At 71.4% G+C, this 55664-nt stretch carries 55 protein-coding genes (1 of these 55 running past the window's edge); 29 read left to right on the top strand and 26 right to left on the bottom strand.

The window, feature by feature from the left end; genetic code table 11:
• A protein-coding gene (gene proC / locus NCG93_RS17440; protein WP_194413013.1) for a pyrroline-5-carboxylate reductase crosses the window boundary here: on the bottom strand, window positions 1–546 show its 5' portion. Its footprint begins 300 nt before the window's first position; the window shows 546 of its 846 coding nt (coding positions 1–546); the start codon lies at window positions 544–546; its stop codon lies off the left edge, out of view.
• 83 nt (window positions 547–629) lie between these two features.
• Between proC and NCG93_RS17435 the strand changes: the two genes are divergently transcribed.
• From NCG93_RS17435 to NCG93_RS17415, 5 genes are all read left to right on the top strand, one after another.
• A complete protein-coding gene (locus NCG93_RS17435; RefSeq protein ID WP_194413012.1) occupies window positions 630–1082 on the top strand; it encodes an ArsR/SmtB family transcription factor in 453 nt (150 codons plus the stop codon).
• A gap of 1 nt (window position 1083) precedes the next feature.
• On the top strand, window positions 1084–1755 hold the full coding sequence (locus tag NCG93_RS17430; RefSeq protein ID WP_194413011.1) for an SRPBCC domain-containing protein: 672 nt from the start codon (window positions 1084–1086) through the stop codon (window positions 1753–1755).
• Window positions 1756–1899: 144 nt separating this feature from the next.
• Entirely contained in the window at window positions 1900–3012 is a 1113-nt protein-coding gene (locus NCG93_RS17425) for an alpha/beta fold hydrolase (protein WP_194413010.1), read from the top strand.
• Between the two features lie 89 nt (window positions 3013–3101).
• Window positions 3102–4067, top strand: coding sequence for a cation diffusion facilitator family transporter (locus NCG93_RS17420; protein WP_194413009.1), 966 nt, complete (start codon window positions 3102–3104; stop codon window positions 4065–4067).
• 106 nt (window positions 4068–4173) lie between these two features.
• Window positions 4174–5097, top strand: coding sequence for an LLM class F420-dependent oxidoreductase (locus tag NCG93_RS17415; protein ID WP_194413762.1), 924 nt, complete (start codon window positions 4174–4176; stop codon window positions 5095–5097).
• Between the two features lie 173 nt (window positions 5098–5270).
• Here NCG93_RS17415 and NCG93_RS17410 read toward each other — a convergent pair whose 3' ends face one another.
• Window positions 5271–5702, bottom strand: coding sequence for a nucleoside deaminase (locus NCG93_RS17410; protein ID WP_194413761.1), 432 nt, complete (start codon window positions 5700–5702; stop codon window positions 5271–5273).
• Window positions 5703–5801: 99 nt separating this feature from the next.
• Here NCG93_RS17410 and upp point away from each other — a divergent pair, with 99 nt between their 5' ends.
• Window positions 5802–6434, top strand: coding sequence for a uracil phosphoribosyltransferase (gene upp, locus NCG93_RS17405; protein ID WP_194413008.1), 633 nt, complete (start codon window positions 5802–5804; stop codon window positions 6432–6434).
• A 17-nt stretch (window positions 6435–6451) separates the two neighbouring features.
• Here the strand turns inward: upp and NCG93_RS17400 are convergent, their stop codons facing one another.
• From NCG93_RS17400 to NCG93_RS17385, 4 genes are all read right to left on the bottom strand, one after another.
• A complete protein-coding gene (locus NCG93_RS17400) occupies window positions 6452–7747 on the bottom strand; it encodes a type III PLP-dependent enzyme (protein WP_194413007.1) in 1296 nt (431 codons plus the stop codon).
• Window positions 7744–8304, bottom strand: a complete 561-nt coding sequence (locus tag NCG93_RS17395; RefSeq protein ID WP_194413006.1) for a hypothetical protein — start codon at window positions 8302–8304, stop codon at window positions 7744–7746. The genes NCG93_RS17400 and NCG93_RS17395 overlap by 4 nt, the downstream gene beginning before the upstream one ends.
• Before the next feature lie 245 nt (window positions 8305–8549).
• Window positions 8550–8870 (bottom strand): DUF3467 domain-containing protein, encoded by a 321-nt coding sequence (locus NCG93_RS17390; protein WP_194413005.1) that lies wholly within the window; start codon window positions 8868–8870, stop codon window positions 8550–8552.
• An 87-nt stretch (window positions 8871–8957) separates the two neighbouring features.
• Window positions 8958–12620 (bottom strand): TM0106 family RecB-like putative nuclease, encoded by a 3663-nt coding sequence (locus tag NCG93_RS17385; RefSeq protein ID WP_194413004.1) that lies wholly within the window; start codon window positions 12618–12620, stop codon window positions 8958–8960.
• Window positions 12621–12852: 232 nt separating this feature from the next.
• Between NCG93_RS17385 and NCG93_RS17380 the strand changes: the two genes are divergently transcribed.
• Window positions 12853–14931 carry an NAD(+) synthase gene (locus NCG93_RS17380; RefSeq protein WP_194413003.1) on the top strand — a complete coding sequence of 693 codons (2079 nt, stop codon included), beginning with the start codon at window positions 12853–12855 and terminating at the stop codon, window positions 14929–14931.
• Window positions 14932–15028: 97 nt separating this feature from the next.
• Here the strand turns inward: NCG93_RS17380 and NCG93_RS17375 are convergent, their stop codons facing one another.
• On the bottom strand, window positions 15029–15607 hold the full coding sequence (locus tag NCG93_RS17375; protein WP_194413002.1) for a hypothetical protein: 579 nt from the start codon (window positions 15605–15607) through the stop codon (window positions 15029–15031).
• Window positions 15608–15875: 268 nt separating this feature from the next.
• Here NCG93_RS17375 and NCG93_RS17370 point away from each other — a divergent pair, with 268 nt between their 5' ends.
• Window positions 15876–17360 carry a lipase maturation factor family protein gene (locus NCG93_RS17370; RefSeq protein ID WP_194413001.1) on the top strand — a complete coding sequence of 495 codons (1485 nt, stop codon included), beginning with the start codon at window positions 15876–15878 and terminating at the stop codon, window positions 17358–17360.
• Window positions 17361–17387: 27 nt separating this feature from the next.
• Here NCG93_RS17370 and NCG93_RS17365 read toward each other — a convergent pair whose 3' ends face one another.
• Entirely contained in the window at window positions 17388–18920 is a 1533-nt protein-coding gene (locus tag NCG93_RS17365; RefSeq protein WP_194413000.1) for an MFS transporter, read from the bottom strand.
• 216 nt (window positions 18921–19136) lie between these two features.
• Here NCG93_RS17365 and NCG93_RS20415 point away from each other — a divergent pair, with 216 nt between their 5' ends.
• On the top strand, window positions 19137–19694 hold the full coding sequence (locus NCG93_RS20415) for a phosphorylase family protein (protein ID WP_194412999.1): 558 nt from the start codon (window positions 19137–19139) through the stop codon (window positions 19692–19694).
• A 111-nt stretch (window positions 19695–19805) separates the two neighbouring features.
• Here the strand turns inward: NCG93_RS20415 and NCG93_RS17355 are convergent, their stop codons facing one another.
• From NCG93_RS17355 to NCG93_RS17345, 3 genes are all read right to left on the bottom strand, one after another.
• Window positions 19806–20654 (bottom strand): SGNH/GDSL hydrolase family protein, encoded by an 849-nt coding sequence (locus NCG93_RS17355; RefSeq protein ID WP_194412998.1) that lies wholly within the window; start codon window positions 20652–20654, stop codon window positions 19806–19808.
• 143 nt (window positions 20655–20797) lie between these two features.
• Entirely contained in the window at window positions 20798–23806 is a 3009-nt protein-coding gene (locus NCG93_RS17350) for an AAA family ATPase (protein ID WP_194412997.1), read from the bottom strand.
• The gene (locus NCG93_RS17345; RefSeq protein ID WP_194412996.1) at window positions 23803–25023 is read right to left on the bottom strand and encodes an exonuclease SbcCD subunit D; all 1221 of its coding nucleotides are present in this window, start codon (window positions 25021–25023) and stop codon (window positions 23803–23805) included. Before NCG93_RS17345 ends, NCG93_RS17350 begins: the two co-directional genes overlap by 4 nt.
• A gap of 189 nt (window positions 25024–25212) precedes the next feature.
• Between NCG93_RS17345 and NCG93_RS17340 the strand changes: the two genes are divergently transcribed.
• The 3 genes from NCG93_RS17340 to NCG93_RS17330 all read left to right on the top strand — a co-directional run bounded on the left by NCG93_RS17340 (window position 25213) and on the right by NCG93_RS17330 (window position 26870).
• Complete coding sequence (locus tag NCG93_RS17340; protein ID WP_194412995.1) at window positions 25213–25773, top strand: hypothetical protein; 561 nt, start codon at window positions 25213–25215, stop codon at window positions 25771–25773.
• Between the two features lie 3 nt (window positions 25774–25776).
• The gene (locus NCG93_RS17335) at window positions 25777–26520 is read left to right on the top strand and encodes an alpha/beta fold hydrolase (RefSeq protein WP_194412994.1); all 744 of its coding nucleotides are present in this window, start codon (window positions 25777–25779) and stop codon (window positions 26518–26520) included.
• A 131-nt stretch (window positions 26521–26651) separates the two neighbouring features.
• Complete coding sequence (locus tag NCG93_RS17330) at window positions 26652–26870, top strand: hypothetical protein (protein WP_194412993.1); 219 nt, start codon at window positions 26652–26654, stop codon at window positions 26868–26870.
• A 4-nt stretch (window positions 26871–26874) separates the two neighbouring features.
• Here NCG93_RS17330 and NCG93_RS17325 read toward each other — a convergent pair whose 3' ends face one another.
• From NCG93_RS17325 to NCG93_RS17305, 5 genes are all read right to left on the bottom strand, one after another.
• Entirely contained in the window at window positions 26875–27321 is a 447-nt protein-coding gene (locus NCG93_RS17325; RefSeq protein ID WP_206687490.1) for a DUF1622 domain-containing protein, read from the bottom strand.
• A gap of 55 nt (window positions 27322–27376) precedes the next feature.
• The gene (locus NCG93_RS17320) at window positions 27377–28072 is read right to left on the bottom strand and encodes a hypothetical protein (protein WP_194412991.1); all 696 of its coding nucleotides are present in this window, start codon (window positions 28070–28072) and stop codon (window positions 27377–27379) included.
• Between the two features lies 1 nt (window position 28073).
• Window positions 28074–28313 carry a hypothetical protein gene (locus tag NCG93_RS17315; protein WP_194412990.1) on the bottom strand — a complete coding sequence of 80 codons (240 nt, stop codon included), beginning with the start codon at window positions 28311–28313 and terminating at the stop codon, window positions 28074–28076.
• 96 nt (window positions 28314–28409) lie between these two features.
• Complete coding sequence (locus NCG93_RS17310) at window positions 28410–28703, bottom strand: GNAT family N-acetyltransferase (RefSeq protein WP_194412989.1); 294 nt, start codon at window positions 28701–28703, stop codon at window positions 28410–28412.
• A gap of 85 nt (window positions 28704–28788) precedes the next feature.
• Window positions 28789–29205 (bottom strand): PNPOx family protein, encoded by a 417-nt coding sequence (locus NCG93_RS17305; protein ID WP_194412988.1) that lies wholly within the window; start codon window positions 29203–29205, stop codon window positions 28789–28791.
• Window positions 29206–29677: 472 nt separating this feature from the next.
• On the opposite strand from NCG93_RS17305, the gene NCG93_RS17300 reads away from it, so the two are divergent.
• From NCG93_RS17300 to NCG93_RS17290, 3 genes are all read left to right on the top strand, one after another.
• Window positions 29678–30412 (top strand): winged helix-turn-helix domain-containing protein, encoded by a 735-nt coding sequence (locus tag NCG93_RS17300; protein WP_194412987.1) that lies wholly within the window; start codon window positions 29678–29680, stop codon window positions 30410–30412.
• Between the two features lie 51 nt (window positions 30413–30463).
• Window positions 30464–31474, top strand: coding sequence for a DNA-3-methyladenine glycosylase family protein (locus tag NCG93_RS17295; RefSeq protein ID WP_194412986.1), 1011 nt, complete (start codon window positions 30464–30466; stop codon window positions 31472–31474).
• Window positions 31475–31626: 152 nt separating this feature from the next.
• Window positions 31627–32043 (top strand): VOC family protein, encoded by a 417-nt coding sequence (locus tag NCG93_RS17290; RefSeq protein WP_194412985.1) that lies wholly within the window; start codon window positions 31627–31629, stop codon window positions 32041–32043.
• Between the two features lie 79 nt (window positions 32044–32122).
• Here NCG93_RS17290 and NCG93_RS17285 read toward each other — a convergent pair whose 3' ends face one another.
• The gene (locus NCG93_RS17285) at window positions 32123–33040 is read right to left on the bottom strand and encodes an aldo/keto reductase (RefSeq protein ID WP_194412984.1); all 918 of its coding nucleotides are present in this window, start codon (window positions 33038–33040) and stop codon (window positions 32123–32125) included.
• Window positions 33041–33138: 98 nt separating this feature from the next.
• Between NCG93_RS17285 and NCG93_RS17280 the strand changes: the two genes are divergently transcribed.
• Window positions 33139–33363: a hypothetical protein gene (locus tag NCG93_RS17280; protein ID WP_194412983.1), complete on the top strand. Its 225-nt coding sequence runs from the start codon at window positions 33139–33141 to the stop codon at window positions 33361–33363.
• Between the two features lie 105 nt (window positions 33364–33468).
• Complete coding sequence (locus tag NCG93_RS17275; RefSeq protein WP_194412982.1) at window positions 33469–33654, top strand: DUF1918 domain-containing protein; 186 nt, start codon at window positions 33469–33471, stop codon at window positions 33652–33654.
• A 34-nt stretch (window positions 33655–33688) separates the two neighbouring features.
• On the opposite strand, the gene NCG93_RS17270 is transcribed toward NCG93_RS17275, so the two are convergent.
• Window positions 33689–35830, bottom strand: coding sequence for a S9 family peptidase (locus tag NCG93_RS17270; RefSeq protein ID WP_194412981.1), 2142 nt, complete (start codon window positions 35828–35830; stop codon window positions 33689–33691).
• Window positions 35831–35935: 105 nt separating this feature from the next.
• On the opposite strand from NCG93_RS17270, the gene NCG93_RS17265 reads away from it, so the two are divergent.
• Complete coding sequence (locus NCG93_RS17265) at window positions 35936–36679, top strand: SDR family oxidoreductase (protein ID WP_194412980.1); 744 nt, start codon at window positions 35936–35938, stop codon at window positions 36677–36679.
• A gap of 209 nt (window positions 36680–36888) precedes the next feature.
• On the top strand, window positions 36889–37635 hold the full coding sequence (locus NCG93_RS17260; protein WP_194412979.1) for an SDR family oxidoreductase: 747 nt from the start codon (window positions 36889–36891) through the stop codon (window positions 37633–37635).
• Between the two features lie 87 nt (window positions 37636–37722).
• Here NCG93_RS17260 and NCG93_RS17255 read toward each other — a convergent pair whose 3' ends face one another.
• From NCG93_RS17255 to NCG93_RS17235, 5 genes are all read right to left on the bottom strand, one after another.
• A complete protein-coding gene (locus tag NCG93_RS17255; protein ID WP_194412978.1) occupies window positions 37723–38556 on the bottom strand; it encodes an aldo/keto reductase in 834 nt (277 codons plus the stop codon).
• Between the two features lie 52 nt (window positions 38557–38608).
• On the bottom strand, window positions 38609–38827 hold the full coding sequence (locus NCG93_RS17250) for a hypothetical protein (RefSeq protein ID WP_194412977.1): 219 nt from the start codon (window positions 38825–38827) through the stop codon (window positions 38609–38611).
• Window positions 38828–38913: 86 nt separating this feature from the next.
• A complete protein-coding gene (locus NCG93_RS17245) occupies window positions 38914–39615 on the bottom strand; it encodes a M23 family metallopeptidase (protein WP_194412976.1) in 702 nt (233 codons plus the stop codon).
• Window positions 39616–39620: 5 nt separating this feature from the next.
• Window positions 39621–40559: a phosphotransferase gene (locus tag NCG93_RS17240; protein WP_194412975.1), complete on the bottom strand. Its 939-nt coding sequence runs from the start codon at window positions 40557–40559 to the stop codon at window positions 39621–39623.
• A 40-nt stretch (window positions 40560–40599) separates the two neighbouring features.
• A complete protein-coding gene (locus tag NCG93_RS17235) occupies window positions 40600–41232 on the bottom strand; it encodes a TetR/AcrR family transcriptional regulator (RefSeq protein ID WP_194412974.1) in 633 nt (210 codons plus the stop codon).
• Between the two features lie 97 nt (window positions 41233–41329).
• On the opposite strand from NCG93_RS17235, the gene NCG93_RS17230 reads away from it, so the two are divergent.
• The 5 genes from NCG93_RS17230 (at window position 41330) to NCG93_RS17210 (ending at window position 47552) form a co-directional block, all read left to right on the top strand.
• Window positions 41330–42364: an agmatine deiminase family protein gene (locus NCG93_RS17230; protein WP_194412973.1), complete on the top strand. Its 1035-nt coding sequence runs from the start codon at window positions 41330–41332 to the stop codon at window positions 42362–42364.
• 250 nt (window positions 42365–42614) lie between these two features.
• Window positions 42615–44342 carry an amidase gene (locus tag NCG93_RS17225; protein ID WP_194412972.1) on the top strand — a complete coding sequence of 576 codons (1728 nt, stop codon included), beginning with the start codon at window positions 42615–42617 and terminating at the stop codon, window positions 44340–44342.
• Between the two features lie 88 nt (window positions 44343–44430).
• Entirely contained in the window at window positions 44431–45504 is a 1074-nt protein-coding gene (locus tag NCG93_RS17220; RefSeq protein ID WP_194412971.1) for a C45 family autoproteolytic acyltransferase/hydrolase, read from the top strand.
• 238 nt (window positions 45505–45742) lie between these two features.
• Window positions 45743–46645 (top strand): hypothetical protein, encoded by a 903-nt coding sequence (locus NCG93_RS17215; RefSeq protein ID WP_194412970.1) that lies wholly within the window; start codon window positions 45743–45745, stop codon window positions 46643–46645.
• Between the two features lie 301 nt (window positions 46646–46946).
• Window positions 46947–47552, top strand: coding sequence for a hypothetical protein (locus tag NCG93_RS17210; protein WP_194412969.1), 606 nt, complete (start codon window positions 46947–46949; stop codon window positions 47550–47552).
• Between the two features lie 116 nt (window positions 47553–47668).
• On the opposite strand, the gene NCG93_RS17205 is transcribed toward NCG93_RS17210, so the two are convergent.
• The gene (locus NCG93_RS17205) at window positions 47669–49144 is read right to left on the bottom strand and encodes an MFS transporter (RefSeq protein ID WP_284444965.1); all 1476 of its coding nucleotides are present in this window, start codon (window positions 49142–49144) and stop codon (window positions 47669–47671) included.
• Window positions 49145–49259: 115 nt separating this feature from the next.
• On the opposite strand from NCG93_RS17205, the gene NCG93_RS17200 reads away from it, so the two are divergent.
• Window positions 49260–49910, top strand: coding sequence for a TetR/AcrR family transcriptional regulator (locus NCG93_RS17200; RefSeq protein ID WP_194412968.1), 651 nt, complete (start codon window positions 49260–49262; stop codon window positions 49908–49910).
• 10 nt (window positions 49911–49920) lie between these two features.
• Entirely contained in the window at window positions 49921–50763 is an 843-nt protein-coding gene (locus NCG93_RS17195) for an esterase/lipase family protein (protein WP_194412967.1), read from the top strand.
• A 15-nt stretch (window positions 50764–50778) separates the two neighbouring features.
• On the opposite strand, the gene NCG93_RS17190 is transcribed toward NCG93_RS17195, so the two are convergent.
• On the bottom strand, window positions 50779–51360 hold the full coding sequence (locus tag NCG93_RS17190) for a TetR/AcrR family transcriptional regulator (protein ID WP_194412966.1): 582 nt from the start codon (window positions 51358–51360) through the stop codon (window positions 50779–50781).
• 109 nt (window positions 51361–51469) lie between these two features.
• Between NCG93_RS17190 and NCG93_RS17185 the strand changes: the two genes are divergently transcribed.
• Entirely contained in the window at window positions 51470–52225 is a 756-nt protein-coding gene (locus NCG93_RS17185; RefSeq protein ID WP_194412965.1) for an SDR family NAD(P)-dependent oxidoreductase, read from the top strand.
• A 59-nt stretch (window positions 52226–52284) separates the two neighbouring features.
• Here NCG93_RS17185 and NCG93_RS17180 read toward each other — a convergent pair whose 3' ends face one another.
• On the bottom strand, window positions 52285–52689 hold the full coding sequence (locus NCG93_RS17180; protein ID WP_194412964.1) for an HNH endonuclease: 405 nt from the start codon (window positions 52687–52689) through the stop codon (window positions 52285–52287).
• A 104-nt stretch (window positions 52690–52793) separates the two neighbouring features.
• Here NCG93_RS17180 and pgi point away from each other — a divergent pair, with 104 nt between their 5' ends.
• The gene (pgi, locus tag NCG93_RS17175) at window positions 52794–54476 is read left to right on the top strand and encodes a glucose-6-phosphate isomerase (protein WP_194412963.1); all 1683 of its coding nucleotides are present in this window, start codon (window positions 52794–52796) and stop codon (window positions 54474–54476) included.
• 247 nt (window positions 54477–54723) lie between these two features.
• Window positions 54724–55617: an aggregation-promoting factor C-terminal-like domain-containing protein gene (locus NCG93_RS17170; RefSeq protein ID WP_194412962.1), complete on the top strand. Its 894-nt coding sequence runs from the start codon at window positions 54724–54726 to the stop codon at window positions 55615–55617.
• Window positions 55618–55664: the final 47 nt, after the last annotated feature.

Genomic DNA, 55664 nt, shown 5'->3' with positions numbered 1-55664 from the left:
GATGGTGGAGAGCGCATCGATCTGGGATTCGGGCACCTCGATGACGGTTCCGACGGTCTCGAACAGCCGACGGGCCGTGGCGACGGCCGCGGCGTCCGCCCGTGAGCCGGCAGCGAGTCCGGTGACGCCGCGCCCGACGAGGGCCGGCGTATTGGGCATGGATCGCAGCACCGCGACGCCGTCGCCGAGGCGCTCCTCGAACGTCGCGATCGTGACTCCGGCGGCGAGGCTCACGACGATGGCGCCGGGCCGCAGCGCCGGGGCGATCTCGCGGAGCAGGTCCGGGACCATCGCCGGTTTCACCCCCACGAGCACGATGTCGGCGGCGGCCGCGGCATCCGTGTTCCCCGTCGGATGCTCCTCGAGCGCGAGGCTCGTCACTGCCTCGAGACCGTCGAGCTCGGCCGCCTTCGCGCGCGAGCGGTTCGTGGTCGTCACTCCCAGGGTTGCCAGACCGGAACGCGACAGGCCCCGCGCGATCGCGCCGCCCATCGATCCGGCGCCGAGGATCGCGATGGGCGGGAGGGCGGAATCTGCTGCAGCCATGGCGTCATCCTACGAGCGGGTTCCCAGAATGCTCGCGGAATTAATGCTTGACTTATATAAGCCGCGACGCAATCATGGACCTTGTGCACGCACTCGACATCCTCGGCGATCCGGTGCGCCGGCGCATTCTCGAACTCCTCGCGGAGGGCGAGCGCAGCGCCGGCGAGATCGGCGAAGACGTGCAGCGCGAGTTCGGCATCTCGCAGCCCGCGGTCTCGCAGCACCTCCGCGTGCTGCGGGAATCGGGGTTCGCCACCGTCCGGCCCGACGGCGTCCGGCGGCTCTACGCGATCGCGCCCGAGCAGCTCGCGAGCGCCGCCGCGTGGTTCGACCCCTTCCGGCGCTTCTGGCAGCCGCACCTCGACGCTCTGGGCACCGAGCTCGCCCGAGGGCGGCGGCGGCGACGGCTCGCTGCCGAGCAGCAGTCGGACGCCGACACCGAAGACGCCGGCACCGAAGACGCCGTCACCCACGAATCCGACATCGATGAATCCGACACCCATGAATCCGGCACGACCGACCCTCAGGAGGAATGACATGGTCGACGTACAGCACCAGCTCGACGCGGTGACCCGCGAGATCGCGAGCGAAGAGATCGACGGCTACGCGGCGCGGGTGCAGACGCTCGCGCAGACGTACCCGTCCCCGATCGACGACGTGTGGGATGCCGTCACCAGCGCGGCGCGGATCGCACGGTGGTTCCTGCCGATCTCGGGCGATCTCCGGCTCGGCGGCCGCTATCAGATCGAAGGCAACGCCGGAGGTGAGATCCAGGAGTGCGCACCGCCCCAGAACGGATCCGCCCGTTTCCGGGCGACCTGGGAGTTCGGCGGCGGCGTGACGTGGCTCACCGTGCGCCTGACCGCCGAGGGGTCGGATGCGACACGGTTCGAGCTCGAGCACGTCGCTCGTACGGACGACGCGCCCGCCGAGTTCTGGGACGTCTACGGTCCGGGTGCGACGGGCGTCGGGTGGGACGGCGGCCTGCTGGGCCTTGAGCTCCACCTGACCGGCGGCGACGGACCCTCGCCCGCAGAGGCCGGGGCGTGGGCGCTCACCGACGAGGGCAGGGCGTTCTACCGCGGTGCCGCCGACGCCTGGGCCGCGGCGCACGCCGCCGACGGGGCCGACCCCGCGATCGCCGCCCGCGCGGCCGACAACACCTACGCCTTCTACACGGGAGAGCCGGCCGCCGCAGCCGAGGAGTGAGCACCGGGTCCCGCAGCGCCGGGGCCGGCCGGCGCCGGCGCTGCGGCATCCGTCATCGAAAGCCCGTCCGCCGAGACGGCGCCCCGGTCTATCCTCGGAGTGCGGGGACGCAGGGGCTCCCGCATGAGGTGGGAGGCTTCCGACATGACCCTCTTCGACGGCATCGAGGCACGCAGCGTAGAGACGCCGGGTCTGACCGTCAACGTGCTGGAACGCGCGGGCGACGATCCCGCGACGCCCCCGGATCGCACCGTGGTGCTGATCCACGGCAACGTCTCGTCGGCGTTGTTCTGGCAGGAGCTGATGCTCGACCTCCCGACCGACCTCCGGGTCATCGCGATCGACCTGCGCGGCTTCGGCGGTACCGAGCACGCCCCGATCGACGCGACCCGTGGTGTGCGCGACTTCAGCGACGATGTGCAGTCCACGCTGGAGGCCCTCGGCATCCCGACCGCTCACCTCGTCGGGTGGTCGATGGGCGGCGGCGTGATCATGCAGTACGCACTCGATCACCCGGTCCTGAGTCTGACCCTGCAGGCCCCCGTGTCGCCCTACGGCTTCGGCGGCACGCGCCGCGACGGCTCGCGGCTCACCGATGACGACGCCGGATGCGGCGGCGGCGGCGCGAACCCCGACTTCGTGCAGCGCCTGATCGATCACGACACGACCGCGGACGCCCCGACGTCGCCGCGGAACGTCTTCCGCAGCGGCTATGTCGCGTCAGGGTTCGAGACCGCGCATGAGGACCTCTGGGTCGAGTCGATGCTGACGACGTCGACGGCCACCGGCAATTACCCGGGCGACGCGGTATCGAGCGAGAACTGGCCCGGCTTCGCTGCGGGCGACATCGGCGTTCTCAACACGATGACCCCGGCGCACTTCGATGTGTCGGGCATCGTCGATCTCGCCGTGAAGCCGGCGATCCTCTGGATCCACGGCACCCTGGACGCGATCGTCTCGGACGCGTCGTTCTACGACCTCAACAACCTCGGAAAGCTCGGCATCGTCCCGGGCTGGCCGGGGGACGAGCTCGCACCGGCACAGGAGATGGTGTCGCAGACGCGCGACGTGCTCGATCGCTACGCCGAGGCGGGCGGCGCGGTCACCGAGGTGACCCTCGAGGGAACCGGCCACACGCCACACCTCGAACGCCCGGCCGAGTTCCGCCATGCGCTGCTCGAGGTGATCGGCTACGTCGGTCGCCGCCACGATCCGGCGCCACCGACCGAGGCGATCATCCTCCGCTCCTCCGACTGACGCCCGCCGCCGGCGCCGGCCGAGGCGACCCGCTGCGAACCCTCGCCTGGCGCGCGAACCGCGCGCCCGGCATCCGTAGACTCGTCGGCATGAGTGCATCCGGTGGCGGCAAGGCGATCCTCGCGGCGTTCCTGGCGAATATGGGCATCGCCCTGGCGAAGTTCGTGGCCTGGTTCCTCTCGGGATCGGCGTCGATGCTCGCCGAGGCGATCCACTCGGTCGCCGACTCCGGCAACCAGCTGCTGCTGATGCTGGGCGGACGGCAGGCGAAGAAGAAGGCCGACAGCGACCACCCGTTCGGCTACGGCCGCGAACGCTACGTGTACGCGTTCGTCGTGTCGATCATCCTGTTCTCGGTCGGCGGACTGTTCTCGATCTACGAGGGCGTCGAGAAGCTGACGCATCCGCACGAGCTCGAGAACGCCTGGATCCCCATCGCCGTGCTCCTCGTGGCGATCGTGCTGGAGTCGTTCTCGCTGCGCACCGCCGTCAAGGAGAGCAACCATCTGCGGGCGAAGGGCCAGTCCTGGGTCGCCTTCGTGCGGCACGCGAAGGCCCCCGAACTGCCGGTCGTCCTGCTCGAAGACGTCGCCGCACTGACCGGTCTGGTGTTCGCGCTCTTCGGCGTCGGCATGACCGTGATCACGCACAACCCGATCTTCGACGCGATCGGCACGCTCATGATCGGCACGCTCCTGATCCTGGTCGCGATCACGCTCGGCATCGAGACGAAGAGCCTGCTGGTGGGCGAGGGCGCGACGGATGCCGATCAGCAGCGCATCGTCGACGCCATCGCCGCGGGGCCCGAAGTCGTGAAGCTCATCCACATCAAGACGCTCTACCTCGGGCCTGACGAGCTGCTCGTCGCCGCCAAGCTCGGCTTCGCCGCCGACGCACCGCTCGCGCAGATCGCCGCTGACATCGATCGTGTCGAGGCTCGTGTGCGCGCCGCGGTGCCTGCGGCGCGCGTGATTTACTTCGAGCCCGACATCTACCGGCCCGGAGACGACTCCGCGCCGCCGACGTCCCAGTTCGTCATCAAGTCGGCCGACTGACCTTCCGCTCTCCGACGGGCTCGGATGGTCGCCGCGCGCGACGACGGCACCGAGCTCGGACACCGGGGCGCTCGCTCCGACCACGAGACCGATACGAGGATCCATCATCGAGTACTGCATCTTCACCGAGCCTCAGCTGGGCGCCACCTACGCCGACGAACTGGCGTACGCCCAGACCGCGGAGCGCCTCGGGTTCACCGGGTACTTCCGCTCGGACCACTACCTCAGCGGCATGGGCGACGGCCTGCCCGGACCGTCGGACGCCTGGACGACGCTGGCGGGCCTCGCCCGCGAGACGTCCCGGATCCGGCTCGGCACGCTCGTCTCCCCTGTCACCTTCCGGCATCCCGGCTCGCTCGCGATCCAGGTCGCCCAGGTCGACGCCATGTCGGACGGTCGCGTCGAATTGGGGCTCGGCGCAGGCTGGTTCGAGCGCGAGCACCAGGCGTACGGCATCCCGTTCCCCGCCAAGCGGTTCGACCTCCTCGAAGAGCAGCTCGAGATCGTCACCGGCCTGTGGGCCACACCGGTCGGCGAGACCTACAGCTTCAGCGGCACGAACTACCGGCTGGCCGAGGCGCCGGCTCTCCCGAAGCCGGTGCAGCAGCCGGTCCCCGTCATCATCGGCGGAGGAGGCCCGCGGCGCACGCCCGACCTCGTCGCGCGCTTCGCCCGCGAGTACAACATCGGCTTCCCCGAAGACCACCAGATCCCGGAGCGCATCGAGAACCTGCGCGCCGCCTGCGAGCGCATCGGCCGCGACCCGGCGACGGTGCGCCTGTCGATCGCGATGTCTACCATCGCCGGCAGGGACGATGCCGAGGTCGCGCACCGTGCCGCGCGGATCGGGAAGACGGTCGACGACGTGCGGGACGGCACGAACATCGTCGGCGACGCGGCCGAGATCGGCGAGCGCATCGCCCTCTACCGGTCGTTCGGCATCGAGCGCGTCTACTTCCAGCTGCTCGACCTGCAGGACGTCCCGCACGTCGAGTACCTGGGCGAAGTACTGCCGCACCTCCCCCGCTGACGCTCGCCGCGCGCTGGGAGCGTCCTACGCCGCCGTGCTGAGGAGCTACGACCGCAGGCCCCGTTGACTTGCCGTATATGTACGCGACACCCCGGCGTGTCGCGTACATATACGCCAACTCACGGGGCGGGGTGGGGGCAACGGGGGCGGGGCCGAGGGCGGGAAGGACGGCGTCAGCGGCGGGCGTCGAAGAAGGCGCGCAGGAGAGCGGATGCCGCATCCTCGCGCACCCCGGCGACGACTTCGGCCCGGTAGGGCAGGCGCCGGTCCCGCACCACGTCGTACACCGACCCGGCGGCGCCGGCCTTCTCATCCCACGCGCCGAAGACCAGACGCGAGATGCGGGACTGGAGCACGGCACCGGCGCACATCACGCACGGCTCGAGGGTGACGACGAGGGTGCAGCCTTCGAGGTTCCACGAGCCGCGCGCGGCGGCCGCCGCCCGCAGCGCGACCACCTCGGCGTGCGCGGTGGGATCGTGCTCGAGCTCGCGCAGGTTGCGGCCTTCGGCGATGACCGCGCCCGCGGCATCCGTCACCACGGCACCGACCGGCACGTCCCCCGCCTCCCCCGCCGCCGCGGCGAGAGCCAGCGCACGGTCCATCGCGGCGAGATCGGCGGAAGCGGGCTGCACAGCACGAGCGTAGCCGCCCTCGGGCAACCCGCCCCGGGCGGGGCGGCGGTGACGCACTAACCTGTGTCTATGCGCCTGCACGTCGCCGACCATCCGCTCATCACCCACAAGCTCACGGTGCTGCGCGACCAGCGCACCTCGTCGCCGGTGTTCCGCCAGCTCACCGAGGAGCTCGTCACCCTCCTCGCGTACGAGGCGACCCGGAACGTCCGCGTGTCGCCGATCGAGATCCAGACGCCCGTCACCACGACGATCGGCGTGAAGATCGGCGAGCCGCGTCCGCTCGTCGTCCCCATCCTGCGCGCCGGTCTCGGCATGCTCGAGGGCATGGTCAAGCTCATCCCGACCGCCGAGGTGGGCTTCCTCGGGATGGTGCGCGACCACGAGACGCTCGAGCCGTCGACCTACGCCGAGCGACTGCCCGACGACCTGAGCGACCGCCAGTGCTTCGTGCTCGACCCCATGCTGGCAACCGGCGGCTCGCTCGGCGCCGCCATCGAGTTCCTGTTCCAGCGCGGTGCGCAGGACGTCACGGCGATCTGCATCCTCGGCGCGCCCGAGGGCGTCGCTGCCATCGAGAAGCAGGTCGACGGCCGCGACGTCACGCTCGTGCTGGGCGCGATGGACGAGCGGCTGAACGAGAAGGGCTACATCGTGCCCGGCCTCGGCGACGCCGGCGACCGGCTCTACGGGACGGTCTGAGCCGCCCGCAGGCCGCGTCAGACGACCGGAACGCGGCGGAGGTCGCGGGTCTCGTCGGGCGCGACTCCCGCCCCACCTCGGCCGACCACGGCCACCGCAGTGAAGGGGCGTCCGTTGAAGCGCGTCGCCGTGACGGTCGTGTACGCGCCCATGGTGGGGCTCACGAGCAGGTCGCCGACGCGCAGCTCCGGCAGCAGGACCTCTCGCGCGATCACGTCTGACGAATCGCACGTGGGGCCGGCCAGCGTCGCCCAGCGGTGACCCCCGGCGCGCGCGCCGGCGGAGAGCCGGCCGCTCCAGGGGTCGGTGGCCGTCAGGTCCCGTGCCGCGAATACCAGCGGGTGCACGTCCTCCGTCAGCACGTTCGAATACGACCCGTACAGGCCGTCGTCGAGGTAGTACCACCGCCCGTCCCCGCGCTCGGCGATGCCGACGACGCTCGTCACGAGCGTCATCGCATCGGCGACCATCACGCGCCCCGGCTCCGCGATGATGTCGAGACGGCGTGCATGCGGGGCGAGCACCGGCCGCAGCAGGGTGGCGATGTCGTCGAACGCCGCCGACTCGGAGTCGTACGAGGCGGGGAACCCGCCGCCGATGTCGAGCGTGTCGAACTGCACGTTGCAGCGCCGCTCCAGGATGCTCATCAGCTCGAGGGTGTCGGCGGCGGCAGATGCGAACCTGCCGGGATCGTCGAGCTGGCTGCCGACGTGATAACTGAAGCCTGCGACCGTGACGCCGGCGGCGAGCGCGCTCTCGACGAGGTGGGCGGCTTCGAACGGCCCGACGCCGAACTTGCTCGACAGGTCGCTCTTGGCGTGCGGGCTCCGGTACGCCAGTCGCACGAGCAGACGTGTGTCCGCCGGCGCGCCCCGGAACTTGCCGATCTCGACCTCGTTGTCGACCACGAACGTGCGGACGCCGGCCGCGAGCGCGTCGGCGATCTCGGCGGGCTTCTTGATCGGATGCGTGTGGATGATGCGCGATACGTCGACGCCGCGGCGGGTGAGCATCGCGAGCTCCTCGCCGGTGGCGATGTCGAACCCGCAGCCCGCGTCGTCGAGCACGTCCAGCACCGCGTCGTGGGCGAGCGCCTTCACCGCGTAGTGGAATCCGACGAACGGGAGCGCCTCGCGCAGGCGGCGATACTGCGTGCGGACGCGCTGCGGATCCAGCAGCAGCAACGGGGTTCCGTGTCGGGCGATCGCGGCCCGCGCCGCCACCGACGACATCACGGCGCACGCCTCCGCCCGCCGCCGGTCGGCGAAGTCGGGCGCCGTCCCCGGCTCACGACGGAGCGCGTCGAGGTTCATGTCGTCGCCCCCGTGCGTCGCGTCCGGCGCCCGTCGCGCAGCCCGATACGGGCGGTGAGAGTGAACGCGCCCGCGGCGACCGCATAGAACACGATGTCGGCGGCGATCTTCCCGACGAGCATCCCCCACAGCGGATCGGGGAAGAGCCACACGCCGAGCATGAGCGCCACGGGTCGCACCAGCAGGGTGTCGAGCGCCTCTGCCGCGCCGAACTCCGCGATCAGGAGCACGCCGGTCTTCCCGACGGCCCGGCGGCGCGTCGCGCTGACCCGTACGACCTCGAGGTAGATCGTGACCGCGAGCACGGCGTAGAAGCCGGCGATCTCGCCCAGCAGGGCGGCCAGGGCGATGAGCGGGGCTGCATCGGTCCACAGGGTCGCGACCAGGCCTGCGATCACCATCGCCGCTGTGCCGGTGATCTCGGCGGGCAGGTAGCGGGCGATCCAGAACAGGAGGCCACGGCGCGGCTGCGTGTCGCCGCCTGCCGCAGCCCGATCGGTCGCCGTCGACGCGGGAGTGATCGCTGCTGTCTCGGCCGGCTGATCGATCGTGGTCATGGCGTCCCCCTCCGTCTGACAGAGGAGGAAGCGCGGCCGATGATACGGGCAGGCACCGGTGCCGGTGCCGCACATGCAGACGGCGCGACACCCGCCCCTCGCCGAACGGATGTCGCGCCTGCACGCCTTCTGGCGCGTGGCAAGGCTACGTGGCGAGGTCTTCACACCCCAAAGGGGTTGACATGCCGGTGACGGCCGACTAACCATACGGGGGGACGACGACGACCCGCTGGCGCGCGCGAGGCTCAGTCGCCGAGCGGCGGCTCCTGCGGGGTGCGACGGCCCGTCTCGCGCTCCCAGAACTCGAGTTGCTGCGTGAGGGCCTTCGCCAGCTCGAACACCTGGTCGGGCGGGATGCGGATGCGGCTCACCACGCGCGCCGGCACGACGGTGTGACGCTGTCCGGTCTCGGCGTCCACCTGCTCGCGCGGCGGCTGCGCGAGGGTCAGGAAATCCATCACGAACACCGTCGGCGTGTGCCAGACGTTCGCGAAGTCGGCGTACGCGCCACCGATGAGCTCGGGCGGGAGGTCGATCTCGAACTGCTGCGATGGATCGTCGGCCATGCGGGCTCCTGTTCGGCGGCGTCTCGCGCGGTGGCCGCGTGAGACTCGGGCGGTCGAGTGCGACGTGTGCGCGAGTCTACGCGGCGCTCAGCCGCGACCGACCAGGCGGGCGAAACCGCTGAGCCGCGCCACTCCCTCCGGCGTGTAGGTCAGGTCGTCCAGCAGCCCGGGCGAATAGACGAGGAACGCGGTGTGCATCGCCCGCGAGATGGCGACGTTCAGGCGGTTGCGCAGCAGGAGGAATTCCAGCCCCCGGGGCGCGTCACGGCCGCTCGACGCCGCGAGCGAGACGATCGCGACAGCCGCCTCCTTGCCCTGGAACTTGTCGACCGTGCCGACGGGCACATCGGGGAACCCGGCCGCGGCGAGCGCGGCTTCGACGGCGACCTGCTGGGCGTTGTAGGGAGTCACGACGATGAGGTCCGCCTGCTCCAGGGGCCGGGGCGGCAGGGCGACCGATGCCCCATCGCTGTCGTCGGTCGCAGCATCCGTCCATTCGCGCCCGATGAGGTCGGTGACCAGCCGCGCGACCTCGGCGGCCTCCTCGAGGGACTGCGTCGCGTTGCCGTGGTGGCGCAGCGGGATCGGCACGAGACCGGGACGGATTCCCTCGAGCCGCCGCAGCGCCGTGGACGGGTGCGCGGCGAGTTCGCCGCGGTACGAGAGCGTCGACACCGGCGCGGCGACCTCGGGCCGCATGCGGCGGGTCTGCGCGAGGAAGTAGCCGTACTCCGGCGGGATGACGTCCGCACCGTCCATGACCCAGCCGAGCGCCGACGTGTCGACAGGGGCCGGGTGCGTTCCCTGGCTCACCTGCGGCAGCTGCTGGGGGTCTCCCAACAGCAGCAGACGCGGCGCGGCGAGCGATACGGCGATCGTCGAGGCGAGCGAGAACTGCCCGGCCTCATCGACGACGAGGAGGTCCAGGCTGCCGCGCGGCACGCGGCCCTGGTGGCTGAAGTCCCACGCGGTGCCGCCGAGGACGAAGCCCGATGCCTCGTGCTCGGCCGTGAACGCGGCGACGCCGTTCTTCGGCAGCACCGTGAAGGCGTGGGCGGCCGACGGGTCCTTCGGCGCCTTGCCCACCTGCGACGCCGGCACCCCCGCCTCGATGACGCGGTCGAGCAGGTGCTCGATCGTCGCGTGCCCCTGCGCGACGACGCCGACCTTGTAGCCGTGGTCTCGCACCAACCGGGCGATCACGTGAGACCCGACATACGTCTTGCCCGTGCCCGGAGGGCCCTGCACCGCGAGATAGCTGCGGTCGAGCGCGCGCACGGCGCGGGCGATGGCGTCCACGGCATCGTCCCCGGCGACAGGCAGCGTGCTGCCCTCCGCTGCCGGCGGTCCGGCCGGAAGAAGAGCCGGGCGGAGCATGCGGGGCGGACGGCGGCACAGGATGTCAGTGGCGGGGTCTGCTGGAAGCTCGGGTGCGGCGTCGATGACGGCATCCGCCCACGCATCGATGGCCGCCTGCTGGTTGCCCGCCGCGGGCGGCGCCTGGGGCGTGAGCGCAAGGGGCAGTTCGCTCCACGTCACGCCGTCGACCGCGGTCTCTTCGATCACCGCGCCGTCGTCGAGGACCTCGAGCACGGTGACCGAGCGGTACGAGTGGATCCACCGCGGCGACGCCTCGAACGGGTACGGCGCGGGCAGCTCGTAGAGCGCGAACGGATTGCTCCCCTCGCTGATGCGGGTGCCGGGGGCGAGGTCGCCGCGCAGTTCGACGACGCGTCGCTCGCCGCCTCTGCCGCTCTCGAGGAAGTGCCAGTCCTCCCGGACGCTGCTGCGGGCCGGATCGATCGCGACCACGTCGCGCGTCTCATCCCACAGCGACACCGGCTCGCGCAGCCGCAGGAAGTGCGTCGCCCAGAACGACTTGGCCTCTCGCGGGTAGTAGTCGATCGCGGCCGCGCCGAGGCGCAGCGTCCGGGCAGGCACCGAGTCATCCGGATACTGCAACGCCAGCGCGTCGAGCACGGTCGCGCGGGCCGACGGCTCGTAGGCGCGCTCGTCGGGCTCCGGGTTGGGCGACGGCACGAGCGCCGCCTCACGTGCGCGGTCGACGAGCCAATCGCGCAGGCGTCTCGTCGACACGCAGTCGTACCGGTTGTAGTCGGCGAGGTCCTCGAAGACGAGGGACGCTTCGGCCGCTGCGCCATCGGCCTGCAGCGCGCGGGCCTCGACGTAGCGGATGATCGACTCGTCACCCTTCTGCACGTCGCTCGTGCGCACCTCATCACCCATGTAGAGGGGTTCGAGCTTCTTGATCGAGTACGAGCGCGATCCGACGCGCAGCGCACGGCGCACGATCGGGTACAGGTCGACGAAGACGCCGTCGCGCAGCAGCCGGTCGACATCGGCCTCGCGCACGCCATGCCGGGCGGCCATCGCGAGCAGGTGCGACGGCTCGTACGGCGCGTAGTGGTAGATGTGCATGCCCGGGAACTGCTGTCGCCGCAGGTTGACGATGTCGAGGAAGGTCTCCAGCGCACGCTTCTCGTCGGCGAACGAGTGCGCCCACAGCGCCGTGTACTGCTCCCGCGTGTCGACCCAGCCGAAGAGGTAGTCGATGCCCCACTGCGTGGGCTCCCCCGGCACCGGCGGCTCGGTGTGCAGCGGATCGCCCTCGAAGTCGAAGAACATGTCGCCGTGGTCTGGGCGCGGCAGTGCGCCCAGCGCCTGCGGCGCGACGACCTCGAAGACGGGGATCGGCGGCGCCGCTGCCGGCGATGCCTCGGCGAGGAGCACCGCGAGGGCGCCATCGCTCACGGCACCCTGCACGTCGTGCCGCGGAGTGCGTGCCTTCGGCGCGACCAGCGGCGGCGTGCCCGCCGGGCTCTCGAGCTGCAGACGCGCCTGGGTGCGCAGCGAGCCGAAGACATCGGGGTTCATCCCCGCCGGTGCCGCGAACGCCCCGGCCAGCTGCTCGATCGTGTCGATGCCGGCCGCGCGCAGCCGCTCGCGCTGGACCGGGCGCATGCCTGCCACGAGGAGCAGGTCACGGGATGCCACGACCTCCGCGTCGCACGTCGCACATCGCCCGCACGCGACGACGCTGAGCTCGCCGCGCGGGTCGCCCCACGCGATCGGCTCCCCCGCCGCTCCCCGCTCGAGGTGCCGGTCGGCGATGAGCGCGGCCAGCCGCTCGCGGCGCAGCGTGAAGACGGGGAGGAGGTCATCGACCTCGTGCTCGCTGACGCTGCCGTCGCCGAGCAGCAGCTGCACCCGGTGGGAGCGCGGCACTCCGAGCCTGTCGAGCTGGGCGACATAGGCCGCGAGCTGCATGAGCGCGGTGACGCGGGCGTGTCGCGCGAGCTTCGTGTCCTGCACGATCCACGGCCTGACGGCACCGCTGCCGGCGGCGTCGTCGCGGACGAGGAAGTCCGCGAAACCCACGAAGGAGTCGGTCGCGAACGCCGCCTGGTAGATGACCTCCGCGTCGGAGGCCAGCGCCGCGTTCGTCCGTGCGACCGCATCGGCGAGGGCAGCGGCATCCGACGATCTCGCCTCCGGAATCACCGCGACCCGGTCGCCATAGCGCGCGACGTAGTCGTCGAGCACGCGGCGCTCGTGCACGGTGCCGAGGCGGCCGGCGCGCTCGAGGGTGAGGTCTTCGGGCTCTTCGACCGCCGCGACGCGTCCGAGCCGCGCGTCGATCGCGCGCAGCCAGGCGAACTCGCATTCCGCGGCCGCCTTGAGATCGCTCGCGCTCCAGACGATCCGGCCTTCGTCCTCGATGTATCGCATGCCCCGCCCTTCTCACACGACCCTAGCCGCGGCATCCGACACCCCGCCCCGCCCGGTCTCGCCCGCTCGTCCCCCATCTCCTCCCTTCTGTTCGTCCGTCGTATATGCACGCAAGACGGCCCCGCACGCGTACACATACGACGGACGAACAAGAGAACGGGGCGCGAGGGGACGGGCGGAAGAGGGCGGCGGAAGGGGGAGGATGCCGGAGGCACCTGCCAGACTGGAGCGCATGAGCCTGCCCTTCGAGAGCGCGTACCGGCACGGGTTCGCCCGCGTCGCAGCGTGCACGATCCCGGTCTCGATCGCCGACCCCGCGGCCAACGCCGACGCCGTCCTCGCCACCGCCCGCGAATGCGACGCGGAGGCCGTCGCCGTCGCCCTCTTCCCGGAGCTGTGCCTCACCGGCTACGCCATCGACGACCTCGTCATGCAGGACCCGGTGCTCGATGCAGTGGTCGCCGCGATCGAGCGGCTGGTCGAGGCATCCGCGGATCTTCTCCCTCTGCTCGTCGTCGGCGCGCCGCTGCGTCACCGCAACCGCCTCTACAACTGCGCGGTCGTGATCCACCGCGGTGAGCTGCTCGGCGTCGCCCCGAAGTCCTACCTGCCCACGTACCGCGAGTTCTACGAGCGGCGCTGGTATGCCCCGGGCGACGACCAGGGCGACCAGGACATCCGCGTCGGCGCGCTCGAGGCCCCGTTCGGTCCCGACCTGCTGTTCGAGGCTCTCGACATCCCGGGGCTCGTCGTGCACGCCGAGGTATGCGAGGACGTCTGGGTGCCGATCCCGCCGTCATCGGGCGCCGCACTCGCGGGGGCGACCGTGCTGCTCAACCTCAGCGGCAGCCCGATCACCATCGCCCGCGCCGAGGACCGCAAGGACCTCGTGCAGTCGCAGTCGCTGCGCTGTCTCGCGGCCTACGCGTACGCCGCCGCGGGCGGAGGCGAGTCGACGAACGACGTCTCGTGGGACGGCCAGACGATGATCTACGAGGGCGGCAACCTGCTCATCGAGACCGAGCGCTTCCCCGACGGCCCGCGACGGTCGGTGGCCGACGTCGACCTCGACCGGCTGCGCCAGGATCGCCTGCGCCAGGGCACGTTCGACGACAATCGCCGGGCGACGCAGGCGGATGCCGCCTTCCGCACCGTGCACTTCCGGCTCGACCCGCCGGCGACCGACGTCGGGCTCCGCCGCAGCCTCGACCGGTTCCCGTTCGTGCCGGACGACCCGGAACGTCTGGCGCTGGACTGCTACGAGGCATTCAACATCCAGGTCTCGGGCCTCGTGCAGCGCATGCGCGCGATCGGCGGGCCGAAGCCGGTCATCGGCGTGAGCGGCGGACTGGACTCGACCCACGCTCTGCTGGTGGTGGCACGCGCCATGGACCTCATGGGGCGTCCCCGCAGCGACATCCTCGCGTACACGATGCCCGGCTTCGCGACAAGCGAGCACACCAAGTCCAACGCCATCGCCCTCGCCGAGTCGGTCGGAGCGTCGATCGAGACCATCGACATCCGCCCGCTGGCGATCGAGATGCTCGAACGCCTCGATCACCCCTTCGCCGACGGCGAGCCGGTGCATGACATCACGTTCGAGAACGTGCAGGCGGGCCTGCGCACCGACTACCTCTTCCGCCTGGCGAACCACCACGGCGGCATGGTCATCGGCACCTCCGACCTGTCGGAGCTCGCCCTCGGATGGGCGACGTACGGCGTCGGCGACCACATGAGCCATTACGCCGTCAACACCGGCGTCCCGAAGACGCTGATCCAGCACCTCATCCGCTGGGTGATCTCGCACCGGGGCGACGAGGGCGGCTCGACCGAACTGAGCGACAGCGCCCGCGAGGTGCTGCAGTCGGTGCTCGACACCGAGATCTCGCCCGAGCTCGTCCCCGCCGGCCAGGACGGCAAGATGCAGTCCACCGAGGACCGCATCGGCCCCTACGCGCTGCACGACTTCACGCTGTACCACGTGCTGCGCTTCGGCTTCCGGCCGTCGAAGATCGCGTACCTGGCCGCGCAGGCGTGGGGCGACGAGGAGGCCGGCGCCTGGCCCCCCGGGTTCCCGGACGAAGACCGCTACGCCTACGACCTCGCCACCGTCACGAAGTGGCTGCAGGTGTTCCTGCGGCGCTACTTCGCTTTCGCGCAGTTCAAGCGGTCCGCGATCCCCAACGGTCCGAAGGTATCGCCGGCCGGCTCGCTGTCACCCCGGGGTGACTGGCGCGCTCCCTCCGACGGCAACGCCCGCGTGTGGCTGGCCGAGCTCAAGGCGGCCCTCCCGGAGCTCGTCGACGACTGAGGGCGTTTCGTCTCGCTCGTTCCTCGCTCGTTCAACGACCGGTGCTCGGTCTCGCGCACGCGCGCGACCGCGAGCGAGACGAAGCCGCGCGACCGAGTCAGCCGGCGGTCGGGGCGTAGGCGAGCGTGATGACCCAGCTGTCGCGTGAGAGATCCGCCAGCCGGTAGAAGACCTTCCGGTCGGGGATCCACCCCTTGGTCAGCGGGGTGTCGAGCCGCACATGGTCGGCGGCGACACGCGCTCCCCGGCCGTCGGCGTCGCGCACGGCCTGCACGCGGGTCCAGTGGGCGATGAGCTTGCCGAGGTCGTTCTCGTCCAGCAGGTGCGAGTGGCGCTTCATCAGGTGCAGCTCGGCGTCGTCGGGATGCGCATCTCGCAGGTCGAGCCCGAGACTGACCTCAGGGTCCGTGACGGCGACGACAGTGGCGGCGCGGAAGTTGACGTTGCGGATCTTCAGCGGCAGCTCGGCGCCACCGACTTCGGCGATCAGCTGGGTGTGGAAGCCGAATGTCCGCGGCGCCTCGCGCTCGACGCGGACGGCTTTCGCATCGACGCCGAGCTTCGCGGAGAGGATCTCCTTCGCGAGCAGGCGCTTGCGGTCGTGATCGGGCAGCTTCGGATCCCAGCCGAGCCGCGCCGTGATCCCCGCCGGAGTATCGAGAAGCACCGATTGCATGATCCACCTCTTTCTCCGCGGCACATCCGCCCCTCCATCCTGTCCCCGCGTCGCACGGCGAGGAAGAACGCCACGCCCCGCGCCCTCTCTCCGTGCGAAATGACCAGGGGTCGTCAAGCCCCTGTCGACCCCCGTGGCCGGAGGAAAAGGATGGGGCCATGGTCAGGCGTGCGTTGATGGTCGACGGCGGTTCGAGAGGGCTCTGCCTCACGGACGTGCTCGACCGCGCCGCATGCCGTTTCGACGCCGCGCACCGAGGGCACTGTTCATGAACGGCTTCGCCGCCGTCGACTTCGAGTTCGCGCGCCAGGTGCTGCAGCGAGGCATCGCCGCACTCTTCGTCGTCGCCTTCGTGTCCACGATCAACCAGTTCCGGCCGCTCCTCGGCGAGCACGGACTGCTGCCCGCGACCGAGCTCCTCGACTGGGCGCGCTCCTCCCAGCGGGGGCGCCGACTGCTGCGCCCGACGCTGTTCCGCCGGCTGAGGTACACCGACCGGCGCCTGGTCGCGCTGTGCGCCGCCGGCATCGTGGTCGCGACGGCACTGGTCGCCGGCATCCCGCAGCTCGGCCCGCCGTGGGTGCCGATGCTCTGCTTTCTCGCGCTGTGGTTCGGCTACATGTCGATCACGAGCATCGGCCAGACCTTCTACGGCTTCGGGTGGGAGATGCTGCTCCTCGAGGCGGGGTTCCTCGCGGCGTTCCTCGGGTCGGATCGGCAGCCGCCGCCGACCGTCGTGATCGTGCTGTTCTGGTGGCTGGTGTTCCGGCTCGAGTTCGGCGCGGGCATGATCAAGATCCGCGGGGGCCGCGAGTGGCGCGACCTCACCGCGCTGATGTACCACCACGAGACCCAGCCGATGCCCGGCCCGCTGAGCCGTCAGGCGCACCTGCTTCCTGCCTGGTTCCATCGCGGCGAGGTGCTCGGCAACCATTTCTCGCAGCTCGTGGTGCCCTGGCTCCTGTTCGCGCCGCTCCTCGGGCTGGTCGTCCCCGGCCCTGTCCCCGCGATCATCGGCGCCGTGGCCGCCGCGATCGTCATCGCGACGCAGGCGTGGCTCGTCCTCACGGGCAACTTCGCCTGGCTCAACTGGATGACGATCGTGCTCGCGTTCTCGGCGATCGGACTGCCGGGGATCGGCGCCGCACATGCGCCTGCGGCATCCGACCCGCCGTGGGTCGTCGACGGGATGCCGGTGTACTGGCTCGTCGTCACGTGCGCCGTCGGTGCGCTCTACCTCGCGCTCAGCTGGTGGCCGCTGCAGAACCTCTTCGCGCGCCGGCAGCTCATGAACGCCTCGTTCAACCGCTGGCAGCTCGCCAACGCCTACGGCGCCTTCGGCACGGTGACGAAGCAGCGCATCGAGATCGTCGTCGAGGGGACGACCGACGAGGATCCGGATGCCGCGACCTGGCACGAATACGCCTTCAAGGGCAAGCCGGGCGAGGTGCACCGCATCCCCCGGCAGTTCGCGCCCTACCACCTGCGGCTGGACTGGCTGATGTGGTTCCTGCCGCTCGGGCACTCGCTCGACGACTGGTTCACCGCGTTCCTGGTGCGGCTGTTGGAAGCGGATGCCGCGACCCTGCGCCTGCTCGCACACGACCCGTTCGCGGGTGAGCGCCCCCGATGGGTGCGGGCCGTCTCGTACCGCTACCGGTTCACGACGCGCGAGGAGTTCCGCCGTACCCGGGCCCGCTGGGTGCGCGACGGCCGGCGGCCCATCCTGGGACCGGTGTCCCTCCGCCGCTGAGCGGCCTACCCCAGATGCCTCCGGGGTTTACGGGACCGGGGAATCGGTGGCGGTCGGCGACTCGGCCCGCTTGCGACGCGCGGTGAGATCCACGATGGCCACGATGAACGCGAGCGCGAGGAAGAGCGCGACCGACAGCATCCCGAACGCGTACGCATCGTGATAGACCACCAGCTCGTCGTGCGTGCCGGACTCGCGGTAGATCGAGGCGTAGAAGAGCGACAGCGCGACCGCGGTGCCGACCGCCGCGCCGATGCGCTGGCCGAGCTGGCCGACCGAGCCGGCGACGCCACCCTGCTTGACCGGGATGTCGGCGAGGGTGAGCGTCTGGTTCGGGGCGATGACGAGGCCGCCGCCCGCGCCACCGACGGTCATGATGGCGGCCATGATGTAGGGCGTCCACGCCGATGGCACGTACAGCGCCGCGAGCATGAGCCCTCCGACGCAGGCGAGCATGCCGATGAGTCCCCACACCACCACGACGCGGCCGTGGCTGCTCACCAGGTTGCCGCCGACCCACGACGTCACGGCGCTCGCGAGCGCGAAGCCGATCGAGACCATTCCCGCGTACACCGGTTCGAGGCCCAGACCGATCTGCAGGAACAGGGTCGTCATCAGGAACATCGCCGGCGCCGCGGTGAAATACGCCGTCTGCAGGAGGGTCCCGTTGCGATACGACGCGATGCGGAACAGCTTGAGCGGGATGAGCGGACTGCGCCCGCGCGCGGCATAGTGACGTTCCCATGCGATGAGCGCCGAGACGAACAGCACGAAGGCGACGAGCAGCCACCAGCGCGCCGGGTTGTCGGTCGGTGCGCCCGTCGTGAACAGGAACGGCCACATCAGCGAGACGACGCTCGCGCCGAACAGGAGCAGCCCGACGGGGTCGAGCTGCACGCGGCGCCGCGATCTGGCCCTCGTGTCGGGCAGGAGCCACAGCGCCAGCGCGATGGCCGCCAGGCACAGCGGCACGTTCATCCAGAAGATGAGCCGCCAGCCGTCGGTCGGACCGCCGAGCGCGATGAGCAGACCGCCGAGCGTAGGACCGAAGGCCGTCGCGACGCCGATCGTGGCGCCGAACAGCCCGAAGGCGCGGGCGCGCTCCCTTCCCTGGAACAGCTCCTGCGCCATGCCCAGCACTTGCGGCATCTGGATGCCGGCGGCCACGCCCTGCAACAGCCGCCCGACGAGCAGCACGTTCGCGGTCGGGGCGAGGGCGCACATGACGCTGGTGACGGTGTAGAGCGACAGCCCGACGATGAACAGCGTGCGGCGCGACCGCTGGTCGCCGAGACGTCCCATCGGCACGAGTACGAGTCCGAACGTGAGCACGAACCCCGACACGATCAGCTGCAGCTGCGTCGAGCTCGCATCGAGCACCTCGCCGATCGACGGGAGTGCCACGTTGACCTTCGTCATGTCGAGGATCGTGATCGCGGCGACCGAGACGCACACCCAGAAGGCGCGCCAGCGCGCGGCGGAGGAGAGCGGGATGACGGCGGTCGTGGGGGGCACGGCGCGCGCCGTGCCCGTGGTCTTCGCTGAAGGCGACTCAGGCATCTCGTTCAGGCTAGCCCCGCTTCCCGGCTCGACGGGGAGATCGCGCGCCATCGGTGTCCCCGGTATGTCGGCGGCAGCAGTGTGCCGGGGCCTGGCGCGGCATCCGGTGTCCCGGAGGCCTAGGCGCGGCATCCGGTGTCTGGATTCATTCGCGGGCGACGCTCTCAGGTCCCCTTACGGGGACATGCTCGCCAGAAAGCGAGACATGATGGGACGGTGAGACTCCTCGTCGCCGCCCTCGCCTCCGAACTCGTCGCCTTTCCTGACGACCTTCCGGGATTCGACCGCCTGGTCACCGGTCCCGGCAAGCTCCAGGCGACCTACGCTCTGACGCGGGCACTCGACGCCACCACCTACGACGAGGTCGTGGTGGTCGGCACCGCCGGGGCGATCGACGCGCGGCTCGACGCCGACGTCTACGAGATCAGCGCCGCTCTGCAGCACGACGTCACCGACATCGACGGCATCGTCGGTCAGCACGTGTCGCTGCCGCCGCTCGTCGAGCTCGATGCGGAGGGCGTCACCATCGCCACGGGCGACCACTTCGTCGACGATGCCGAGGCGGTCGCGGTGATCCGGCCGCTGGGCGCCGGTCTGGTCGACATGGAGACCTACGCGTACATCTGGGTGGCGCAGCGGTTCGGCGTGCCGATCCGCGTGCTCAAAGCCGTCTCGGATCGGGCGCAGGACGGCGCCATCACCGACTGGCACGCCGCCGTGACCGCATGTAGCCACCAGCTGCGGGACCGCATCCGCGTGGATTACGGCGTCTGATCCCGCTCCCCCTGGACCGGATCAGACGCCGCGCCCCGTCACCGCCGGCCTCTCCGCTCATCGCTCGTGCGTAAGCGGCCGGCTGCGCGGTCCAGTGGCAGCCTCATCGCATCACGACACCCACTGCGTCTTCTGCCAGGTGAGGTTGGCGAGCGTCGCCTGACCGGACAGGGACGGGTGGAAGTAGTCGCGCGTCGACAGGTCGGACTTGACGAACGCGTAGTTGGCCACCGCGAAGCCGTCGAACCGGCACTTGGCGGTGGCGGCGCACACCTCTGACAGCGCCTGGTTGAACTCGTTCACGCGCTGCTGCACCGCTGCACGTCGCCCGACATCAGCCGCTCGGGTGCTGCTCGGGTTCGCGAGCATCGACTGACAGGTCTGCAGGATGCCCCAGGCGAATCGCGCCGAGATGCTGGACTTGTTGAGGTCGTACAGCCGCTGCAGGCTCGGGATGCTCGCCACGAAGATCTCCGGCGACGCCCCGCTGGCGGCCAGGGTGGTCAGCGCGGCCTGCACGTTCGCCCGGAACGTGGCCGTCGGCGTCATCGCCGCGACCGTCTTCGTGCAGGCGTCGTTGGCGCCGATCTCGATCGTGACATACTGCGCCGCCTGGGTGACGGCCGCCTGCGCCTGGCCGGGCAGAGCGCTCGAGGATGCACCGGAGACGGCGTTGTTGGAGACGACGAGCGCCGTCGCGCCGGCGGCCCTCAGCCGCAGGAAGTGCGAGTTGACCGACGTCGACGATCCGGTGGACCAGCTGTTCGCAGGACAGGAGGTCAGGCTCGAGCACGTCATCGCGGCCTGCGTGAGGGAGTCGCCGAGCGCCGCCATCCGCACGATCTGCGACGGGGCCGGTGCGGCGTAGGCGACGGATGCGGCGCCGAGGGTTCCGGTGAGAAGGAGAGCGGATGCCGCGATCGCGGCGAGGGCGCGGCGCGCCCGAGTGATGGAATGCATGTCGACTCCGAACATCGTGGTGACGGGTGGGCGCGGCGAACGGCCGCGGCCGGTCGGGGCCGGCGGTCGGGCAGGACCGCGGAATCCCCAGGAGCGCGATCTGCCGCGAACGATACACCCGTGCATCGGTCGACGACAGTGGGTCAGACGCGGGCGATGTCGTCCTGCGTGATGACGCTCGGCCCCTGCGGGGTCGCCTCGACGGCGAGCTGCGCCGGCAGCTGCTCCTTCATCGCCGCGACGTGGCTGATCACCCCGACCATGCGGCCGCCCTGGCGCAGCTCGTCCAGCGTGCGCATGGCAAGGTCGAGGGTCTCCTCGTCGAGCGAGCCGAAGCCTTCGTCGACGAAGAGGGTATCGAGCCGGATGCCGCCGGCACGGGCGGTGACGACCTCCGCGAGGCCGAGAGCCAGCGCGAGCGAGGCGAGGAAGGTCTCACCGCCCGAGAGGGACTGGGCGGGACGAGCCTGACCGGTGAAGGCATCCATGATCTCGAGGCCGAGCCCCGACGCGGCGCCCCGCGCAGCGCGCGCATCGGTGTGCTGCAGGCGATAGCGCCCCGACGACATGTCGCCGAGCCGCAGGTTGGCCGCCGCGACGATCTCCTCGAGCTCGGCGGCCAGCACGAAGGTCTCGAGGTCCATCTTCATGGTGTTGGGGGCTCGCCCCGCCACGGTGTCCGCGAGCCGGGTGATCGCGGCCGCGTCGGCGGCGCGCGCGGCCACACCGGCATAGGAGTCGTCGATCTGCAGCGCCAGGTCGCGCAGGCGTTCGACGACCGTGTGCGCGTCCCTCTCTGCCCGCAGGGCTGCGGTGCGTTCGGCGTCGGCTGCGTCGAGCGCCGCGCGCGAGGCCGCGGTGTCGACGGGCTCGACCGGCGCGCCGGCGAGCTCCAGCTCGAGCTCGAGCACGCGTGCGCGCGTCGCCGCGAGCTGCGCATCGTGCGCCGAGATGCGCTCGGCCAGCGCGTCGACGTCCGCAGCATTCACGAGGGCTGCGACGGCGTCCGCCTCATCGGTGAAGACGGATGCCGCGATCCGCGCGTCCGCATCGGCCTGCGCCTGGACGGCCCGCGCCGCCGCTCGCTCGGCGTCGGCGCGGGCGGCAGCGGCCGCTCGGGCCGCATCCCGGACGGCGGTCACATGCGCCACCCGTTCGGCGACGCTCGGATGCTCGCCACGTGCGGCGTCCACCGCCTGGTGGGCAGCGTCGACCGTCGCCGCGAGCGCGGCGATCCGGGTGCGTGCGTCGGCGAGGAGTTCGACCAGGCCGGAACGGGAGGCCTCGGCTTCGGCGTCGAGAGCAGCGAGCTCGGCGTGGCGCGCGGCGAGAGCGTCGCGCCGTCCCACCGCGCCCTCTGCGTCGGCGAGCTCCTCGGCGGCCGCGGCGAGCTGAGTGCGCAGGGCCGTGACGTCCTGTCCGCCGGCGCGTGCCGCCGCCTCGGCGTGCCGCTCGCGCACGGCGCTCGCGGCGTCGCCTGCGGTGCGCGCGTCACGGGCAGTCGCGTCGGCGAGCTCCTCAGCGGCAGTGAGCATCTCGTCGGTGACCGGCTCTTCGGCGGGATCAGCCGGTGCCGGGTGGGTGGTCGCACCGCAGACGGCGCACGGCTCGCCGTCGACGAGCGTCGCCGCGAGTTCGCCGGCGTACCCGTCCAGACGACGCTGCAGCAGCACGGCGACTGCGGCGGCAGCCGTCGCCGCTGCCGCGGACGCGTCGCGCTGGGCGATCTCGGCGTCTCGCTTCGCGGCGGCCAGCCCCTCCGCCTCGACCGCAGCGGCCAGCCGGCTCGAGGTCTCTTCGTGACGCAGGCGCGCCGGATCACGACGCGCGGCGCCCTCGCGCTCCGCCTCGAGCTGATCGGCGAGGCGCGCGAGCTCGACGGGGACCTGGGCGCGCTGCGCGTCGAGCGCGACGATGTCGGTCTCGAGCCGCGTGACCTCGGCCGAGGCATCCTGCAACCGGGCCTCGCCCTCGGTGAGCGCGGCCTCGTGCGTGAGGGCGGCGGTCCAGACCGCGAGCTCGCCCGTCAGGCGCTCGACCACCTCCGACAGGTCGCCGGCCGACTCGTCGGGCGTGCCGGCCGCGAGTCGCTGCCACGAAGCATCCGCTTCCGCCGCCGTCTCGGAAGCTCTCACCGCCGCCTGCTGGGCGCTCTGCGCGCCTTCGAGCGGCGTGCGCAGCAGCTCGGCCGCCCGCGCACGGTGCAGCGTCCCGCGGTCGGCAGCGACCTGCGTTCCGGCCTCGTCCAGAGTTGTCAGGCGCTCACGGGCCTTGCCGAGCTCGGCCTGACCCTTCGCCAGCGCGACGCGGTCGGCGTGGGCCGATTCGGCCGCCGCGCGCGCGGCATCGGCGGCTGCCCGCTCACGGGCGAGCGTTTCCAGGCGGTATGCCGCACGCTGCTGGCCGAGGTCGACCGCCTCCCGACGAGCGGCGAGATCCAGCGCCACGGCCGCCTCATCGGCGCCGTCGACCTCGGGTTCGTGAGCGGCGATGAGGCGCTCGGCCTGGTCGAGAAGCGTGCGCGCACGTTCGCCGAGCGCCTCGAGCTCGTGCTGGGCGGCCTTGCTGCGCTCGCCCAGCTCGCGCGCGTACTCCTCGTAGCGCCGTGTGCCGAACAGTGCCCGCAGCAGCGACTGGCGCTCGGTGCCGGAAGCGAGCAGGAAGCGCGAGAACCGGTTCTGCGCGAGCAGGATGACCTGCTGGAACTGCTGCGCGTTGAGGCCGAGCACCTCGTCCAGCAGCAGCCCGACGTCGCGGGGCTTGGCGGCGCGGCCGATCCATGCGCCGTCCACGAACTCCTCGAGCTCGGCCCGGGTCGGCTCGCTGGTCAGCCCGCCGCCGCGCAGCGAGGGGCGCAGGTACTCCGGGGCACGGGTGACGCGCCAGCGGCGGTCGCCGACGGTGAACTCGAGGCGCACCTCGGTCGGATCCTCGGGCTCGCAATGATCGCTGCGGAGCCGTTTGTCGCCCGATTCGTAACGGGGCGCGGTGCCGTACAGAGCGAAGCAGACACCGTCGAGGATGCTCGACTTGCCGGCGCCCGTGCGCCCGGAGATGAGGAAGATGCCGTCCCGCTCGAACGCTTCGAAGTCGACGCGCTGACGCTCGCGAAAGGGTCCGAAGCCGGTGAGGTCCAGCTGGTGCAGCCTCACGCCGTCGCCTCCACGCGCGTGCGCTCGTCCAGCAGTTCGCCGACCAGCTCGGCCTCGCGCACCGAGGCCCCCTCGCCGTCCCGGACGTGCGACAGGAACGCGTCGACGAGCTCGGCCTCGTTGCGGGCGGTCCGCACGCGCTGCGCGTACGTGCGCGCGTCGTCGGCGCGGGCGGCCACCGGCGCGTGGCGCACCTCGGCGCAGTGCGGAAACCGCGCGAGCAGCCGGCGCATCGGATCGCGCTGCGGCAGCGGGTCGGTGTATTCGGCGCGCACCCAGTCGCCCGTGTGGCCGGCGAAGCGCTCGTCGGCCAGGAGGTCGTCGAGCGTCGCCGTGAGCGTCACGAGGCGGCGCGGCACCGGCAGCGGCAGCCACTGCGCCGTCGTCTCACCGGTGACCCCCGCAGCGCTCTGCCCCGCGCCGGCACCCTCGTCCACGCCGGGCGCGTCCGCCGTCACGAGCCCGTCGGCGCCGAGTTCGATGAGCCAGGACCCTCGCGGCTTGTGCCCCTCGTCGAAGCTGTAGTGCAGCGGCGCGCCGGCGTACCGGACCCGGGGCGACAGCTGCTGGCGGCCGTGGATATGACCGAGCGCCATGTAGTCGACGCCGTCGAAGGTCGACAGCGGCACGATGTCGAGCCCGCCCTGCTGGATGTCGCGTTCGAGGTGCGGCGTCGGCTCGACCCCCGCCGCGAAGCAGTGCGCCACCGCGATCGACCGGCCGCCGCGGGCGGCGGCGTCCGCGCGCACCAGATCCATCGCGTGCGCCAGCACGTCGCCCTGGCTGCGCACGCCGGGCCAGCTGCTGCGCAGCAGCACCGGCTCGAGGTACGGGATGCCGTAGACGTGCACCGGTCCGTGCTCGTCGACGACCGTGACCGGCGTGCCGATCGTGGCGGGATCGGTGATGACATGCACGCCGTCGCGCAGGAGGGCGGACTGGAAGCCGAGCCGTGCGGCGGAGTCGTGGTTGCCGCTGGTCACCACCACTGTCGCCCCCGCGTCGACGAGGCCCCGCAGCGTATCCGACAGGAGCGAGTAGGCCCCCGCAGCGGGCGTCGCCGAGTCGAACACGTCGCCGGCGACGATCACCAGGTCGACGCCGTGCGTGCGCACCTGATCGACGAGCGTCTCGAGCACTCCGCGCAGCGCATCGAGCGTGGCGTGGCCGTGGAACGACCGCCCGATGTGCCAGTCCGAGGTGTGCAGGATCCGCATGTTCACACGCTACGTTCGGCCCCCGACATCCGCGCCGAGACAGGCCGCACGATGCCGAACCACCGTCTCACGCGGGCGGCGCACGTCCCCAGGTGCGGTGCCTCAGCCGGATGCTTTCGGCGCCGCGGTCCTGGCGGCCGCTCGGCGGGGCGCCGACCTCCCGCGGCATCGACGGACGTATCGTGGAACATGGCGCACAACGCAGACACCGCCCCGCGATCGACCGTGGTCGCACTCGTGGGGGCCGGCAGCGACGAGCTGCTCACCGGCCTCGCCGACGTTCCCGCCCTCGTCGCGCTGTCGCTGCGCGAGACCGACCCGGCCGTCGCCGCGCACCTCGTGGCCACGGTGTCGACGCCCTATGTGGTGCACGACGCCGATCCGCTCGAGCACGTCGCGGCGGCGTGGGTGGAGCTGTACGAGGAGCGCTGCACCCTCGGCTCGCTCGAGACCGAGGTCGACGCACTGCTGTCCCTGTTCGATACCGGCGAGGCGGTCATGCCTGACTACTACGTCGTGGCGGGGCCGGAGGCGATCGAGGGCACCTGGCGGCACTGGTGGCTGGGCGCGCTGGCTCACCATGCGCCCTCGCGCGTGCTTCCTGTGGAGGCGTCCGGAGCGGCGCTGCGGGCGCGACTGCGGAGCCTGCCGGCGTCGCGGCCGTGGCCGGAGCCGTCGGCATGGCTGCCTCGCGTGCACTTCGACATCCCGGATCGAGTCGGTCTGCGCGATCAGCCGGGCGCCGCCTGACGGATGCCGAGGATCGAGGAGTTCGCGCATGCCGGCGCGACGATGATCGCCGAGCGCCGGGGGCAGGGCGACCGCGTCTACGTGCTCGTCCACGGCATAGGCATGGGCCGCACCGTCTTCGCCGACCTCGCGCGTCAGCTCGCACCACACCCTGGCGACGGCGAGGTCATCGCGCTGGACCTTCCCGGCTACGGCGACGCCCCCGAGCCCGCCCGGGTGCTCACGATCGAGCGCATGGCCGATCTCGTGGCCGCGTATCTCCGCGCGCGGGTCGGCGTTCCCACCGTCGTGGTGGGCCATTCGATGGGCGCGCAGATCGCGCTCGAGGTGGCGGTGCGGCATCCCGAGGTCGTCGACCGGATCGTCCTCGTCGGCCCGACCGTGGATCCGTCGGCCCGCACGGCTCCGAAACAGCTGTGGCGGCTGCTGCGCGACATCGCCGTCGAGAGTCCCCGCGTGATCGTGCTCGGCGCGCGCGAGTACGTGCACGCGGGCCCGCGGATCCGTGCGAAGTTCCGCGCCATGCTCGCTCACCGTCCCGAGGACGTCCTCGCTCGCGCGCACGTGCCGGCACTGGTGCTGCGCGGGGAGGACGATCTCGTCGCTCCCCAGGACTGGTGCGCGCGCGTCGCCGAGAACCTTCCCGATGGGCGCCTGGCGGAGGTGCCCGACCACGGTCACGAGACGATGATCCGGGATGCCGCGCGCGCCGCCCGTCTCATCCGCACGTTCGCCGGCGAGGCCTGATCCCCGGCGCACCTCCGGCCGCCGCATCGCGCCGGACGGCCGTGCTGCGGCGGATTCCTGCCATCCGTCCGCCCCCGGGCAATGTCGGAACCCCCGCGTAGGTTCACACTGTCGGAACCAACGGAGGAATCATGTTCGCTGTATACGCCGCCGAACAGCAGTACCGCCACGACACCTGGACGCGAGAGCGCGAGCACGCACTTCGCGCAGCCATCCGCGAGCGGAGGATCACCGCCGCGCTCCCGACGCCGGAGGTCCAGGTCGCCGTGCGCCCGGCGCGGGTCGCGTGGCCCCGGCCGATCGGACTGCGCGCCGCGGAAGAGTGCACGACCGCGTGCGCGGTCGCCTAGACCGTCAGCCGCCGCGCGGGTCCGGTGTCGTGGATCCGCGCGCGGCTGACGCCTGCTGCCCGGCCGTCCGGTCGCGCGCGACCGCATCGCCGATCATCTGACCGCCGCTGCGCAGCAGAGCGCGGCGCCATGGAAGGGTGCCTTCGATCTCGATCTGGATCGAGATCGACAGGATCGTCCGGATCAGCACGATCAGTCCCAGGATCGCCGCATCCTCGAGCGAGGGCTTCGAGGTGATGGTGCGGATCAGGTCCGCAGCCACCAGTACCTCCAGCCCCAGCAGGATGGCCGCACCGAGTGTGGTGCGCAGCACCGTGAAGGCAGCCTGTCCGCCCTCGTGACGGGCGAGCGAGCGGGCGCCGAGCACCAGCGCGACCGCGAACCCCACGATCATCGCGGCGGCGCCGACCGCCTCGAACCCGACGGCGACGGCGGTGAACAACGCCTCCATCTGCACGCGCCCAGCCTAGGGCCGGGCGCGCGCAGGATGAGTCGACGGCGCGGTCTCAGCCCGACGTGTCGCGGCCCGGCTCCGCCGGACTGTCGGCGTCCCCGGTGTACACCTGGCGCGCAAGCTCTTCGATGTCGTGGTCGGGAAGATCCACGCCCGACTGGCTCAGACGCTGGCGAAGGACCTCGGCGATCCGCTCCAGCGGTTCCGTCCCGACGTCGGAGCGCGTCTGCGCGACGATGCCCGCGACCTTGTCGACATCGGATGCGTTGTTCTGCGACATGGCGGGAAGTCGCTGCTCCTGCTCGCTTCCCAACCCGCTGGTCGACCGCTGCGCCTGGCTGGCGGTGAGCGTGTCACGACCCTCGTCGTGCCCGTGGTGATCGGCCCCGTCGACGACGCCGATCCCGACGGCCTCATGGCTGGGCTCGCCGCTCAGCGCTCCTTCCGATGGCCCGGTGGACGCTGCTCCTCCAGCCTGGCCCGCCACCGGCTCACCGTCGGGCGCATCCGCAGCCGGCTCCGTGCCGGCTGTGGTCGGCGACTGCCCGGCGGTCTCCTGCCCGGACGACTCGGTCCATGCGCCTGCGGGTTGGGCGTCCGGACTCGGCTCGCCCATGGCCGGGGCGGCACCGGCCTGCGCGTCGCGCGCAGCGTCGTCGCCTCCCGGCGTCTGCGTCGCGCCTCCGGCGTCTTCGCGGTCCGGGTAGTTCACTCCCGGCTGCTCGTACTCGTTGCCCGTCGTGCTCATCTCAGGGTTCCTCTCCTCGTCCGCCATCGGCCACCAGATCGGGGTCGGCGCCCTGCCGGGCGACCTCGCCCTCCACCGGGTCATCCGGCTGCAACGCGGCATCCGTCAAGAGCTCGGAATCCGTCTGTGCGGCGCTGCGCTCGTCAGACTCCTGATCTCCGACGCCCTCCCAGCCACCCGCCGGGGCGGCATTGATCACGCCCTCGGGAAGCTCCTGGTCGTTCGATCGATCGCGATCCATCGCGACTCCTCTCGTCACTCCCCAGCATCGCCGGGCGCAGTGCCCTGCGGCATGGGGTTGACAAGCGTCCCCCTACGGCAGAGGGTCCTCTGCGCGTCAGGGACGAGGGCTGAGGATGCCGCGGTGAGAGGGGTTCTCCTCGAACCAGTCCGCGACGTACCAGCACACCGGGACGACTTTCCGGTCCCCTGTCTGCTCGAGCTCCTCGATCGCCCGCTCGACCAGTTCGCCGGCGTAGCCGTGTCCTCGGAAGGTGGGCACGGTGTACGCGCGGGTCATGGCCACCGTGCGGCCGTCGTCGCGGTAGTCGAGCACGCTCACGAGGTCGTCGCCCCGGTGCAGCGTGTACCGCGAAGCATCCGTCTCTTTGGTGAAGCGCAACTCGGTCACGCGCACAGGCTACGCCCGCCCTCCCCCCGCCGGATCCGCGGCACTCGATGTCGCGGCAATCGCTCAGGAGACACCCCGGCCGCCCTCAGCCGGAGGGCGGGTCGGCCTGCTCGACCCGCAGCAGACGGAACTCGTGCCGCCGCAGAATGGTGAGCACGATCCGCGGGGCGGGGCCGAACGCCCGCCGGCCCCGATCTGCCGGGTAGGGCTCGACGCCGACGATGCGGTACCAGTGCCGGCGGTGCAGCACCTGGCCGCCGCCCGCGACGATGTTGCGGTACCAGTTCACGCCGGGTCCGTAGGTGAGCTCCGCGACGAGCCCGTCCTCCGCATCGGCCAGGATGACCGGGGTCTCGAACGTCCTGCCGCTCTTGCGCCCCACGTGACGGATCAGCGAGAACGGGCCGCGTCCGGCCCTCGCCAGATCGAGCGTGAGCGGGTTGAGACGACGCTGGATGACGGCGAGCCACCAGCGTCGGAGACGGCCCTGCTGCGGTGTCACACGGCATAGTCAAGCGCCCGATCCGTGCATGGGTGCCCCACCGCGCCGCGGACTGAGCAATCTGTCACATTCCGAAACGATCGGGCCGCGGCATCCGTGCGATTTGACGTTTTCCGACAAAGTCCGTCATAATCGGCCACATGACTGACAACGCGCTGTATCTGTCCGCCCGGGAGGCGAACAGGACTGCCGGCATGATGATGGCCGGTCGCGTTGCCATGTGTTGTCGAATGTGCCACTAGCACGGTGACCCCCGTCGGACTCCTGCTCCGCTTCTGAAAACGGATCGCACGGAGTCCCCCGAAGCACCGGTTTCGTGCGTCGATCACGCGCACCCGGATCCGCTTCGCACATCGCCCAACGTCGGGCACCGGCCCTCATCGGCCGACGGCCTCATCGCCTCCGACGATCCGGGCCGCAGCACATCCAACCCGGCTCCGCTCTCCGGGTTCCTCCCGCAAGGAACATCATCATGTCGACCACCGCTCTCCTCGACCGTCCCACCACCCCCGTGCGCCACCTCCGCGCCGTGAATCACCCGGCCGCTGCCGAGGCGCCGGCGCCGCCGGCCGCGGAGCCCGCCTCCCGCGCGCTTCCCGCAGGGACCGCACCGCGCGGCTTCGCCCTGTACGTCGGGCTCGACGAGGCCAAGGCCGCCGCCGCCGGCGTGAACCTCGGTGTGCTCGTCGACGCCCTGCGCCGCACGATCGCCGAGCTCGCGCCCTCCGCCGAGACCTATGCCACAGTCGCCCTCGCGCCTGTCGGCGCCGGCGGCCGCGACGTCGACGTGGTGCGCCTGGCACTTCACGAGCCGTCGGCCGTCGCCCGCACCAAGCAGGAGGAGCCGGAGGACGAGGAATCGACCGCCGGCGGCGTGGTCGTCGACATCTCGCGCAAGCGCGTGCTCATCGACGGCGAGTCCGCGGCGTTCACATTCAAGGAGTTCGAGCTGCTGCAGTACCTCGTCCTGCGCGAGGGCCGCACGATCGAGCGCACCGAGCTCGTCACCTCGCTCTGGCAGGGCACGACCGACGACGACGCTCCCGGTGAGCGCACCATCGACGTGCACGTGCGGCGGCTGCGGGCCAAGCTCGGCCGGTACGAAGACATCGTGCGCACGGTGCGGGGCGTCGGCTACCGGTTCGACCGTCACGCCGACGTGGTCATCCGCTACGGCCACGGCACCCCCTCGCCCGACCGCTTCTGAGCGCCGCCCCGCCGGCACGGATGTCGGAGACCGGGGCGTAGGGTTGGCCGCATGACCACCTCGCTCTCGCGCATTCCTCGGACGAGGGATGCCGAGCGCTTCGGCCAGCGGACCGCCACGGCCCGCGACCCCCGCCCCGATCCGGTCCGGCCGCTCGAGACGGAGTACCGGCCGCGGCATCCGCTCGACCTTCGTCGCACCGTGCTCTATCAGCGACGCGGCGCCGGCGACCCGACGATGACCGTCTCGGGAGCTGTCATCTGGCGCGCGAGCCGTACGCCCGCGGGCATCGCCACCCTCGCGATCCGCGAGACCCATCCGGGCGTGATCCGGGGCGCCGCGTGGGGGCCTGGTCGCGAATGGGCCCTCTCGCAGCTGCCCGCCCTGTGCGGCGCCGACGACGATCCCGCCGACTTCGACGCGACACGGCATCCGCTCATCGCCGACGCGCACCGCCGCAATCCCGGCCTGCGCCTGTCGCGCACCGGTCTCGTGTTCGACGCGCTCGTCGGCGCGATCTTCGAGCAGAAGGTCACCGGCATGCAGGCGTTCGGCGCCTGGCGCCGCGTCGTCACGTGGTGTGGCGAACGAGCCCCCGGGCCGACGCCGGCGCCCATGTTCGCTCCTCCGACCGTCGACGGCTGGCAGCACGTGCCGTCCTGGGTCTGGCATCGCGCCGGGCTCGAGCCGCCGCAGTCCCAGACCGTCGTGCGCGCGGCGCGCCGCGGCGACGCGATCACGCGGACTGTGCTGGCCGCCGAGGACGGCGAGGCCGTCGATCGCGTGCTCGTCAGCCAGCACGGCATCGGCCCCTGGACCTCGGCCGAGACCCGCATCCGGGCGCTCGGCGACCCCGACGCCGTGAGCGTCGGCGACTACCACGTCGCCCACGAGGTCGGCTACGCCCTGACCGGGCACCGCGTCGACGACGACGGGATGCTGCGGCTCCTCGCCGACTGGCCCGGTCAGCGCCAGCGCGTCATCCGGCTCATCGGCGCGAGCGGCGTGCGCGAGCCCCGTCGCGGACCCCGCCTGCACCCTGAAGACCACCGCGACCGCTGAGCCGAGCGGCCGACTGCCCGGCTCCCAGCCGCGAGGGCGCCGTCGGTCCGGAAGCTGCGCTCGGGGTTCTTGTGGCTGTCGGAGGCCCCCGCCACACTGGGACCCGCCACGCGGCCGGGCGCGGCATCCATCATCCACTTCAGGAGTTCGACATGCCCAGCCTCAACCCCTATCTGTCCTTCCGGAACGACGCCCGCGCGGCGATGACCTTCTACCAGAGCGTGTTCGGCGGCGAGCTCGACATCTCGACGTTCGGCCAGTTCGAGGGGATGGTCCAGGATCCCGCCGAGAACGACCTCGTGATGCACGCACAACTGACGACGCCCGAGGGGTTCGTGCTCATGGGGGCCGACACCCCCAGCGGCATGACCTACGAGAAGCCGGCCGGCATCTCCGTGTCGGTCAGCGGCGATGACGAGGCCGCGCTGCAGGGGTACTGGGACAAGCTCGCCGACGGCGGCAGCGTCACGATGCCGTTCGACACGCCCCCGTGGGGCGGACGGTTCGGCATGCTCACCGACCGCTACGGCATCGACTGGATGATCGCGGTCAACGCGCAGCAGTCCTGAGCGCGCGGCCGGGGTCCGGCGCCACGCCGGCGCCCGGCCGCCAACAGGGCCCCGCCGGGGCGCGCACCACGCCTGCCACTCAGGCGTAGGCGCTGTCGTCGATGGTCGACGGCGCCGGACCGAGGGACTCGAGCTCGGTCCAGAGCTCCTCGGGCACCGGTGTCGCTTCGAGCTGGTCGAGCTGGTCGAGGCGAGGCGCGGACGACAGACCGACCACGGTCGAGTCGACGAGCGGCGAGCGCAGCGAGTAGTGCAGTGCCACCGCCGGCAGGCTCACGCCGAACGACGCGCACACGCGCTCGAGTCGCGACACCCATTCCTGGAGCTCAGGCGTCGCAGGACGGTAGCCGTACATCGCACCCTCCTTCGCGCCGGTGGAGAGGATGCCGGCACCGAACGGGGCCGCGTTGAACACCGTCATCCCGCGTTCGTGCGCGTCGGCGAACACCGGTGCGGCGGAGCTGTCGACCACGGTGAAGCGGTTGTGGATCAGTACCGCGTCGAACACGCCCGTGCCGACGTACCGCGCCATGAGCCCGATGGGCCCGGCGGCGACGCCGATCGCATCGACGCGGCCCGACTCACGCAGTTCGACGAGCCCTTCCACAGCGCCGCCGCGGCCCATCGCCTCATCGAAGGTCACCGTGTATGGATCGTGCAGGTGCAGCAGCGGCAGCCGGTCGACGCCCAGACGCGTCACGGTCTCGTCGAACGAGCGCAGCACGCGGTCGCGGTCGAACGCCCCCGTCTCGGGCTCGGCGTCGACCTTCGAGATGACGCGGGTGGCGGCATCCGTCCCGATGCGTGCGATCGCGCGGCCGAGGACGGCCTCGGAGCGCCCACCCGCGTAGTTGTTCGAGGTGTCGAGGAACGCGTGCGTGCTCGCGAAGAGCTGCTGCGCGAAGGCGACGGCGGCGTCCTCCTCCGGGGATCCGGGCGCGGTGTCGCGGCCGAGGCCGGAGGTGCCGAGGGTGAGCGGGCTGACGTTCAGTGTCATGGCTTCCGTTCCGTGTACGAGGTCGTGCATTCCAACCTAGCGAGAGCAGCGCCTTCCGAAGCGCCCCGCGACACCTCACGCACCCCTAGGCTTTCGGCATGACCACGACACGCAAGGGCTGGACCCGCGGGCACTCCGGCTGGGCCCTCGGTACGGCCCTCCTCTTCACGCTGGGGATCGTCTTCGGACTGATCTGGGGCAGCGTGCTGCTGGGCATCGTGCTCGCCGCCGCGGTGTCGATCGGCTGGCTGATGGCCTACGAGTCATGGCGCGGCCGCAGCGTCGGCCTCGAGAACCGCGACGACGACGGCGCACAGCTCTGACGCGACGGCGCCCAGCGTGCGCAACCGACGCGCGACGGCGGCCGCTCGGAGCCCCTACCCCTCGTGGCCGCGGCGTCGTATGGTGAGCGCCAGGAGGTGGTCCGCATGCAGGCGAGTGTCGGCGACCGCGTGGTCATCCACGGCCGCATCGTGGGAGCGGTGGAGCGCGCAGGCGAGGTGATCGAGGTCCGCGGCAGCGGCGAGAATCCGCTGCTGGTGGTCCGCTACGACGACGGCCACGAGGCGATCCTGTCGCCCGGGAGCGACTGCGAAGTCCGGCACGCGTCCTGAGCCGCGCGCCGGACCCGTCGGTCGACGGCGAGGTTCAGCCGAGCAGCTCGGGCCGCTGGAACTCCTCGCCCCGCAGGTGCTCGGCGAGGAAGGCGAACACGGTCTCGTACCAGATCACGGCGTGCTGGGGCTTCAGCACCCAGTGGTTCTCGTCGGGGAAGTACAGGAAGCGGTGCGGCATCCGTCCGTCCGCGTCGGCGTGGTGCTCGGCCAGCTCCGACCACAGCCGCAGGCCCTCGCCGATCGGCACCCGGTAGTCCTTGTCGCCGTGCACGACGAGGAGGGGTGTGCGGATGTCGCGCACGAACTGGTGCGGCGAGTGCTCGGCCATCGCCTCGGGCGTGAAGATGCGCTGCCAGTACTCCGAGCTGTCGGTGGTGCCGGCGAACTGGTCGAGCGCCCACAGGCTCGCGTGCGTCACGATGGCGCGGAAGCGGTCGGTGTGGCCCGCGACCCAGTTCGCCATGTAGCCGCCGAACGAGCCGCCCAGGGCCGCCGTGCGCGTCTGGTCGATGTCGTCGCGCGCCTCGACGGCGTCGGTGATGGCTAGCAGGTCGGTGTAGGGCTTATGGCCCCAGCTGTTCCAGCCGCGAGCGATGAAGTCGAGGCCGTAGCCGGTCGACAGCGCCGGGTCGGGCAGCAGCACCGCGTAGCCTCGGGCGACCGCGAGCAGCGGCGCCCAGCGCCAGCTCCAGGCGTTCCAGCTGTTGAGCGGTCCGCCGTGGATCCACAGCAGCAGCGGGGCCGGTGCCTCGGCCGACGCGCCGTCGGGCAGCAGCAGCCATCCCCGCACGCGGGCGCCGTCCTCTGTCGTGGTGTCGACGTCGGTCATCGAGCCGGGTGCCCGAGGAGTCGTCGCGGGCGTCGCGAGCGGGGTGACCGTGCCGTCGACCGAGATGCGGACGGGATGCGGCGGGACCACCCACGAGGAGCGCAGGGCGACGAGGTCGCCGGTGGTGCGGTCGACCAGCACGTGGGAGTACGCGAAGTCGTCCTCGGTGAGGCGCTCGGGGGCACCGCCCTCCAGCGGCAGGCGGAACACCGGTCCGCGGCCGTCGTGGTCGGCTGTGGCGATGAGGGCGGCGTCGTCGGCGGCGAAGACGAACGATGACGCCCAGTGGTCCCATTCTTCGGCGATCCGCCGGGCGCCGGAGCCGTCGACATCCGCCACCCACACCTCGTAGTCGGTGGGGGCGGCCGGGGTGCTCTTGACGGTGCGGAGATACGCGATGCGCGTGCCGTCGTGGCTGACGGCGGGCATCTCGTAATCGACGTCGACCTCGTCGAAGAGGGTCGTGCGCTCGCCGGTGGCCGCGTCGATCGCGACGAGCACCTGCCGGCCGGCCCGCTGCTCGCGGTGCTCGATCGACGCGATCAGCGTGGTGCCGTCCGGGGTGAGGGCCGCGTCGGCGTGGTCGGCCGAGCGCCCGGGCTTCGGGGTGAGATCGCGCGGGCGGGGCAGTGTGGCGGGGTAGGGCTTCTCCTCCGCGGCAGGTGCCGAGGCGTCGGCGCCGGATGCGGCCTCGGTCTTCTGCTCGTCCTCCGCAGCCGCTGCCTCCGCGACCGCGGCGGCGATCGTGTCTTCGAGCGCGTCGACGTCGATCGCCAGCAGATGCGGCTCGGCGGGACCGAGGTCGTGATCCCAGAAGCGCACCGGATAGGTGTCATGCAGGATGGCCGAGACCTTCTTCTCCTTGCGCTTCGCACGGAGGGACGCCTCACTCTCGAGCGTGTCGGCGCCGGGCAGGAGGGATGCCGAGATCACGAGGCGGTCGGCAGCCTCCGCGGTCGCAGCGATGCCGTCGACCCCACCCGCGAGCCGCGTCACGGGGCGGGCTTCGCCACCGGCTGCCGGCAGCAGCCACAGCTGACCGGACTCGTCGTCGGCGTCGCCTTCGGAGTCGGGACGCGCCGACACGAACAGGATGTCGCCGCTCGCGGTGAACGCCGCACCCGCCTCGCCCTTGGCCGAACGCGTCAGCCGTCGCGGCGCGCCGCCGCCGTCGGCCGCCACGGCCCAGAGCGCGCGCTCGTACCCCGTCCCGTCCTTCTTGAGCGCCGCCACCGTGAGCACGGCGGTCTGCCCGTCGCGCGAGAGGGCGAGGGCCTCGACACGAGGAAGGGCGATGTAGTCGGCCAGCGAATCGAAGGGCGTGGAGTCGGAGGGAGTCGCCATGGCTCCACGCTAACCGACCCCTCAGCCGCGGGGCGTCCCTCGCTGCCATTGGCTGAGCGGGTCGATCATGCGCATCATGGAGGCATCGACGGAAGGAGTGCGACGATGAGGATCGCTGTGGCCGGAGGCACCGGTGTGGTCGGGAGCCGAACCGTGGAGGCCCTCCGCGCGGAGGGACACGACGCTGTCGCGCTGAGTCGCCGTACCGGCGTCGACCTCACGACCGGGGCGGGGCTCGACGCCGCGCTCGACGGGGTCGACGCGGTGGTCGACACCGCCAATATCTCGACGTTGTCGGCCGGCGCCGCCATCGGCTTCTTCGAGACGGCGACCGGCAATCTCGTGGCGGCGGCGGCTCGGGCAGGAGTCCGGCATGTGCTGCTGCTGTCGATCGTCGGGATCGATCGGATGCCGTACGACTACTACGCCGGCAAGCTGGCGCAGGAGCGCGTGGTCGAAACGGCCGCGGTGCCGTGGACCATCCTCCGGGCCACGCAGTTCCACGAGTTCGCGGGGCAGCTGTTCGACAGGGCGAAGCTCGGCCCGCTGCACGTCGCTCCGCGGGCACGCGTGCAGCCGGTCGCCGCTCGCGACGTCGGCAGGCATCTGGCGACTCTCGCCGCCGGAGCGCCGCAGGGCCGCGTTCCCGACCTCGCCGGGCCGCGCGAAGAGGCCATGGACGAGATGGTGAAGGCGTTCGCCCGTCACACCGGGCACCGCGGATGGATCCCCTCCGTCAGCCTGCCGGGCGCTCAGATGAAGGCGATGCGCGCCGGCCTCGCACTGCCGGCCCCCGGCGCCGTCCTCGCCACCCAGACCTTCTCGGACTGGCTGCGCGAACTCGCCTGACACGGACGTCTCGCGGGGCCGCACCGCATCCTCTGCGCCATCGGAGACGGTGCGCTCCACGCTCGACGTCCACGAGCGGCTCGTGGGCGAACTGTCCCCCGAGCGGGCATGAGCCGCTCATGTCACACACCGAGCGACCGACCGCTGAGCTGCCGCTACCCTGGTCGCGGGTCGGCCGGCAGACCGTGTCGACGCACGCAGGAGGATTCGTGAGACTGGCGATCGCCGGCGGGACGGGGATGACGGGCACGCACGTGGCTGCGATCGCGAAGGAGCGCGGCCATGAGGTCATCGTGCTCTCGCGGCGGACCGGCGTCGATCTGCAGAGCGGAGCGGGTCTCGCGGGCACGCTCGACGGCGTCGATGCCGTCATCGATGTCTCGAACGTGGTGACCGCGAAACCGGCCGAGTCGGTGAGCTTCTTCGCCGGGGCGACGACCAACCTGCTCGCGGCAGAGCGCACAGCTGGGGTGCGCCACCACCTCGCGCTGACGATCGTCGGCGCGGAGGCCGCGCCCGACGGCTACTACGCGGGGAAACTGGCGCAGGAACGGCTCGTCGCCGCGGGCGGCGTCCCCTGGACGATCCAGCGGACCACGCAGTTCCACGAGTACGCGGCGATGATGTTCCACCGCACCCATGCCGGCGCCCACGTCGCCCGCACCGGTCGCGTGCAGCCCGTCGCCGTGCATGAGGTCGCTGCACGTCTGGTCGATCTCGCGGAGCACGGGCCGTCGGCGCGGGCGGTCGACCTCGGCGGACCGCAGGAGGAGAGCCTGGCCGACATGGTGCAGCGTTATGCCCGGGCCATCGGGTACCACGGGCCCCTCGCCGTGATCGACGCGCCCGGCACGCTGGGCCGCGCCTTCCGCTCGGGATCGCTGCTGCCTCGCACCGACGCGCTGCGTGGCACGCAGACCTTCGGCGAATGGCTCGCGGCCCTCCCCGACGCCTGAGCTGCCGCACACGCATACCCCATCGGGATTCGGATGCCGCGTGCCGGCACGCCGCGGACGCAGGCGCCGGACCGCGGCATCCGTCGATCACATCTCTTCGTGCGTGCGCGGATCCCCGTCCCACAACCGCCCGCGCTCGAGGGCGCTGATGGCGGCGACCTGCTCGTCCGTGAGAGTGAAGCCGAACACGTCGGCGTTCTCGCGCTGACGGTCGGGGTCGGCCGATTTCGGGATCGGTGTGCTGCCGAGCTGCGTGTGCCAGCGCAGCACCACCTGCGTCGGCGTCACGTCGTGGACGGTCGCCAACTCTTGGATGATCTGCTCGGTCAGCAGCTCGCTGCGGCGGGCGAGGGGACTCCAGCTCTCCGTGCGGATGCCGTGGGTCCGGTGGAACGCGCGCAGTGCCTCCTGTGGGAAGTACGGGTGCAGTTCCACCTGGTTCACCGCGGGCGCGACACCGGTCTCCTCGATCAGCTCCGTGAGCTGGTCCTCCGTGAAGTTCGAGACGCCGATCGACCGGACGAGGCCCTGGTCGCGGGCATCGATCATGCCGCGCCAGGTCTCGAGGTACCGGCCGACGCTCGGGTTGGGCCAGTGGATCAGGTGCAGGTCGATGCGCTTGAGGCCCAACACGTCCAGCGATCCCTTGATGCTGTCGATCGCCTCCTGGCGGCCGTGGTGGCGCCCCGGGATCTTCGAGGTGACGAGGAGCTTGTCCCGGTCGACGCCGCTGCGGCGGACGGCCTCGCCGACCTCGCGCTCGTTCTCGTAGTTCACGGCGGTGTCGATGAGGCGATAACCGAACTCGATCGCGGCGACGATCGCCTCGATGCCCTCCTCGCCGCGCAGGTTGTAGGTGCCGAGCCCGAGTTCGGGGAACCAGGCGCCGTCGTTCAGGATCACGGTGGGGATCGCGTTCATGACTCCATCCTGGCCCTGTTCCGGTCCGCCGGTTCCCGGCCGGCGCCCGGTCTCACGGGCGATCGTCGACGTCGAGGGTTCCCTCGGTCGCCGCCCGTTCGTCGGCAGCCGCGCTGTCGATCTGATCGTCGTCCAGGTCGGGATCGAGGGGCCGGTCGTCGTCGCCGCCGAGGATCGGGTCGAGGATGCCGTCGGAGTCGTCGGCGGTGTCGTCGCGCATCGGATCGTCGTCGTCGTCGATCGGTCCGGGGTACGGGTTCTGGGTGGTCATGGCGTTCTCCCTTCGCTGCCACGACGGTACGGCGGCGGGGCCGCCCGGCGGAGGGGGCTTGCGGCGCGGCGAGGGAGGCGGTAACGCTATGCGCCGGAGCCGGCATCCACCGAGCGGATGCGCTCGCGTGAGCCCGGGATGCCGCGCTCGACGCGTCGCCACGAGCCGTCCTCAGCGCGCACGTCGTAGGCGGCGAACGCGCACGCGATGCCCCTCGCGCTCAAGAGGTCGGCGGAGTCCATGAGCTGGAAGTGCAGGTGCGGCGAGGTCGAGTTGCCGGTGTGGCCGACGTTGCCGATCACGTCGCCGGTGGCGACGCGATCGCCGAGCCGCACCTGCACGGTGCCGGGGCGGAGGTGCGCGAATCCCGCGTAGACGTCACCGGCGCGGAGGATCACGTGGTTGCCGAGGATCGCCGGGATCTTGTGGGGACGGAACGTGATGCCGTTCCAGATCATGCGCGCCGCCTCGCGGACGGGGTTGATCCACCGGCGTTCGGCGACACCGTCGGATGCCGCCACCACCTCCCCATCGAACGGCGCGCGGATCTGCGCGTTCCACGCGTAGCACTCGTCCGTGCGTCCGCCCACGGTGGAGGAGGTGAAGGTCGACGCCGGATGCACGTGCACGCCCGGCCGGTCGTCGACGCGCACGAAATCGAAGGCGAAGCGCTGCCCGAGGATGTCGACGCCGTGACTCGGGATACGAGCGTCCGGTGTCGTGACGGCCATCCAGCCCTCCCCGCGAAGCGGGAACTGCACCACCACCGGATCGTCGAGTTCACCCACGGCAGTCAACCCTCCCAGCGTTCGCGCACCCAGTCCAGCGTCACCACGGCCTGGTCGCGCTGGAACGTGCGCAGCGTCGGCATCCGCGGCGGATCCGGCCGCAGCGACGCCTCGAGGAACATCCCGGAGAACGCGGCCAGCACGTGGGTCGCCGCGTCCGCGGGCATGCCGTCGAACACTCCATGAGCCGCGATCATGCCTTCGACGTCGGCGCGCGGGTCGTAGTACCGCACGTTGACCAGCAGCGTCAGCGCGTCGAACCATCCGGCGCCGCGGGCGGCCCACGGCCAGTCGACCAGCACGACCGAGTCGTCCGGGCGCAGCAGGATGTTGTCGGCTCGGGTGTCGTAGTGCACGAGCCGATCGCCGCGAGCGTCCGAGACTCCCTGGGCCGCGGCATCCGTCAGCTCGTCCAGATGCCCGCGCACCCAGGAGTCGAGCCCGCCGGGCAGCGTGGGAACGGCGTCGGCATCGAGAATGCGCCACCTCGCCACGCCGTCCTGGGCGAGCTCGTCGCCGGCATCCGCCACCGGCACGTCGGCGGGGAGTGCGACGGACCCGACCTGCTGCAGCGCGTCGAAGACGGCCGCCAGTTCGCGGGGCTGCCACGGAGTGGACGGATGCCGTCCCTCGACGTCGTCGAGGACGAGTGCGATCCACTCTCCGTCGTCGACCGCGCCGATGAGCTGCGGCGCCGGGACGGCGGCCGGAAGCCGGGCGCTGATCGCCGCCTCGCGACGGTGGATGTCGGGAGTGTCGATGTTGACCGCCGGACTGGCGGCCTTGACGAACGCCCGACGACCGGACGCGGTCACGACCCGGTCGGCCGAGCCGGGCGAGTAGCCGCCAGGCTGCGACACCGCCTCGACGACCGGGCCGCCGAGCACCTCCTCGATCTGCGCCCGCACCGGCGCAGAGATGTCATGCCATGCGAGACGGCTCATTGCTCGGGGCCCCTCCTGCGATCGGCGCGGACGTCGTCGATCATCTCGCGGTCACCGCCACCGATCCGGGCCGCGCGCCCACGAGCGCCTCTGCCGCGCGGGCCGTGCGCGGCGCGAAGCGGGTGGTGTCGGTGCCGCGCGCCAGCGACTGGGCGTTGAGCCCGTCGATCATGCCGATGAGCTCCCACGCGACCTCCCCCGGCTCTGTCGTGGAGAACGCGCCGGTGCGGCATCCGTCCGCCACGATCGCCTCGACGAGCGTCTGCCACCGCTGCATCTGCGCCCGGACCGCGACGGCGAGCGCGTCGTTGCGGCGGGCCATCGCCCAGCCTTCGACCCACACGACCGTGAGCTCGTCGCGTCCGCCGTCCATGAGGGTCTCGATGAGTGCGCCCAGCCGCTCGGCTGGATCGGCGACCGCGCCGACGACCTGCTCGACGTCGCGCACCTCCTCCTCCACAAGGTCGGCGTACACGCGCGCCACGAGGTCGTCCATCGACGGCTCGTAGTGGGCGACGAGCCCAGAGGCGACGCCCGCCCGCTCCGCGATGGCGCGCAGCGTGAGCGCGCTGAGGCCTTGCTCGCGGGCGATCGCGGTCGCGGCGGCGACGATCTCGGCGGCGCGTTCGGCCGGAGCCTTGCGGATGCGCGGTCGTGACGATGTGCTTGACATGGTCTCGCCAGCATAGGTATCTTCTCTATTGATCGCTAGATCAATTATGACGACGCGCAGCCGGACCCCCGCGAGCCGCGCAGAGACGAGGGCGACGATGGCCTGGAGGATGCCGCATGAAGGCGATCCCCACGAGCGCACGTGGATGGCGTTCCCGAACGAGGGTCCGACCCTCGGCGACGATCCGGCCGAGCAGGAGCGCTTCTACGCGGCGTGGAGCACCGTCGCGAACGCCGTCGCCGACTTCGAGCCGGTCACGATGCTGGTCGATCCGTCGAGGGCCGGGCGCGCACGTCGCATGCTCGACTCGGGCATCGAGATCGTCGAGACCCCCGTGGACGAGTTCTGGTTCCGGGACCACGGGCCCACGTTCGTCGTCGACGACGAGCGCCCGGGCGTCCTCGGCGGGGTCGACTGGGTGTTCAACGGCTGGGGCGCCCCCGAGTGGGCGTCGTGGACCAAGGCCGCCGAGCACGCCCGCTTCACCGCCGGGCTGGTGGGAGCCGAAGTGGTCAGCTCCCTGCTCGTGAACGAGGGCGGCGGCATCCACGTCGACGGCGAAGGCACGGTCCTCGTCACCGAGACCGTGCAGCTCGACCCGCGCCGCAACCGCTTCGCCGACAAGGCCCGCGTCGAGGCGGAGCTTCACCGCACGATCGGAGCCACGAAGGTCATCTGGCTGCCGCGCGGCCTCACCCGCGACTACGACGACTTCGGCACGAACGGGCATGTCGACATCGTCGCGACGATCCCCACTCCCGGCCGCCTGCTGCTGCACGCTCAGCAGGATCCGCAGCATCCCGACTTCGCCGTATCGCGCGAGCTGCGCACCTTCCTCTCGGAGCAGACGGATGCCGCGGGCCGCGCCTTCGAGATCATCGACCTGCCCGCACCCGAGACGCTGCGCGACGGCGAGGGCTTCGTCGACTACAGCTACGTCAACCACCTGGTCGTCAACGGCGGCGTGATCGCGTGCGGCTTCGGCGAGGAGCGCGCGGACGCGCAGGCGCGCGACATCCTCGAGGCCGCCTACCCCGGGCGGCGCGCCGTGACGGTCGACGCCCGCCAGATCTTCGCGGGCGGCGGCGGCATCCACTGCATCACCCAGCAGCAGCCGGCGGTGACCCGATGAGCGCTTCGTCTCGGTCGCTGGCGCTCCCTCGCTCAGCGACCGGAATCCAGCCGCAGGCACTCGCTCCCGCAGCGACCTCCCACCGGTCGCTGAGCGAGCGAGGAACGAGCGAGACCACCCGGTCGCTGAGCGAGCGAGGAACGAGCGAGACCACCCGGTCGCTGAGCGAGCGAGGAACGAGCGAGACCACCCGGTCGCTGAGCGAGCGAGGAACGAGCGAGACGAAGCGCACCGAACACGGAGCTGACCTATGACCCGCCACTTCCCCGTCGTGGAAGCGACGATCGCCGAGCTGCGCTCCGCACTGGAGTCCGGCACGGTGACCGCCGTCGGGCTGCTCGACGCCTACCTGGCCCGCATCGAGGCGTTCGACGCTCCCGGCACGGCCACCGCGCTCAACGCCGTGGTCGTGCGCAACCCCGACGCGCGGGCCGAGGCCGCGGCATCCGATGCTCGTCGAGCCGATGGCCGCACGCTCGGGCCGCTCGACGGCATCCCGTACACGGCGAAGGACTCGTTCCTCGCGAAGGGACTCACCGTGGCGGCCGGCTCGCCCGCGTTCGCCGACCTCGTCGCCCAGCGCGATGCGTTCTCGATCGAGCGGCTGCGCGCGGCCGGCTGCGTGCTGATCGGACTCACCAACATGCCCCCGATGGCCAACGGTGGCATGCAGCGCGGGCTGTACGGCCGCGCCGAGAGTCCGTACAACGCCGACTTCCTGACGTCGGCGTTCGGATCCGGCTCGTCGAACGGCTCGGGCACCGCGACCGCCGCGTCGTTCGCCGCCTTCGGACTCGGCGAGGAGACCTGGTCGAGCGGCCGAGCACCCGCGTCGAACAACGCGCTGTGTGCGTACACGCCCTCGCGCGGGGTGATCTCGGTGCGCGGCAACTGGCCGCTCGTGCCCACGATGGATGTCGTCGTGCCGCACACGCGCACGATGGCCGACATGCTCGAGATCCTCGATGTGCTCGTCGCCCGCGATCCCGAGACGCGCGGCGACTTCTGGCGCGCACAGCCGTGGATCCCGATTCCGGATGCCGCGGCCACGCGTCCCGCCTCGTTCCCCGCGCTCGGCTCGGGCGACGCCGACAACGCCCGCGCGACGCTCGCCGGCCGCCGCTTCGGCGTGCCCCGGATGTACGTCAACGCCGACGCCGACGCCGGCACGAACCCGGACGGCGGCATCGGCGGACCGACGGGCACGCGCGTCGAGACCCGCGCATCCGTCATCGCGCTGTGGCAGACGGCGCGCCGCGATCTCGAGTCCGCGGGCGCCGAGGTCGTGGAAGTCGACTTCCCGCTCGTGACGAACTACGAGGGAGACCGCCCTGGTGCCCCCACCATCATGACGCGGGGCCTGGTGACCCCGGAGTTCCTGCATCGCGAGATCGTCGACCTGTCGGCGTGGGCGTGGGACGACTTCCTGCGTGCGAACGGCGACCCGGCCCTCCACCGGCTCGACGACGTCGACGCCGCGGCGATCTTCCCGCACCCGCCCGGCGCACTCCCCGACCGCTACACCGGGTTCGACGACGACATCGCGACGTACCCGGCACAGGTGCGCGAGCACCGGTACGCGTCGTTCACCGACATCCCCGAGATCGAGGGCGGCGTGCGCGGGCTCGAAGAGACCCGCCGCCGCGACCTGGAGGAATGGATGTCGGAACTCGGCCTCGACGCGGTGGTCTTCCCGGCGGTCGCCGACGTCGGCCCCGCCGACATGGACGTGAACGAGGCGTCCGCCGATCTCGGCTGGCGCAACGGGGTGTGGGTCGCCAACGGCAACCTCGCGATGCGGCACCTGGGCGTGCCGACGGTCACCGTTCCGATGGGGACGATGCCGGACATCGGGATGCCGGTGGGCCTGACGGTCGCCGGGCGCGCGTACAGCGACCCCGAGCTGCTCGCCTGGGCCGCCGCCTTCGAGGCGCTCCGCGCGCGCCGGACCGCTCCCCCGCGGACGCCCGAGCTCTGATCCGCAGCGGCCGCGCGCATCGCGGCGTTCCGGGGCAGAATCGCCACGAAGGGCGCACCCGCGCCCCTGCCCGTCCGAAGGAACCGCCATGCAGCTCCGCACCGCAGCGTCGACCTCGCGGGACCCGGTCGCGCGAGGCCGCGAGCTCGGGGCGGCGTTCGCACCGCAGTTCCAGCGCACGGCGGCGCTGTACCTCGCGCATTTCGCCGAACTCGGCGTTCCCTCCGGTGAAGTGCGCGGCATTGCAGAGCGCAGCAGCGCAGCCCTCACGGCGTGGGCTCCCGAGCTCGCGGCCGAAGCCGACGCCATAGCCGATGCGGCGCAGCTCGAACGCTGGCGGCTCGCAGCCGTGGGCGCGCGCACGGAGATCCTGGCGGCGGCTCCGCCGCGCACCGAGGGCGAGTGCTCCACCGCCGTCCACGTCGGCCCCGGTCAGCCCGCCGAGTCGATCCAGACGTGGGACTGGCACGACTTCCTGACGCCCGAGGGGCTGCTGTGGGAGTTCCCATCAGACGCAGGCCTCGACGTGAAGCTGTTCACCGAGTTCGGCACCGCGGCGAAGATCGGTGTGAACAGCGCCGGGTTGGGCCTGCACTTCAACATCCTCTCCCACGTGTCGGACTCGGACGCGGGCGGCGTACCGGTCCACGCGATCGCACGGCGCGTGCTGGATGAAGCGCGATCGATCGAGGACGCGCGTCGCATCGCGGCGAGCGCGACGGTGAGCGCCTCGACGGTGCTGACCGTCTTCGAGACCGGTCCCGCCGGTTCTCGTGCCGCCTCGCTCGAGCTCTCCCCCGCCGGCCTCGGCGTCGTCGGTCCCGCGGCGGACGGCTGGCTGCTCCACACCAATCACTTCCTCGACGCCCGCCTGTCGTCCGGCGACACGGTGCCGAACGACTCGACGACGCGGGCGCGGTACGCGCACCTCGATACCGTGCGCGGGCGGCTGACGGGCCCTGACCCGACTGCGCGGGCACTCGCTGTCTGCGGAGGCCTGGGCGCCGACGCACCGGTGTGCATGACGCCGGACCCCGCGCTGCCTCGCGTGGACCAGTGGACGACGCTCCTCACGATCGCCATCGACACGGAGACGTTCGCGCTGGACGTCTATCCCGGCCGTCCAGATGAGGCGGCCACCGCGGGCTTCACCCGCTTCTGACTCCCGATGTTCGGGCGGACCGACACAGCTCCGCGGCGCCCTCCTTGCCACTGGTGGTGCCAGAATGCGCCCGCCCCGGCGGGCCAGGCTCAGGTGGCGCGAAGTGTCCGTGCCGCGCACGTTCCGGCGCGCGCCGTATCAGCCAAGAGGCGCCACAGCTCTCATCAGCATGGAGGATCCAGGCGGGCGGAGCGCGGCGGTAACCGAGCCTGAGGCCGACCGCGAGACGCGGAGTTCGATGGTGAAGGCGCTCCTCGCCGTAGTCGCCAACGTCAGCGTGCTGACCGCCCTCCTCGTGTACTTCGGCTGGGTCCGCGCCGACCGGATGTCGCTCGCGCTCGGAGCGGATGAGGCGATCTTCGGCATGACCGTCGACGACTACGTGCGCCGCAGCATCCGCTCCGTCTTCTGGATCCCCGTGGTCGCCGCCGGCGTGGGCCTGCTGTGGGTGTGGGCAGATCATCGGCTGCGGCTGCTGCGTCGCGACGAGCCGTCGAGTTCCGTTCTGGAGTGGACAGAGCGGTGGCTCTGGCTGGTGGCCGTCATGCTGTTCGTACTGGGCGTGGCCGTCGGCTGGATCAACGATCCGTGGGCGTTCCGCCTCTCTCCGCTCGTCTGCGCGACCGCGCTCCTTCTGCTGCTGTACAGCGTGCACCTTCGCAGCACGCGCAGCGGCGGGCTCCCGTTCACGCCCCTCGCCGACGGTGTCCTCCGCGGCGCCGTCGCACTGCTGGTCGCGGTCGGCCTCTTCTGGTCGGCGGCGAACTTCGCCGTCGTCGAGGGGGACGAGCTCGCGCGAGAGTACGAGTCCAGGATCTCGACGCTGCCTGGTGTGGAGATCTCCAGCGCCCGCCCCCTGGACCTCCGCGCACCCGGTGTTGTCGAGACATGCATCAGCACGGACGCCGAGCTGCGCCACCACTACAGCGGGCTGCGACTGATGGAATCCACCAACGGACGGTACTTCCTCGTATCGGACGAGTGGAGTCCGCGCTACGGAGTGATATTCGTCCTCCCCGCGGATGCCGAAGACCTGCGGTTCGCATTCGTGCGCGATCTCGACGGCCTGCGCACAGACACCGCCGCCACCGAGTGTCCTACCGACACATCCACCATCGAGGAGGCCGACGATGTTCCCTGAGAACAACAACCCGCGCCGCCACGGCGCCTCTCCCTTGCCGCCGACCGGACGTGCGCTCCTCCTTCTGAGCGCGTGCGTCGTCGTGCTCGCCGGCTGCGGGTACGCGCCACCACCGGTCACTGGTCCTGCGCCGAGCGCTCCATCCGCCAGCAACGATCCCACGCCCGGGCCGAGCGATTCCGGGCTCGGCGGGGGCGGCGGAGGCGGGGGCGCCGGAGGCGGGGGCGCCGGAGGCGGGGGCGCCGGAGGCGGCGGGGGCGGGGGCGAACCCCCCACCGCACCCGTCGTCTACGGGTGGGCGTTGCCTCCGACGGACACGAGCCCCCAAGACAACGAGGGCCCTGCCTACGGCGCGTTGCGCTCGAGTTGCGACGACGCCGCGCGTTACCTCGAGGACACGTCGGGTGAGGGCTTCGTATTTCATGGCTTCCAGAACCCGCGGTACGTCGTGCTGTACTACGCGGGCCTGGCGCTCTGCCGTGGAGAGTTCGAGCGTGCCGCGGCTCTGACCGCCGCAGCCCTTGCGACGTACTCCGCGAGCGGCCTCGACCGAACATGGCAGCCGAGGGACCCAGCGACGGGTGAGTTCTACTCGCCGCCGCGTCCGCCAGGCTACGGCGAGGCCGAGTGCGATCTGTACCGCACGCTGCGGAGTGTTCTGGAGCAGATCGACCCCGACCAGATCGGTTGCCCAGGCGGCGGCGTGCCCCCGTTCACCTGGCAGGAGTATGAGGTGATGACGGAGGGCGTAACCACGACCGTCCGCGTGTACGACGACCCCATGACCTTCGACAGCGACGAGAGCCTCGTGTCACCCACCCAGCCCGATCCGGTCGTACCCGACCCCATTCCGCCAGATGACGTCCCGACCGACCCGACCCCGTCGCCCACCCCCTCAGCCGAGTGAGACACCGAACACGAGACATCCGACCGCCGCCGGTCTCAGCCCGAGCTGGCGCCGCACTGGCAAGCAGGTGCGCACGAGGGCGCGGCAGCTTCGCCGCCTTCGAGCAGTCGCCCAGGTCAGCGCCGGTCTGAGCGCGGATTCTTGCCACCCTCGCCGACCGCGGCAACTGTGCTGTCGTCGGCGGTCGCGGCATCCGCTCCCTCTTCTGCCTCGGGCAGCGACGGCGGCGCGGCGGCGTACGCGTCGGAGAGCTCGCGGTACGGCTTCGACACGAAGGCGAGGAGTACGACGAGGAGCAGCACCAGGCTGGCCCCGACGAACGCCAGCGCCATTCCCCGCGCCTCGCCGTCGCCGAGCAGCCAGCCGAAGGTGTCCTGACCCTGGGGAGATTCCATGTACGGGATGAGCCAGAACTGGGCGATCGGACCGATCAGGAACGCCGAGACCGGCGCAGCGGCGGACTCCACGCTCGCGGCGAAGCCGAAGACGCGTCCCTGCTTCTCGTACGGCACCACGCGCTGCACGATCGTCTGCTCGGAGGCCTCGGCGATCGGCATCAGCGCCATGAAGATGAGGATGCCGAGGGCGTACAGCCACCACCATTCGCGGATGGCGAAGGTCATCCCGAGCAGCGCGATGCCGATGTTGACGAGCAGCAAGGTGCGCACCGGGTTCTTGCCGAGCCCGAACTTGGCCACGAGCGCCCCGCCGATGATGAAGCCGAAGCTCGTCACACCGAGCACGATGCCCCATGCCTCGACCGAGAACAGCGTGAGCCCGTAGGGGTCCATGAGCGCCATGAAGACGCCGCCGACGAGGTTGTTGAACGTCGCGAAGAGGATGAGCGCGAGCAGGCCCGGCACCGCCATCACCGCGGGGATCACGCCGCGGAAGCTGAAGCCCGCAGGCGCTGCCCCCTCCACGTGAGCGACGCCCCGCTCGGGAATGGGCACGAACAGCAGGTGCACGAGGGCGACGCCGGTGGCCGCGATGGCGATCGCGACCGTCCACCCCATGCCGAGGAGGCCGATCGACAGCCCCGAGAAGACGCTCGTCACCATGAAGGCGATGCCCTGCACCGCGCCCACCAGGCCGTTCGCGCGGTCGCGGCGGTCGGCGGGGACCAGCAGCGTGACGGTCGTCGAGAGCGCGATGTTGCGCAGGTTCTCCACGACCCCGCCGATGAGGATGACGCCGGCGAACGCCCAGAACCACGCCCCGGTCCAGTCGAGCAGAGCGCTCTCGGGGACGGCCAGATAGATGGCGCCCGCCAGCACGTAGGCCGCGGCGGTCACGATGCTCGAGAGCAGCATGACCGCCTTCTTCTTCATGCGATCGACGATCACCCCGAAGACGACGCCGAAAACGGCGACGAGCAGCATGTACGACCCGCCGATGATCGCCGTGGCGAGCACCGACTGGGTCTCGAGGTACACCCAGAACGTGAGCGCGAACCAGAGGTAGCTGCTCGTCACGTTGGCGAGCGCGGTGTTGACGAGCACCTGGTAGAAGGCGCGCAGCGTGCGCGGACCCGGATGCGCGTGAAGATCCTCGTCGGAGGCGGCGGGCCCAGCGGGGCTCGTCTGACTCATGTCGATTCCTTAGGCGTGTTCTCGATCGGGGAGGGAGGAGCGAGGGTCTAAGCTCGATGTGGACAGTGTTCACATCGCAATGTTCACAACGTACACACGTGGGCGGGAGGACGCAATGGTTTCGCCCGAGCGCACCTATCATCACGGGGACCTCCGACAAGCCCTCATCCGCGAAGGACTGCAGCTCGCGCGCACCGGCGGCCCCGGCGCCGTGACCCTCCGAGAGGCGACCCGCGCCGCCGGAGTGTCGCCCAACGCGGCCTACCGACATTTCGCCGACCGCGACGCTCTGGTGCGGGCCGTCGCCCGCGAGGCGCAGCTCGCCCTCGCCGGCGCGATCACCACACGCGTCGCCGCGACGCCGGGAGGTTTCGGTCCGGCAGCCACCACGATCGAGCGCCTGCGCCGCGTCGGACGGGCGTACATCGACTTCGCTCGCACGGAACCCGGCTGGTTCGAGACCGCCATCTTCGCGCAGGACGCCGATGCGGACGGCGCCGTCGTCACCCTCGACGACGAGATCGTCGCGCCCTTCGGCCTGCTCATGGACACGCTCGACGCCATGGTGGATGCCGGCGCCCTCGCGCCCGATCGGCGACCCTACGCCGAGTGGGCGTGCTGGTCGGCGGTCCATGGCTTCGCCGACATCGCCGTGCATGGCCCGCTGCGCCGGCAACCGGCATCCGTCGTCGATGCCCTCGCGGCCTCCGTCGTGGAAGCGGCGATCACGGGCGTGCGAGGCACGGCTGCGCCGCCCCCCTCGTAGACTGCGCACCATGGTCGACCGTGCCGCATCCGGCGCAGCCCCGCGCTCCTCGCCGGTACGGCATGCCCTGTGGTGGGCGGCCGACTACCTCTATGCCGCGCGACGTCAGCTCGCCGTGCTCTCGCTGCCCTGGGCCATCGGCCGGCCGCGGCCCATCCCGGCATCCTGGCGCACGGGCGACCCCGCCCTTCCCGAGGTGTACCTCGTGCCCGGCGTGTACGAGCACTGGACGTTCCTCCGCCCCCTCGGCGACGCTCTGGCGGCCGAAGGCCACCGGGTGCGGGTGGTCCACGGACTCGGCGTGAACCGCCGCAGCATCCCCGACACGGCCGACCGCCTCGAGCGCGCGCTCGCCGCCACCCCGGCGCCTACCGCAGGGATCGTGCTCGTCGCGCACAGCAAGGGCGGACTCATCGGCAAGCACGTGCTGATCACCTCCGGAGCCGCGGTGGAGGCGGCGCAGGCGGCGGGTGCAGGAGAGGACCCGACGGATGCCGCGGCCGCCGCCGCCCCGCCCACTGCCGCCCGCCCGCTCGGACTGCTGGGGCTGGTGGCGGTCGCCACACCGTTCGCCGGCGCCCGGCGCGCACGCATCTTCGTCGATCCGAGCATCCGGGCATTCCTCCCCGACGACGAGACGATCGTCATGCTCGGCCGCGAGACCTCCATCAACGGGCGCATCGTGTCGATCTTCGGTCCGTTCGACCCGCACATCCCGGAGGGCAGCGCGGTGGACGGCGCCACCAACATCGCCGTGCCCGCGCCCGGGCACTTCCGCGTGCTGGCATCACCGGCCACCCATCGCGCAGTCGTCGACGGCATCGCGCTGCTCGGGCAGCGCGACGACGGCTGAGCGCCGGTCGCGGAGTCAGACGGCGGGACGGTGCGGCCACCAGGCCGGCAGCAGCGCGAGATAGACGCGCAGGAAGTCCTCCACGCGGGGACGCGGATGCCGCAGCCACCCGTCGATGATCCCCACCGTGCCGTCGGCGAGGAACCGCGCGGCGGCATCGGCGACGGCCGAGTCCGGGACACCGTCGGCGGTCAGCGGCAGCCGTATGCGTCCGCGATCCAGCAGGAGCTCGGTGGTGCCGCGGAAGTGGCGGCTCAGCATCGCGTGCAGCGCCCCTCCCCCATCCCCCAGCTCGCGGCGGTAGATGTCGATGTGCCGCAGGATGTGGCGGAGAACGCCTTCGGTCACCGTGGCGACGGCGGTGGCGGCATCCGATCGGTCCTTCATGAGCTCGTCGCGCAGCACATCGAGCTCGGCCGTCAGAGCGGCGTCGACGAGACCGGACGGCGAATCGGCGTGCTCGTAGAAAGTGGAGCGGTGCACCCCCGCTGCTTCGGCGACCTGCGTCACGGTGAGGCTCGAGATCTGCCGCTCGGCGGCGAGCGCCAGCGCGGCGGCGTACAGGCGGTCGCGGCTGCGCTGCTTGCGGGGGTCCATGCCACCTCCGGGAATCTTTTCGACAGGTGTAGGTTAACCTATAAGTAACCGACATATGTCGGAGAAAAAACCTGGCGCCACGCGCTGACGCCGCCTACGGAGGTACATCATGGCTACGTACGATGTCGCGGAGCGTTCCGCGATCGTCACGGGCGCCGGATCCGGCATCGGCCGGGCGGTCGCCCTCACTCTCGCCGAGAACGGTGCGGCGGTGGTCGTCGCAGACGTGCGACAGGATGCCGCGGACGCGGTCGTCGCCGAGATCACGGGCGCCGGCGGCACGGCTGTCGCCTTCGTGGGCGACGTCTCCGACCCCGCGGTCGGACAGGCGGCCGTCGACGCCGCGGAGGCGCTCGCGCCCCTGCGCATCGCGGTCAACAACGCCGGCATCGGCGGCGCCGCAGCCCCGATCGGCGAGTACCCGATCGACTCGTGGCAGAAGGTCATCGAGATCAACCTGAACGCGGTGTTCTACGGCACCCGCGCGCAGGCACCCGCGATCGCCCGCAACGGCGGCGGCTCCATCGTCAATATCTCGTCGGTGCTCGGCTCGGTCGGCATCCCGATGTCGTCGGCCTACGTCACGGCGAAGCACGGCGTCGTCGGCCTCACCAAGAACGCCGCGCTCGAATACGGCGCGCAGGGCGTCCGCGTCAACGCGGTCGGTCCCGGCTTCATCCGGACCCCGCTCGTCGACGCCAACCTCGACGCCGACGCGCAGGCGGCGCTGGCCGCCAAGCACGCCCTCGGCCGCCTGGGCGACTCGCAGGAGGTCGCGAACCTCGTCGCCTTCCTCGCCTCGGATGCCGCGACCTTCGTCAGCGGCAGCTACCACCTCGTCGACGGCGGCTACGCCGCGCAGTAGCATCCGTCCTCCGAACCAGCGGCCCGCGCGAACCCGAATCGTGCGGGCCGCTTCCTCTGTCATGCGGACGGCAACGGCTGCGGCTCCTCGACGACCACGGCCTGCTCGACGACCACCTCCGCCGCTCCGCGCCACGCGCGGAGCACCTCGATGTGCCGCAGCAGGAACGCGCGCTCGTCGAGTCGCTTGCGGCGGAGCCACCCGGTGACCTCGTCGTTGCTCTTGCTCGCGTTGCACGAGCGGCACGCGGGAACGACGTTCTCGAACGTGTAGCGGCCGCCGCGCGAGATCGGCAGCACGCAGTCCTTCTGGAACGGGCCCGCCTCGGTGCCGCAGTACGCGCACGCTGACCAGGCTTCCAGCAGCGCCTCCCACTCGTCGAGCGTGAGGTCGTTGTCGGCGGCAGCCACGCGCCGCGCCCGGCGCCGCGCCGCGCGGGCCCGCCTGGTCTGACTCACCGCCATGCCGGGAGCCTAACCCGCCCGCCCCCGCGCGCCTCACAACCGCACCGGACCGTCGGTGAGCAACCCGAAACCACGACATCGATCGGCGCGGGTACGTTAGGGGCGTGACCGCTCCCGTCGATGCCACCACCACGTCCGCCTGGGCCGAGCTCAGCTCGATCCGCGATTCGTTCGCCCCCGATCTGCGTGATTGGTTCGCGATCGACCCGCGCCGCGCCGAACGGCTGAGCTTCGAGCTCGCCGATGTGCACGTCGACCTGTCGAAGAACCTGGTCACCGACGAGATCCTCGCCGCCCTCGTGCGCCTCGCCGAAGAGACCGGCGTCGCCGAGCGCTACGCGGCGATGATCGCCGGCGAGCACATCAACACGACCGAGGACCGTGCGGTGCTGCACACGGCGCTCCGCCGCCCCGCGGGCGCTCAGCCCGCTCTGGTGGTCGACGGGCAGCACATCGATGACGACGTGCAGTCGGTGCTGACCGCGATGACGGCTTTCGCCGACCGCGTGCGCTCCGGCGAATGGACGGGGGCGACCGGCAAGAAGGTCACCCACATCGTCAACATCGGGATCGGCGGATCCGACCTCGGACCCGTCATGATCTCCGCGGCGCTCGAACCCTACGCGACGGCCGGCATCGAGGCGCGGTTCGTCTCGAACATCGACCCGACCGACCTCGCGCAGAAGACGAAGGGGCTCGACCCCGAGACGACGCTGTTCATCGTCGCGTCGAAGACCTTCACCACCCTCGAGACGCTGACGAACGCACGTCTCGCCCGCGACTGGCTCTGGGCCGGTCTCGAGGCGGCCGGCGCGATCGACGGTTCGGACGAGGCGAAGACGGATGCCGTCGCCCACCACTTCGTCGCCGTCTCGACCGCGCTCGACAAGGTCGCCGCCTTCGGCATCGACACCGACAACGCGTTCGGCTTCTGGGACTGGGTCGGCGGCCGCTACTCGGTGGACTCGGCCATCGGCCTGTCGCTCATGATCGAGCTCGGCCCCGACGTGTTCCGCGAGCTGCTCGCCGGCTTCCACGCGGTCGACGAGCACGTGCGCACGACCCCGCTCGAACGCAACGTCCCGGTGCTGATGGGTCTCCTGAACGTCTGGTACACGAACTTCCTCGGCGCGCAGTCGCACGCGGTCCTGCCGTACGCGCAGCAGCTCAGCCGCTTCGCGGCCTACCTGCAGCAGCTGACGATGGAGTCGAACGGCAAGTCGGTCCGCTGGGACGGCTCCCCGGTCACCACCGACACCGGAGAGGTGTTCTGGGGCGAGCCGGGGACCAACGGCCAGCACGCCTTCTATCAGCTGATTCATCAGGGCACGCGCCTCATCCCCGCCGACTTCATCGCGTTCGCGAATCCCGCCTACCCGCTGTCGGACGACGGGCGCGACGTGCACGGGCTGTTCCTCTCGAACTTCCTCGCGCAGACCAAGGCGCTGGCGTTCGGGAAGACGGCGGAGGAGGTGGAGGCCGAGGGCACCACCGGCGCCCTCGTCGCCGCTCGCACCTTCGCCGGCAACAGGCCGACGACGTCGATCTTCGCGCCCGCGCTCACCCCGTCGGTCCTCGGCCAGCTGGTGGCCCTCTACGAGCACATCACCTTCACGCAGGGCGTGATCTGGGGCGTGAACTCCTTCGATCAGTGGGGGGTCGAGCTCGGCAAGCAGCTCGCCCTGCAGATCGCGCCGGCCATCGAGGGCGACGAGGCGGCGATCGCCGCGCAGGATGCCTCGACCCGCGCTCTGCTCGCCTACTACGCCTCGCATCGCACGGTCTGACGCACGCTCCTGAAGAGGGGGAGGATGCCGGGACACCGGCATCCTCCCCCTCTCTTTTTCCGCGGTCAGCACCGCTTCTCGTGCCCCGGATCAGGCCTTTCGGGGAAAACGCCTCCCACGATTCGCTCAGGAAAACACCGGGAGTCGTCCAGACGGCATGAGGCAGACTCGGGCACTTGTGCGCCCGACCCGAGGGTGCACGGCGCCGATACCCGCGGCGCGAAACCCGAAGGATCGTACGTTCGTCATGCATTCAGAGTCGTCATTCACTCCTGCCCGCCGCCGCCGCCGCCGCTTCCTCGTTCCCACCGTCGCCGCCGGCGCCGCCCTCGGCATCGCGGTCACGGCGGGCCTCACGCTCGCCTCCCCCACCCTGGCCGCCGCCGCCCCGCTCGCCGCGTCGGCGATCGCCTCCGTCGCCGCACCCGAGGCCACCGCGGCGAGCCTTCGCGACATCCGTGTCGATGCTCAGAGCACGCTGCTCGCCGCCCGTGTCGCGATGACCGAGGCCACTGCCGTGACCGATGACATCGGTGCCACGGGTCTCGACATCGGCCTGCCCGACACCTCGATCGACACCGCCGCGCTCGACGAGGCGACGGACCGCCTGTCGAAGCTCGACCTCGTGCCGATGATCCTGGTGCCCGGCCTCACCGCCGACGCGGCCCGCGCGACCGCCCAGACGTCGTCGCGCATCGCCGAGCTGCGCGAGCACCTCGACGCCGCCAAGGCCCAGAAGGCCGCGGATGACGCCGCCGCTGCGGCGGCCGCCGCCGCAGCCGAGGCGCAGCGCCAGGCCGAGGCCGCTGCCGCCGCACTCGCGGCCGCGAACACCCCGGACGGCGCCAAGGCGACCGCGCGTCAGATGGCCGCCTCGAAGTACGGCTGGGGCGACGGGCAGTTCTCGTGCCTGGAGTCGCTCTGGAACAAGGAGTCGGGCTGGAACTACCAGGCCTACAACAACAACGGCGGCGCCACCGGCATCCCGCAGTCCCTTCCCGGCAACAAGATGTCGAGCTTCGGCGCCGACTGGCAGACCAACGCGGCCACCCAGATCGCCTGGGGCCTGGACTACATCTCGCGCTCGTACGGCTCGCCGTGCGCCGCGTGGGGTCACTCGCAGTCCGTCAACTGGTACTGATCGCGCCGCTCGGTCGCCGAGCTTCGGCTGTGAGAAGAGACGCGGAT

It is taken from the genome of Microbacterium yannicii (assembly GCF_024055635.1).
GTDB classification, from domain to species: domain Bacteria; phylum Actinomycetota; class Actinomycetes; order Actinomycetales; family Microbacteriaceae; genus Microbacterium; species Microbacterium yannicii.
The sequence above is the reverse complement of the archived record's forward strand: the minus strand, read 5'-3'. Positions and strand labels throughout refer to the sequence as shown.

Bases quoted from the DNA above. Each gene is read 5' to 3' on its own strand.
- NCG93_RS17430 (WP_194413011.1), top strand. From the start codon at position 1,084: ATGGTCGACGTACAGCACCAGCTCGACGCGGTGACCCGCGAGATCGCG.
- NCG93_RS17425 (WP_194413010.1), top strand. From the start codon at position 1,900: ATGACCCTCTTCGACGGCATCGAGGCACGCAGCGTAGAGACGCCGGGT.
- NCG93_RS17420 (WP_194413009.1), top strand. From the start codon at position 3,102: ATGAGTGCATCCGGTGGCGGCAAGGCGATCCTCGCGGCGTTCCTGGCG.
- NCG93_RS17410 (WP_194413761.1), bottom strand. From the start codon at position 5,702: ATGGACCGTGCGCTGGCTCTCGCCGCGGCGGCGGGGGAGGCGGGGGAC.
- upp (WP_194413008.1), top strand. From the start codon at position 5,802: ATGCGCCTGCACGTCGCCGACCATCCGCTCATCACCCACAAGCTCACG.
- NCG93_RS17400 (WP_194413007.1), bottom strand. From the start codon at position 7,747: ATGAACCTCGACGCGCTCCGTCGTGAGCCGGGGACGGCGCCCGACTTC.
- NCG93_RS17395 (WP_194413006.1), bottom strand. From the start codon at position 8,304: ATGACCACGATCGATCAGCCGGCCGAGACAGCAGCGATCACTCCCGCG.
- NCG93_RS17390 (WP_194413005.1), bottom strand. From the start codon at position 8,870: ATGGCCGACGATCCATCGCAGCAGTTCGAGATCGACCTCCCGCCCGAG.
- NCG93_RS17385 (WP_194413004.1), bottom strand. From the start codon at position 12,620: ATGCGATACATCGAGGACGAAGGCCGGATCGTCTGGAGCGCGAGCGAT.
- NCG93_RS17380 (WP_194413003.1), top strand. From the start codon at position 12,853: ATGAGCCTGCCCTTCGAGAGCGCGTACCGGCACGGGTTCGCCCGCGTC.
- NCG93_RS17375 (WP_194413002.1), bottom strand. From the start codon at position 15,607: ATGCAATCGGTGCTTCTCGATACTCCGGCGGGGATCACGGCGCGGCTC.
- NCG93_RS17370 (WP_194413001.1), top strand. From the start codon at position 15,876: ATGAACGGCTTCGCCGCCGTCGACTTCGAGTTCGCGCGCCAGGTGCTG.
- NCG93_RS17365 (WP_194413000.1), bottom strand. From the start codon at position 18,920: ATGCCTGAGTCGCCTTCAGCGAAGACCACGGGCACGGCGCGCGCCGTG.
- NCG93_RS17355 (WP_194412998.1), bottom strand. From the start codon at position 20,654: ATGCATTCCATCACTCGGGCGCGCCGCGCCCTCGCCGCGATCGCGGCA.
- NCG93_RS17345 (WP_194412996.1), bottom strand. From the start codon at position 25,023: ATGCGGATCCTGCACACCTCGGACTGGCACATCGGGCGGTCGTTCCAC.
- NCG93_RS17340 (WP_194412995.1), top strand. From the start codon at position 25,213: ATGGCGCACAACGCAGACACCGCCCCGCGATCGACCGTGGTCGCACTC.
- NCG93_RS17335 (WP_194412994.1), top strand. From the start codon at position 25,777: ATGCCGAGGATCGAGGAGTTCGCGCATGCCGGCGCGACGATGATCGCC.
- NCG93_RS17330 (WP_194412993.1), top strand. From the start codon at position 26,652: ATGTTCGCTGTATACGCCGCCGAACAGCAGTACCGCCACGACACCTGG.
- NCG93_RS17325 (WP_206687490.1), bottom strand. From the start codon at position 27,321: ATGGAGGCGTTGTTCACCGCCGTCGCCGTCGGGTTCGAGGCGGTCGGC.
- NCG93_RS17320 (WP_194412991.1), bottom strand. From the start codon at position 28,072: ATGAGCACGACGGGCAACGAGTACGAGCAGCCGGGAGTGAACTACCCG.
- NCG93_RS17315 (WP_194412990.1), bottom strand. From the start codon at position 28,313: ATGGATCGCGATCGATCGAACGACCAGGAGCTTCCCGAGGGCGTGATC.
- NCG93_RS17300 (WP_194412987.1), top strand. From the start codon at position 29,678: ATGTCGACCACCGCTCTCCTCGACCGTCCCACCACCCCCGTGCGCCAC.
- NCG93_RS17295 (WP_194412986.1), top strand. From the start codon at position 30,464: ATGACCACCTCGCTCTCGCGCATTCCTCGGACGAGGGATGCCGAGCGC.
- NCG93_RS17290 (WP_194412985.1), top strand. From the start codon at position 31,627: ATGCCCAGCCTCAACCCCTATCTGTCCTTCCGGAACGACGCCCGCGCG.
- NCG93_RS17285 (WP_194412984.1), bottom strand. From the start codon at position 33,040: ATGACACTGAACGTCAGCCCGCTCACCCTCGGCACCTCCGGCCTCGGC.
- NCG93_RS17280 (WP_194412983.1), top strand. From the start codon at position 33,139: ATGACCACGACACGCAAGGGCTGGACCCGCGGGCACTCCGGCTGGGCC.
- NCG93_RS17275 (WP_194412982.1), top strand. From the start codon at position 33,469: ATGCAGGCGAGTGTCGGCGACCGCGTGGTCATCCACGGCCGCATCGTG.
- NCG93_RS17270 (WP_194412981.1), bottom strand. From the start codon at position 35,830: ATGGCGACTCCCTCCGACTCCACGCCCTTCGATTCGCTGGCCGACTAC.
- NCG93_RS17265 (WP_194412980.1), top strand. From the start codon at position 35,936: ATGAGGATCGCTGTGGCCGGAGGCACCGGTGTGGTCGGGAGCCGAACC.
- NCG93_RS17255 (WP_194412978.1), bottom strand. From the start codon at position 38,556: ATGAACGCGATCCCCACCGTGATCCTGAACGACGGCGCCTGGTTCCCC.
- NCG93_RS17250 (WP_194412977.1), bottom strand. From the start codon at position 38,827: ATGACCACCCAGAACCCGTACCCCGGACCGATCGACGACGACGACGAT.
- NCG93_RS17240 (WP_194412975.1), bottom strand. From the start codon at position 40,559: ATGAGCCGTCTCGCATGGCATGACATCTCTGCGCCGGTGCGGGCGCAG.
- NCG93_RS17235 (WP_194412974.1), bottom strand. From the start codon at position 41,232: ATGTCAAGCACATCGTCACGACCGCGCATCCGCAAGGCTCCGGCCGAA.
- NCG93_RS17230 (WP_194412973.1), top strand. From the start codon at position 41,330: ATGGCCTGGAGGATGCCGCATGAAGGCGATCCCCACGAGCGCACGTGG.
- NCG93_RS17225 (WP_194412972.1), top strand. From the start codon at position 42,615: ATGACCCGCCACTTCCCCGTCGTGGAAGCGACGATCGCCGAGCTGCGC.
- NCG93_RS17220 (WP_194412971.1), top strand. From the start codon at position 44,431: ATGCAGCTCCGCACCGCAGCGTCGACCTCGCGGGACCCGGTCGCGCGA.
- NCG93_RS17215 (WP_194412970.1), top strand. From the start codon at position 45,743: ATGGTGAAGGCGCTCCTCGCCGTAGTCGCCAACGTCAGCGTGCTGACC.
- NCG93_RS17205 (WP_284444965.1), bottom strand. From the start codon at position 49,144: ATGAGTCAGACGAGCCCCGCTGGGCCCGCCGCCTCCGACGAGGATCTT.
- NCG93_RS17200 (WP_194412968.1), top strand. From the start codon at position 49,260: ATGGTTTCGCCCGAGCGCACCTATCATCACGGGGACCTCCGACAAGCC.
- NCG93_RS17195 (WP_194412967.1), top strand. From the start codon at position 49,921: ATGGTCGACCGTGCCGCATCCGGCGCAGCCCCGCGCTCCTCGCCGGTA.
- NCG93_RS17190 (WP_194412966.1), bottom strand. From the start codon at position 51,360: ATGGACCCCCGCAAGCAGCGCAGCCGCGACCGCCTGTACGCCGCCGCG.
- NCG93_RS17185 (WP_194412965.1), top strand. From the start codon at position 51,470: ATGGCTACGTACGATGTCGCGGAGCGTTCCGCGATCGTCACGGGCGCC.
- NCG93_RS17180 (WP_194412964.1), bottom strand. From the start codon at position 52,689: ATGGCGGTGAGTCAGACCAGGCGGGCCCGCGCGGCGCGGCGCCGGGCG.
- NCG93_RS17170 (WP_194412962.1), top strand. From the start codon at position 54,724: ATGCATTCAGAGTCGTCATTCACTCCTGCCCGCCGCCGCCGCCGCCGC.